The following is a 56,289-nucleotide window of genomic DNA, read 5'->3' on the forward strand; positions in this document are numbered from 1 at the left end:
CTCAAGGTCTCGGCCGCGGCCACCGCCAACGGCGCGATGTCGCCGACGCTCCAGGCGTCGACGAACCTGTGAGGCGGGCTCAGGCCGTCGCGGCCGCGCGCTCGACCTCGATGAACCTCGCCAGCCGCGAGACCTGGAGGAGGCGACGGACGGCGGGCCCGCACCCGCGCACGCGGATGTGGTGGCCGCTCCGGCTCCCCTCGAGGCTGGCGTAGGCCAGTACCCGGGCCGCGGTCAGGTCGATCGTGTCGACGCCGGTCAGGTCGATGGTCAGCTCGGGCTCGGCACCGTGGACGTGCTCGTGGATCGCCGTGCGGACCTCCATCGTGCTGCGGACATCGAAGTCGCCGCTGAGCCACAGCGTGTGTCCGTCGTGGACGATCTCCATCGTCCGACCCCCCGTCCCCGTGCCCCGCGTGCCCCGCGTGGTGCGTGTCGTGCGTGCTGTGCGTGTCGTGCGTGTCGTGTGCCTCATCGGCTGCCTCCGTTCGTCCGGAGGCCCGACCCTCCGGCGTGGGTGACGTGCGAGCAGCGTGCAACTACCTCTAAGACGCGCGAGCATCCCCCATCGGTTGCGTCCGGGCCACTCATTTCTTCCGGCACCCCCGTCGCGACCTCTGTCGCCACCACTGTCAGCACCTCCGTCAGCACCGGGCACTAGCCTCGTGGTCATGGTCAATCTGACACGGATCTACACCCGCACCGGCGACGGAGGCACGACGCGCCTGGGCGACATGAGCGAGACGTCGAAGAACGACCTGCGACTCCAGGCCTACGCCGACGTCGACGAGGCCAACGCCCAGCTGGGGACGGCACTTGCTCATGACGTCGAAGAGCCGGTTCGGGCGGTCCTGATACACGTCCAGAACGACCTGTTCGACGTCGGCGCCGACCTGTGCACCCCGGTGGTCGAGAGTCCGGCCCACCCGCCGCTGCGGATCACCCAGGAGTACGTCGACCGGCTCGAGGGCTGGTGCGACGAGTTCAACGCCGACCTGCCCTCCTTGCGCTCGTTCATCCTGTCGGGCGGCACCCCGCAGGCCGCGGCGCTGCACGTGGCCCGGACGGTGGTCCGGCGGGCGGAGCGCTCTGCCTGGGCGGCCCACGAGCTGCACGGCCCGACGATGAACCTCCTGGCGATCCGCTACCTCAACCGGCTCTCGGACCTGGTCTTCATCCTGGCCCGGTACGCCAACCGCGACGAAGGCGACGTCCTGTGGGTTCCCGGAGGAGAGCGATGACCGACCCCGACGCGACGGACAGGCCCGCCGACGGTCCCGAGCCGGAGGACGACCTGGTCGTCACCCACCACGTGCTTCCGCTGCGTCGCGGAGAGCTGCGCTACACCGCGCGCAGCGGCCGGGTCGTCCTGCGCGAGGAAGAGGTCAAGAAGGACGTCTTCCGCGGCTGGCGGGCCCGCGCCGAGATGTCGGTCACGGCGTACACCCTCGACCCGCCCGAGGGCGGCGACCTGACGTCGCGCCCGATCACCTTCGTCTTCAACGGCGGGCCGGGGTCGTCGTCGATCTGGCTGCACATGGGGCTGCTCGGGCCGCGCCGGGTCGACGTCGGCGACGTCACCGCGCCGCACCCGCCGCCGTACCGGCTCGTCGACAACCCCGAGACCCTGCTGGCGGTCTCGGACCTCGTCTTCGTCGACCCGATGTCGACCGGCCACACGCGTGCCGTGGAGGGGCAGAAGGCCAAGACCTACCACGGCTTCGCCAAGGACGTCGAGCAGGTGACCGAGCTGATCCGGCTGTGGTGCACGCGCGAGGACCGGTGGATGTCGCCGAAGTTCATCCTGGGCGAGTCCTACGGCACGGTGCGGGCGGTCGCGGTCGCCGAGCGCCTCCAGACCAAGCACGCCCTGATGCTCAACGGGATCGTGCTGGTCTCCAGCGTCCTCGACTTCGGCACCCAGGACTTCGGACAGCACCGCTGGGACGAGTCCTGCCTGAACTTCCTGCCGACGTACGCCGCGATCGCCCACTACCACGGCAAGGTGAAGGGACGCCTCGGCCGGATCCGGCAGGAGGCGGAGACGTTCGCGGCAGGCCCCTACCGCGCCGCCCTGGCCGCCGGCCGCCGGCTCCCGGCCAAGGAGCGGGCCAACGTCGTGCGCACTCTGGCCCGGCTCACCGGCCTGTCGGAGAAGTACGTCGAGGGCACCGACCTGCGCATCGAGCACTGGCGGTTCTGCACCGAGCTCCTCCGCGACCGCGGCCTGACCGTGGGCCGCATCGACGGGCGGTTCACCGGCCCGGCTCGTTCGCCGATCGCGGAGAACATGGACGCCGACCCCTCGATGGACGCGATGAACGGCCCGTTCGCGGCGGCCCTGCATCACTACCTCCGCGGAGAGCTCGGCAACCGGCAGGACCTGCCCTACGAGGTGTATGCCAACGCGATCACGAAGTGGTCGTTCGAGGAGTTCGAGGGCAAGCCGATCTTCGTGGCCGACAAGCTCGAGCGTCTCATGCGCGCCAACCCGCACCTGCGCGTCCGCATCGAGTACGGCTACTACGACCTCGCCACGCCCTACCACGCGGCCGAGGACATGGTGGCCCACCTCCATCTGGCCGACGAGGCCTTCGACCGGATCGAGCACGAGTACTTCGAGACCGGCCATATGCCCTACCTCCACGAGGCCTCGCGCAGAAGCGAGTCCGCCTCGATCGCCGCCTTCGTGGCGCGGCGCTGAGGCGCGCGTGGCCCGGCATCCGCGGCCCGACCCGATGGTCGCGCCGACCGATGCGCTGTCGGTGTTCACCGACGGCGCGTGCTCGGGCAACCCCGGCCCCGGCGGGTGGGCGTGGGCGACCGACCGCACGACGTTCGCCTCCGGCTCCGAGGCGGTCAGCACCAACCAGCGGATGGAGATCCGGGCGGCCCTGGAGGCCGTCACCGCGCTGTCGGCTCCGCTGCTCGTGGTCAGCGACTCCACGTACGTCGTCCACTGCTTCCGCGACCGCTGGTGGGAGGGCTGGCTGCGGCGTGGCTGGCTGACCTCCGGCAGGAAGCCGGTCGCCAACCGCGACCTGTGGGAGCCGCTGATCGCGCTCGCCGCCGACCGCGACGACATCGCCTTCCACTGGGTCAAGGGTCACTCAGGGCACGAGATGAACGACTTCGTCGACCGGCTCGCCGTCGCCGCCAGCAAGGACGCGTAGGCCGCCGGCTCCCAGCCGGTGATCGGCTCGGTGACGCGCTGGTGACGCCGCCGTGACGCGAGCGTGACGGGGGTCGCCCCAGCATGGGCGGATCGGTGCGGGAGACGCACCCGATCCCGGAGGTCGAAGCGATGCTGGCGTCGGACCAGACCCTGATCCGCGTGGCCGACCCGGCCACGCGCACGGGCCTGCTGACCGCGGAGGGCCTCCTCGCCGTGGCTGCCGCGTGCTACGACATCGACCTCGCGCAGGTGGTCGGCGAGGCCACCGCCGTCTTCGACCGGGTGGACCTCGCGGTCACGGTCAGCACCGCGGTCTCGGCCACCGGCCGCGCGGGCCGGGCCATGGATGCCGCTCCGGTGGAGGCCTCGCTCCAGGTGCAGGGCCTGGTGGCCCCGGCTCCCGGGGCGGACGCCGTCTGGCTCGGCAGCGTCGTCGTCCGGACGGCGGGTCCCGACGGCGTCATCACCGCGGTGGACGTCACCGACCTCGGACGAGACGCCCGGCTCGCCGACGACCTCGGACTGGAGCTCTCGCTCAGCGCGCCGGTCGCGGTCGCCGTCGACTCGCCGCCGGTCGCCCTGCCGGTGGTCGTGGCCTTCCTCGTCGCCGACGTCGACACCTCACCGCGAGCGCTCCTCCAGCAGTCGGACGCGGCGCGGAGAGCAGCGGCCCGCTACCCGTCAGCGCCGGCGCCTCCGGGAGCACCCCAGCGGATCCGGGAGAGCTGCGTGTGCTGGCTCGTTCCGGCTGCCGCGTTCGACGACGAGGGCTGGCCGGGCGGCGACGCCGGACCCGCGGACCAACGTCGCAGCGACCGGACCACAGCCGCCCGCGGCTGGCTCACGGGGCAGGGCATCGCCCTGGTCACCACCTAGGAAACCCACGGAGGACCCATGCCACCCATGCCATCACCCATCGTGCAGGCCGCCTACCCGTTCGTCACGGTGCGCATCGACGCCAGCGGGCTCGCTGGGGCCGCGGTCCGCTCGCCGGGCGTGGTCGCCGTGGTGGGCCTCGCGGACGCCGCGGCCGCCGCCGCGGTGAACACACCGGTCGAGGTCACCGACCACGACAGCATCCTGGCGGCGTTCGCCAACGGCACCACCCCCAACGCGCTCACCCAGAGCCTCGACCTCGTCCTCGCCCAGGACCCACAGCCCTCGAAGGTGTACGGCGTCCGCACCAGCGACGACACCGACTACGCCGCCGCGCTCTCCGGGCTCGAGGCCGCCGACGACGTGACCTTCGTATGCCTCGCCCACGAGTTCGCCGTCGGGGCCGCGTCCACGGCCAACAAGGACGCGACGTTCCTGATGGCTCTCAAGGAGCACGTCGAGACCATGTCGGCGGCCGGGCACAAGCGGATGGCCGTGGCCGCCGTCGACCCGACGATCGCCAAGTCGCTGACGTACGCCGCCGACGTGGTCGCGGTCAACAGCTACGGCAAGCTGGTCAGCGGCGACGGGCGCATGATCCTGGTCGCGGGCCGAGGCGCCACCACCGATCCCGCGGACGCCACGGCGACGGCCGACCCGGCCGCCTCCGGCGCCGGGGCGATCGCGGGCTACTCGCCGAGCACCAGCATCGTCCTCAAGCAGGTGCGCGGCTTCACGATGCCCGTGACGTCGCAGTACACCCCGGCCGAGATCTCCGACCTGGCCGGCCAGGGCATCGTTCCGCTGATCGACCCGGCGCTCATCTCGGGCAGCGGGCTCTACTTCGCCGACGGCGGCACCTTCTCCTCGGACAACACCCGCAACTACGTCGACATCGTGCGGGTGCTCGACGACATCGAGTTCCGGCTGCGGGCGGGGCTGATCGGGTCGATCGGCGACAGCCGGATCACCAAGCCCGGTCTGACCACGATCCGGGTGCGCATCGAGGGCATCCTCGGTCCCCTCCAGCAGGCCGCGGTCATCGACGACTACGCCGTGTCGATCCCTCTCCTGGACATCCTGTCGCTGCCCGAGAGCGCGCGGAGCGCCGGGGACGACGCCCTCGTCGAAACCGCCCGCAACACCCGGCAGGTGCCGCTGACCGTCACGGTCACCTACGGGCCCGCCGTCCACCGACTCGACGTGACCCTCGTGCCGAAGTTCTGACTCGCCGCCGACCCAGGAGCTAGACGATGACCATCACACCGCTGCCACCGACCGACTGGAACACCCGGCTGGCCGTCACCTACACCGACCCCGACGGGACCGATCACCAGATCACCCCGATCACGTCGTTCACGCCGACCTTCGGCACCACCGCCGAGCCGCTGCACAGTATCGAGCGCACCCACGTCGGCGTGGTGTTCTCGCCGCAACAGCTGACCTTCTCGATGACCGTCCCCGCCGTGGGCGACGCGGCCGGCAAGCTGACCGCGATCGCGCTCCAGGGACAGCGCTTCAAGGTCACCCTCCAGGAGCAGATCGGCAACGACTGGTCCTTCTCCACGATCGTGATGGACCAGTGCGTCATCACCAGCGCGAGCCCGTCGCCGGCGACCGTCAGCGGCGTCCCGTCGGCGACGTTCAGCGGCTTCTCCAACCACGTCGAGTCCACCGACAGCAGCAGCCAGAAGACGACCGCCCCGCCGCAGTCCTGACCCATGGCCGACGACCTCCCGGAGCTCCCGGACATCAGCCTGGTCGAGCAGACCGGCTTCGCCCTCGTGCACGAGGGCGAGTACGTCGTGCGCGACGCCGGTTCGTCGGCCCGGCTGACCGCGGTCGGCGACGGAGGTGGGCTGGTCCTGGAGTTCCCGGTGCAGGTCGAGATCCGCGTGGTGTCGCCCGGCGACCCCGAGGAGCACGCCGAGCTGGCCCTGACCCGCCTCCTGCGCGCGGTGGAGGCCCTGGCATGACCGTCCTCCGCTTCCCGGCCACGGTGCGCTTGGACGTGCTCGTCGACGAGGACCCGGACGTCCAGCTCGAGCGGGTCGCCTCGGCGCTGGACGTCGCGCTGGAGCGCGCCGCCCGGCATCCCCGGGCCCAGGCGAGCCTGGCCACCGTCGGTGAGCCCGGGTCGGACTGCCGCACCGAGGTGGTCGTCCGGGTCGGCGGCGACCCGATGCCGGCGGCGTTCACCGCGCGGCTGCGCCACGACCTGCACGGCGTCGCCGTCGCGCGGTCGGCCCAGCTGATCGCCCGGGCCCGGCACGATGCCCGGCACCGTCCGGCGCCCTCATCGGAGTCGGGGTCGGAGCCGACCACCATGCCGTTCGACCCGCGCCGACTCCTCGCCGACCGTGGCCGGCCCGGCGCGCTGTCCTACCTCGTGCCGAGCTACGGCGACCATGGTGCGCCCATCGCGGCCACGATGCACGGGACGCCGGCCGCGGTGGCACCACCACCCGAGCCACCGTCGCATGTCCAGCTGCGGGACGTCGAGGGCTTCGAACACCTCCAGGCACTGCTCCTCGAGCGCTTCGGTGGCCAGCCGCCGCCAGAGCTCCTCGCGGTGTACGGGCGTCGCGGGAACCCCCACGCCGCCCTGGTCTCGACCGACTCCGCCGGACGGCTCCAGCCGTACGTGGAGTTCCCGCTGGAGATCCTGGCGGGCCGCACCGGCGTGGGCGCGACGCGGTGGCACGGCTGGAACCTCACCGACGCCGACCAGCTGTCCTTCCTCGCGGAGGCGCGGGACGCGGACGAGCAGCGCGCGATCCGCGAAGGCCTCGTCGTGGACTTCCTGCACGAGATGGTCCCCTCCGCGACGCCCACCGAGCTGGTGACCCAGGCCCGCGCCATGCTCGCCGAGGCCGGCGGGACACTGGCGGGGAACGCGACCTTCTACTGGCTCTCGAGCCACGGGACACGGCTGAAGGTCCTCGAGATCACCGGAGGCCCCACCCACGACCTTCCGGTTGCCGTGTTCACCCTCAGCGTCGCCGGCGAGCACAGCGGCGACGGAGACGGCTCCGGGCAGAGCGGCCTGGTGGACGAGGCTCCCCTGCCACTGGAGCAGCTGGGACTGTTCTTCACCCCCGACCCCGCCGTGCCGTTCCTCGGCGAGCCGCCGGTCGAGGACTGGCCGCTGTCGGTCGCGAGCCGGCTGCGGCGGCTCATCGCCGAGGCCGGGAGCCGGATCGGCATCGAGCCCGGACGCTTCGCCGGGATGTTCGCCCTGGCGGCCCTGGTCGAGCTCTCGCGCGCTGCCGCAGGGCTCGGCGACATCGAGGGCACCGGCGTGGAGGGCGACAGCCCGCGGATGACGATCGTCCACAACCTGATCGAGGGACTGCGAGCGGTCGAGGAGCTCCAGCACTTCTACACCCGCGTGGTGGCCGGCGCCGACCACGGACGCAACCTTCCGACACCGCTCCGGCACAACAGCGCCTCGTGGCTCCTGCACTTCCTCGAGGAGCTGTCGCCGCGTCGCGACGCCGCGGTCGCCGACCTCTTCGTCGCCAGCTGTCAGGACCAGCTGCTCGACGTCCTGGAGTCGAGCAGGCGCGAGCTGCTACGGCGCCAGAGCCACCTCGCGGCGTACCTGCGCGTGACCAGGGTGCTCATCCTGCTGATGCTCGTCGACGACGTCGAGCTCGGCGAGCTGCGCGAGATCCTGCTCAGCCAGGGCAGCCAGCCGGCGCAGGTGCTGCTCGGCGCCGGCGGCCCCGAGGCGGCCTGGTGGGCGTCGGCCCAGGCCACCGTGGCAGCACTCCAGCCGGTCGAGACGGGAGCGCTGACTCCCCCGGTCCGCGGCAGCGTGCGCCAGGGGCCCAGCGGGCCGGAGGTGCAGGACAGCACCGGCCGGTGGTGGAAGAGGTCCGACCTGGAGTCGGTGATCAGCACCGGCCGGCAGCAGGCCTTCGCGGTGGACCCGATGCTGGAGAAGCTCGCCGACCTCGACGGCACCGTGGAGCGACTGCGCATCGCGGGCCCGGACGGGCTCGACGCGGAGTTCGCCCGGCTGATCGCCGACCTGCTCTCCGAGAACGCCGACAAGACCGGCGACGTGCGGGGCGACCGGGACATCGCGTTCGGGCTCGCGTCCTTCCAGGAGAGCGACATCACCGACGAGCACTCCATCGGTGCCCAGCTCTCCGGCATCCACGAGCGAGCCCACGACGTCCTCCGTCCGCTGTTCACCGGCGTCCTCGAGGACGTCTACACCCAGGGGATGCGGTCCCTGGTGTCCTCCGAGCTGGGGAAGGAGTCCCTGTTCAGCTTCCTCAACATCGTCGGGCTCACGGCGCTGGCCATCGTGTGCCCGCCGGCCGCGTTCGCCGTCGGCGCCGCCGAGGCGATCTCCGCGCTCGACACCGCCTACGAGCATCGCGGCATCCAGCGCGCCATGCTGGGCGGCGAGGACATCATCAGCAAGGCCCAGGCCGAGGCGGAGCTGTGGGGCGCCTGGATCGGTGCCGCGCTGACCTTCGTGCCGGAGGTCCCGGGCCTGCTGCGCGGCGCGGCACGTGGAGCCGGAGCCGTCGTCAGAGGTGAGGTGCGCGAGGCCGCGACCGTCGCCGGACAGCAGCTCGTACGCCGCGCCACCGAGCACATCGCCGAGCTGGCCGCGGAGAACCTCGCCCGCACGTTCGCCACGGAATGCCTCAAGGCCGAGCTGTTCAACCTCGCGATCGGAGCCGCCATCCAGCGGTTCGAGCAGGCGGTCGCCCACGAGGCCGAGATCGGGAACCCCTCCGTGCTCGGCATCGGCCAGCTGCTCGGTGACGCGATCAGCGGACCGGGGGACGGATCGTGACCGTCCTGGAGCACCTGCGGCCCGGCGAGATCATGCAGGCCGCCGAGAGAAGGCCTGCGATCCGGCGCGCGATCCGCGAGGTGGCACGGCGCTCCGGCCTGCGCGAGGAGGTCGTGGCCGAACGGCTCAGCGAGTCGGTGCTGCGCTCGCTCCAGGACCTCGGCGACCGCTACGTCGGGGAGGTCTCCGCAGCTCTGGGGCGCGTCGAGACCCTGCGCGACCAGATCCACGGCTTCTACGAGCGGGTGCTCAGTGGCGAGGACACCGCCCCCGACCCGGCCCACCTCACCCAGCTCTTCACCGACCTGCACGCCGCGGTGCTCGACGTCTCCGACCCCCAGGCCTGGGCCCGGGGTCAGGATCTGGAGGTGGCCCTCGCCCAGGAGCGGACCCGTGGCGCCCATCGCAACCAGCAGCAGGTGGGCGAGGGGGGCACCGCGACCGAGGGACTCGACCCGGTCCAGGAGGGTCCGGTCCGCGGCCGGATCCCGCGCAGCGACGGCGCCTGGGACGGTCAGCCGGGCAACAGCCCCTGGGTCTCACACAACGAGGACGTCAACCGGATCACCCACAGCGAGCCGGTCCGCTACGTGCACGGCGAGCCCGTCCTGGCGCCGTACGCGGCTCGGCTGGACGGTCCCGGCGGTCGGATCCAGCCCGCTCAGGTCATCCTGCGGACCATGACCGGGCACGACGGCCCGGACTTCGCCGCCGCACGCCGGACGCTGATGGACCGCTACCCCGGGCGCTGGACCAGCGCGGCCCACGTCGAGCGCTGGGAGGCCGGCGCCCCCGACCAGTGGGGCCTCACCCTTCCTGAACGGCACACCTGGCACCACGAGCCCGACGTGGAGACGATGACACTGGTCCCCACCGCCCTGCACGCGAACCTGCCGCACACCGGGGGGGCGTCCGCCGCTGCGCACGGAGCCACGCCGTACCGGCCGCCGCACGGGCCGGTCGCCCACGTCACCCCCGGCGGAGGCACGCCGTGACGAGCAGCTACGAGTCCTACCTGCACACCCCGAGCGCGGTGCTGAGCGACGGCATCGTCCTCGTCCCGCTCTGGGCGGTGACCCAGCTGCACATCGAGGAGAGCTACTCACTGCCCCAGATCGGAGCCACCAGCCGGAAGGCGGCGGTGGCCAGCCACGACGACACCCTGACCCTGACCGCCGTGCTGCTGGGTCAGGAGCGCTACACGTGGAAGCTCGCCCTGGAGAACCTCGCCGAGGCGTCGCGGCGGGGCACGGCCCTGTCGACGTTCACCTCCGGTGCGGTCGGCGGGCTGATCCTGGTCAGTGCGGCCACGATCCGCACCGACCTCGCCGTCCAGTCGCTGTCGATCACCATGGCCGCAACGCGACGCGACACCCTCGACGTCACCCTCCAGCTGGCCCACCTGCCACGACCCGGGAACCTCGCCAAGCTGCTGGACATCGCCTCGATCGGCGTCGGTGCGCTCACCGACAACCTGCCGGTGTAGGGGACGACGACATGTACGGACTACCAGCGATCTGGACGGCGCCGCCCGCGGCGCTGACACCACCGGACGGCGCAACTCCCTCGGCACGGGCAACCCTGCGGACCGCGCTCGACGCCGGCATCCCGGCGCGGATCCCGCTGACCGGAGACCTGGCGCTCGTGCTCAGCGTCGGTCTCGGCCAGGCGCGGCGCTATCTCGACAGCGACCCCTCGACACCGGTCGTCACGATCGGCGACAGCGCGGGCTCCAGCGACGACGCCCAGACGGCGCGTGACCCCGACGCCCCCCTGGCCCGCCTGTCGGTGGTCCGGTCCGGAGGCCTCGGCGACTCGGTGGCGGTCACGCCCGGCGTACCCCTGGTCCTGACCTTCGGTGGTACGGCCGCCGTCGAGCTCACGGTCACCTCCCTGGTCATCGCCGCGGGATCCCTGCGGAGCCCCGGCCAGTTCGGCAGCGCGCTGGTCGTGGACTGGCGGAGCCTCGGCGCGGCGCCGGACCACGGAGCACCGCCCGTGCCGGGAGACAGCAGCATCCCGCGGCGTCCTCGCCGGCTCCTGATGACGACCTACCTGCGCGGAAGGGAGACGGTCTGATGGCCTTCCTCGATGCCGTGAGCCAGGCGCTCTCCAGCGCTGCCGGTGGCTCCTACGGACCGGACGTGAAGCCGGGCACGGTGGCCGCCTGGGCACTGACGTTCCATGCCGATGGCCAGACCCTCGGCGACGCCCTCCTGAGTGTCAGCTCCGACGTGTACGACGCGAGCATCACCGCGACCCTGCCCGAGGACCTGGGCGCCGGCAGCTACGAGGTCGTGCTCGAGGGCATGACCGACGACGACTACGCGAAGGTACGCCGGGTCACCCCGCTGGCGGCACAGCTGTACCTGTGGTGGAAGGACTCCCCCGGGCTTCTCGGCGACCTGGCGAACCTCACCGGCCTCTCCGACCCGTTCGGGGCACTCACTCCGAAGCCGCCCGACCACAGCCTGGTCTCGGTCCTGCGGGTCGACAGCATCAGCCGCCGTGCCGGCCAGCGCAGGTACGAAGCCGTGTTCACCCTGCGCGAGCGCGTGGTGGCCCGGCTCGACGAGACGCGGGTCCAGGGCCTGTGCTACGGCTCCCTCGACGACGCCGTCCAGGCGTTGGGCCGGGCGGCCGGCATCCCGGTGAAGACCCATGGGCTGAAGCAGGCGACGCCGGGCAAGAACGATCCCGAGTTCGCCACCACCACCCCGGGCAAGGCGCTCGCGGCCCTGGGCACCGGCCGCGGCGACGACCATCGCCTGCTGGACCAGGCCCGAGCCGGACTGCGCCTGTTCGGGCCCCGCACCGCGCTGATCCGCGAGGGCACCCTGCACGTCGGGCAGTGGAACGACACTCCCCTGGCCGACCGCACGATCGACGAGGCCGGGGGCCTGGTCGCCGTCCAACGCGGCGCGGAGCAGAAGCGCGACCCCGGCGCGGGAGACCCGCCTGCGAACGCGCCGCAGACCAGGTCGTCGGTGACCATCACCGCCCTCGGGCGCCCCGACGTGAAGCCGGGCGACACGGTGAACGTCGTCCTGCCGCCCGCGGACTTCCCGCACACCCAGCCGAGCACCGGTGCCGCCGTACTGACCTCGCTCCTCGGCGTCGTCGCGGGGTCGTTCACCGACGGCGACGACGCTCCGCCCTCGACGTGCCTGGTGACCGGCGCGAGCCACAGGCTCTCCCGGCGCAACGGCTTCGTGACCACGATCCAGGCCGTCGTGCTGGCCTCGACCGACGACCAGGGCTGGGACCCCCCGAGCACGGACCCGGCCCCGTCGCCCGACCGCAACGCGCGAGCCCCCGGCGGGCCGTCGGCCGACACCGCCGTGGCGTTGGCCGGCTCGATCCGCGACATCTACGCCGACGTGGCCGGCGCCGCTCGCGCTCGCCTCGGCCAGATCCGCCAGCACCCGGCGAGCACCCAGACCGGTGCCACCCCGCCCCGCCACACCAGCCAGGTGTGGTACGCCGACACCGGCGGCGACGGGCTGCCGGCGCTCACCCAGCGGATGCAGGTGGCCGAGAGCCACCACGGCGAGACCCAGCAGGTGCCCTACCTCACGCCGTTCGCCTGGGGCCACTACGGCCTCGTGCTCCCGCGCTACCCCGGCACCCGGGTCTTCCTGACGACCGGCGCCGGTGGGGACAACGACCTCGTGGACCTCGGAGCCGTCTGGCCCCGCGACGGCGGGCCCCCGTCCGAGGCGGGTGACTACTGGCTGGCCCTGCCGATCGGGATCGAGCAGCGGGCGGACATCGCGGACTCCGACGGGGCCGCGCCGGACGGGGTCGCCTCGCACGACCTGATCGACGGCGACGGCACCCGGGTCATCGAGACCAAGCGGTTCGTGGTGCGGGTGACCGACCAGCCGACCGAGTGCACGAGCAGACCGGAGCCGGGCGACGACGCGCCGGACGGGAGCGTCTGCATCCAGACCAGGTCCAGCGGCGGGAACGCCTCGATCGTCTTGAAGGAGGACGGCTCCATCGAGGTGAAGGGCACCAAGATCTCGTTCGAGACCGACGGCGACATCACGCTCAAGGCCGACAACGTCAAGGTGCAGGTCACGACCGGGATGGACGTGAGCTGAGATGGCCTCCGTCGTCACGATGAACGGCTCGCTGACCTGCGGTCACCCGGCCCTGGCCCCTCCGCCGGCGAACGGCTCGGCGATCCTGACGAGCACGGCCAAGCTGACCGTCAACCAGGCGGCGGTGCTGGTGTACGGCGATGTGGCGACGTACTCCTGGAAGCCCTGCGCCTTCCAGGTCAGCGGCGCGACGAAGTCCTGCACGAAGGCCGCCCCGATCGCCCAGGGCACTGCCGCCAAGCTCACCGTCGGCCAGCAACCGGTGCTGCTGGACAACCTCCAGGCAGGCACCGACAACCCGCCCCCGCCACCCGCGCCCTCGGTCACCGTCCAGGCCGGTCAGGGAAGGCTCAGCGCGTCATGAGGAGGGACCGATGACTTCCGACCCTGCTGGCGACACCGACCTGCGCCGCCGCCGGCTCCTCGGCGTCGGGCTCGGCGCCGACCTCGTCTCGGCCAAGGACGTGGCCCGCGACGTGTCTCTCGTGGCAACACCCGGGGGCGTCGACCTGGCCGTCGTGGCCGGCATCGACAACCTGTGCCAGGACCTCGCGATGAGCCTGACGACGCTGCGCGGCAGCGACGTCTTCAACCAGGGCTTCGGCTTCCTCGGCCTCGGCGCCCTCACCGAGCAGACCTCGCCGGTGCTGGCCCGCGAGGGCGTGCGGAGCGCGGTCGCCGAGTGCATCGCCGCAGACCCCCGGGTGCGCCGGATCGTGGACCTCCAGGTCGACAACCCGATGGCGACTCCGCCCGGCAACCGAGCCCTGGCCGTGCAGGTGGCCTTCGAGACCGTCACCGGCGACTCCCAGTCCGTGATCAGCGAGGGCCTCGCGACGGGCGGCGACTGGGGCTCGGTCGAGACCCAAGGAGACCAGACATGACTGACAGCCTCGACCTCACCGATGTGCTGGCCATCGCCGCCGACGTGGGCCGCAGCACCTCGAGCGACTCCTTCGGCGTGACGGCCAGCGGGTTCGTGCCCAAGCCGTTCGCGCGCCTGCTCGCCGAGAAGATCGCCCTGGCGCAGCGGCTCGTGGACCCGGACATCGACCTCTCCAGCGGCAGCGTCCTGCGCAAGATCCTGGAGCTGACCAGCCTCGAGGATGCCCGCACCTGGGCGGCCCTGGGCTCGGCGTACGACGACTGCTTCGTCGGCTCGGCCCGCGGGCCGGCCCTGTCGGCGCTGGGCCAGGAGCTCGGCCTGGACCGGCCCTTCGCCTGCGCCCAGGGCACGGTGACGATCACGCTCGCGGGGGCGCTGCCGCCGGCCACGCCGGTCCTGGTCCTCCCGCGGGGCAGCCGCCTGACGACGGCCGGCGGACACCGGGTGGCGCTCGCCTCGCAGGTCACCTTGTCGGCGGCGGTCACCAGCCTGCCGGCTCCCGTGGTGAGCTTCGACCCCGGCCCGATCGGCAACCTCGACCCTGCTCACGACGACGGCTCGGGCAACCATCCGCAGACGATCGACCGATGGGAGCCGGCGGACGCGAAGCTGTCGGCGATGGTCTCGATCGACGTCGAGGCGGGCTTCCCCGCCCAGGCGTCGGCGTCCGGCACCGGCCTGGTGCGCATCCAGCACACCGAGCCGCTGGCCGGCGGGGAGGTCCAGTGGTCCGACGCCGACTATCGCGACCTCCTGCTCCGGGCGCCGCGCGGACCAGGGAGCGTCGAGGCGCTGACCACCACCGTGTCGCTGGTCCCAGGGGTGCGCCAGGTGACGGTGCGCGACGGCTGGGGCGGGCTCGACCTCTCCCAGTCGATCTTCTCCGACTTCGACTTCGTGGAACGGCTGTTCGCCGCGGAGCGCGACCTGGCCAACCCCTACTTCGTGACCGTCCTGGTCGCCCCGACGGAGTCGGCCGTCTGGTCGGGACCCGGAGGTCTCCAAGACAGCGTCGAGTCCGCCATCCGCGACGTGCGCCCGGTGGGGGTCTTCCCCGAGGTCGTGGAGGCGGACCAGGTCTACGTCGCGGTGCAGGCCGACGTCATCACCCGCGGGTTGGTCCTGCCACCGGGCACCTCCGACATCGTGAACGCCTCACCGGCCGCCCTGGCGGTCAAGGAGCGCCTCGCCGCGCGGCTGCACCAGGTCGTCGACTCCCTCGCCATGGGCGAGCCGGTGCGGACCTCCGCGGTCCTGCACGCGCTCATGAGCGAGCCCGGGATCAGCGACGTCGTGCACCTGCGGCTCGTGCGCTACCCGCGGCTCCTGGACCGCATCGGCACCTCGATGCTGCTCGACGTCTCCCCCCAGGTGCTGGGTCGCGACGAGAGCCTGCACCTGTCCGGCGACCAGATCGCGGTGTTGGTGGACCGTCCCGAGCTGCTGGTGCTCCGATGACCATCGTGGCCGGCCCGGGGGCCGCGTCGCTGACGGCCATGGCGGACGAGACCATCGCACCCCTGGCGACCTCGCTCGCTCCGCAGGCACTCCCGTGGCCGTCGGACGCGTCGTTCGACACCGGTGCGCCGACCCAGTGGCCCCTGCTGCTCGTCCGCCTGCTCGCGAGCTGCGAGGAGGACCGCCTCGAGGTCACGGTGACGATCGACGGCACGCCGTACGTCGCGGTGTTCGCGACGTGGAGCGAGGCGGGGAGCCAGGTGCCCCTCCACGCGCCGGCCTGCGATGCCAGCGGCACCGCTGCGGCCTTCTCGGGCAAGGTCGCGGTGACCCGGGTCGCCCCCGACGGCACTCGCGCCGACCTCGCCGCGGCCGACGTGAGCGGCACCGTCGCGCTCGACCTCGTGCAGGGCCTGCTCGGACGCGTGATGGCGGTCGCGACCTCGGAGAAGCCACGGCTCCGGCGCCAGGCCCAGGAGCTGCGCAGCATGCGCCGGCTGCGCTTCGCCCGCGACTCGGTGCTCGACCGCTACGGCGACGACCTCGGCGCCCCGCGTCTGGGCGACATGCTCACGTGGGACGCCGGTACCGGCCAGCTGGACACCTCTCCCCTGCCCGGCGGCCGCGAGACCGACGAGTCCTACCGCCCTCGCCTGCGGGTCCTGCGCACACCCCGGCTGCTGACGCCGACCTGGGTCGACGCGCAGGTCAACGGCTTCACCGACTCCGGCCTGGACCGGCCCGGCTGGATGTCCGACGTGGGCTTCGACGAGCGGGTCACCGCCGACGAGACCGCGAACCCTCTCTACGTCGCGTTCCGCGTGCTGGCGCCCGGTCGCGGCGAGGGCCGGGCCATGCTCCTCGACGCCGTCCGGCGGACCCATCTGGTCTGGCGCAGCGGGCAGCCGGGTGACGACGTCCACGGCGCCCGGATGCTTCCGCCCGCGACGACCCAGTCGATCACCGGCGCGAGGGCCGCGCTGACCACCCTGGCGGCACCTGCCGGCGAGCCCGTCGCGCTACCGCTGGCTCTCGCCCTGGAGCGGCTGCTGGCACTCCAGGACCGGCTCGGTGCCAAGCCCTTCACCCAGGTGCTCACCGGGCAGCGCAACGACGGCGGCTCGCGCTACGAGCTCGGGCACGGCGCGCAGCTGGCCGTGCCGGTGGCCGCCGAGCTGGCCAAGGCCGTCGACCAGGCCCAGGGCGCGCAGGACCCCGCGCTCGTCGCCCGGCCCGTGGCCGACGACCCGATCGGGGCCTGGCTGTTGCGGGCCGCGGGGATGCGCACGGCTCACGCCCTCTCCGACGGGACGGTCTTCGTCAGCGCCCTGACCACCGGCAGCCTGGTCGTCGACCTCACCCCGGACCCGGACTCCGCCACGCCGCTCCAGCTGGCCGCACGGCTGGACTCGGCCACCGACAGCGACCACGAGGAGCCGCTCCAGGCCGTCGTGACGGCGCTGGCGGCGAGCCCGCTCGCGCTGACGACCGTCGGGGACGCGGCGACGCTGCTGGCCGGGGTCAAGCCCAGCGCCGACGACGCGGCGCTTTTGGCCGCGCTGCGCAGCCTCGACCTGCCCGAGGTGCTCGACGTCGCGGACCTCCGGGCGCGGATCGGCGCCATCGACCCACGGCAGTACGTCGTCGCCGACCTCGGCGGCGAGACGGCAACGGTGACCGGCGACCCGAGTCGCCTCGCCGAGCTGCTGGGCGAGCTGGCAGCGGCGGGCGTCAGCAGCGCGCTGCCCCTGCTCACCGCGTCGGACACCCTGGCTCTCGCCCTGGGTGTCGTCGACCTCCCGGTGGCCGGCAACAACCTGGCCTCCCAGCACACGGTCGCCTACCGCTGGCACGTCCGGGGCCTCGCCGGGGACCCGGCCACCCTGGACCTCGGCCGGGGGCCCAAGGTCACGGTCGTCGACGGTGGGCGCGGGCTCGGCATCGCGGTGTGCACGGCCTACGTACGCACCGGCGGCAACGACCCCTACCAGTGGACGCCCACGCTCCCGGACGGCTCGCTGCTGACGCTGCGGCAGTACGAGCACCTGATGAACATCGTCGAGCTGGTCACCCCGCTCGGCGTGCGCGCCGACACCTGGGCGATCCGACGCCGACACGTCGACGTCGACGGGTCCGGCACCCCGACCCCGCTCGCGCCGTCCGCCGCCCGCACCTACCACCGCTACCGTCCGTTCCGCTGACGGACCAGAGGAGAGCACCATGACAACCTGGACCGACCTGGCCGGCGTGGATCCCGCGACTCTCGTGGATCAGATCGTCACCACCGGTGTCAACAAGTACGACGCGGCCAAGCTCGTCAACAACCTGGTCGCGATCAACCTCAACCAGGCCCCACGGCACTTCGTGTTCTCCCACCCGCTGCCGACCACCGACCCTGCCCCCTGTGCGCCGACCTTCGCGCGCACCTTCAGCCACCAGGACTGGATCGACGGCGAGAGCGTCGTCCAGGCCGGCGAGAGCGCCGACGACAAGGGCTTCAACTGGCGTTTCAACGCCCTCGCGCGCGACATCGACGCGTTGCACACCGACACCGCCAACCTCTTCCAGTGCCTGTCGACCCTGAGGGGGCAGCTGGTGCAGGCCCTCCAGGACGTCGCCGCCGAGCTCAACCGCCTCGACACCGACGTCGCGACCAACCACGGGAACAACCCGGGGCTCAACACGCCGCCGTTCAACGTCGGCCTCGAGAACGCGCCGCAGTTCCTCGGCGTGCGCGAGCTCGACGGCAGCAAGGTGACGATGTGGAAGACGGCCCAGAACGTCATGGTCCTGCCCGGCGTCGACACGGTCGGGCTCCAGGACACGGTGACCCAACGGCTCGCGACCGGCGGTCTGCTGGTCCGGTTCGCCGGTCAGAGCCAGGAGTTCACCCAGGCCCTGGCAGCCGGCACGTCGGTCAAGGACCTCATCGCCACCTACGGCCAGCAGGACCTCGGCGACGGGCGCACCGTCGCCAACGCGCTCGCGCTGCTGCCCGACGACGCCACGTACCAGGACATGGCGACACTGACCGATGCGGTCAACACCCAGGAGCAGGCGGTCATCAAGAGCACCGTGGGGGGTGTCGATGCCGTGTCCGCGTTGACCGGGGTCACCAGCGAGGGGATGCCGATCGCGACGACGACGGCGGCCCTGCTCGCCACCTCGGTCGCCACCTCCCCCGTGCTCGGGTCGGTGCTGGGCTCCGGGCTGTCGCGCGCCGGGTTGACGACGATCGCGGACGTGGCTGGTCAGACGCCGACACAGCTGGTGCAGCGGCTCGGACAGCAGGGCGTCACGATCGACCCGGTCCAGGCCCAGGAGCTCGCCACGCGGGCCTCGATGATCGCCGGACTCCAGACGACTCGGTGACCAGACCGGCCGACCGCCCAGCGGGCGGTAGGCCTCTCAACCCGTCGCGGCCTCCAGCAGGAACCGCGGGAGCAGGGAGGTGATCAGGGGCGATGGCTCGACGCCGAGCTCGCGACGGTAGATCGTGCGGCAGCGACGGTACTGACGCAGCGCCTCGGTCATGTTGCCCTCCACGACGTGCACGTAGACCACCGCTCGGTGGGCGCTCTCGCGCAAGGGGTCGGCCTCCACCGCGGCCAGCGCGGCCTCGATGGCGCTGGCGTAGCGACCGTCGTCCGCGAGCCGGGTCGCCATGGTCTCCAGGGCGTGGAGGCGCAGCTGACGCAGCCGCTCGCGCTCGAACAGGACCCAGTCGTCGTACCAGCCGGGGAGCAGCTCGCGGTCGAGCACCGAGCCGGCCAGTGGCTCGTCGACCTGTGAGTCGTCGAAGATCGCGCGGAGCCGCCGCCGCAGGTGGTGGACGTCGACCAGGACCGGGTCGCCGAGCCCGACGACGTCGCCCGACAGCGACAGGAGCCCGGGGTAGGACCTCCCCACCCGCCAGAGGGCCGAGCGCAGGCTTCCGTGCGCGTGCTTCTCCCCCACCGCGGGCCACAGGCTGCCCGCGATCAGGCCACGCGTCGAGGAGCCGTGCAGCGACACGAACGCGAGCAGCCGCTGCGCGCTGATCGACACCACGACGGGCCTGCCGTCCCGACACAGCTCGAGGCGGCCCAGCAGCGACAGCCGCCATGCCGGGGTCGGCCGCTCGGCGACCTGCACGTCGATGACGGACAGTGCAGCCATGGTCCTCGCCTCCTCCCTCACGAGACAAGGTTGCGAGTGCCTCTGCCATGAAGGAAGACGCGGGGCCGGTCGTGATACACGCCGAGACCGCAGTAGGTGTCGCGACGCGGCTTCCTCGGCTAGCGTGCACCGAGGTTTGACGAGGGAGGACCACAACTGTGCTTTCGGACATCGAGATCGCGACCGCCGCGACAGTGCGCCCCATCCGTGAGGTGGCGTCGGACAACCTGGGCATCGACGAGCAGCACCTCGTGCCCTACGGGCACGACAAGGCGAAGGTCGACCTCGGCTACATCGCGTCGTTGGCCGACCGTCCGCTCGGGCGGCTGGTCCTGGTGACCGCGATGTCGCCGACTCCCGCGGGTGAGGGCAAGACCACCACGACGGTCGGTCTCACCGATGCCCTGCACGGGCTCGGGCACAAGGTGATGGCCTGCCTGCGCGAGCCGTCGATGGGCCCGGTGTTCGGGATGAAGGGCGGGGCAGCCGGAGGCGGATACAGCCAGGTCGTGCCGATGACCGACATCAACCTGCACTTCACCGGCGACTTCGCGGCCATCGCGGCTGCCCACAACCTGCTGTCGGCCCTGGTCGACAACCACATCCACCACGGGAACGAGCTGGACATCGACGTCCGCTCGATCACGTGGAAGCGCGTGCTCGACATGAACGACCGCTCCCTGCGCGACATCGTCATCGCGCTCGGCGGACCGGCGAACGGCTACCCGCGCGAGAGCGGCTTCGACATCGTCGTGGCCTCCGAGCTGATGGCGATCTTCTGCCTGACCGAGTCGCTGGCCGACCTGAAGCAGCGACTCGGCGACATCGTGATCGGCTGGTCGCGCACCCAGAAGCCGGTCACGGCCCGCGAGCTGGGCGCCGACGGCGCCATGGCCGTGCTGCTGCGCGACGCGCTGGCACCCAACCTGGTCCAGACCATCGAGGGTGCGCCGGCGTTCGTGCACGGCGGACCGTTCGCCAACATCGCACACGGATGCAACTCCGTGATGGCCACCCGCACCGGGCTGCGGCTGGCCGACATCGTGGTGACGGAGTCGGGGTTCGGGGCCGACCTCGGCGCGGAGAAGTTCGTCGACATCAAGTGCCGCAAGTCCGGCCTCCGCCCCGACCTCGCGGTCGTCGTCGCGACCGTCCGAGCCCTCAAGTACCACGGCGGGGTCGCGCTCGGCGACCTGTCGAAGGAGGACCTCGGGGCGGTCGAGAAGGGGGTGACCACCAACCTGCGCAGACACCTGCGAAACATCCGCGAGGTGTACGGCGTGAACTGCGTGGTCGCGATCAACCGCTTCCCCACCGACACCGACGCCGAGGTCGCCAAGGTGGTCGAGCTGGTCGCCGCCGAAGGCGTCCAGGCCTTCCCGGCGACCCACTTCAGCGACGGCGGGGCGGGCGCGCAGGACCTCGCCCGAGGCGTGCTGGCGCTGCTCGACGAGCCCTCGCCGTACTCCTTCTCCTTCACCTACGACGACGAGCAGTCGATCACCGAGAAGGTCGAGACCCTGGCCTCGCGCGTCTACGAGGCCGACAAGGTGACCTGGGACCCGCGCGCGAGGCGTCGGCTGCAGCGCATCGAGCGCGACGGGTACGGCGGACTGCCGGTGTGCGTGGCCAAGACGCAGTACTCCTTCTCGACCGACCCGAAGGCGCTCGGCGCACCCAGCGGGCACGAGCTGCACGTGCGCGAGGTGCGGCTGGCCGCCGGCGCCGGGTTCGTGGTCCTGGTCTGCGGCGACGTCATGACGATGCCCGGGCTGCCGCGCGACCCGGCCTCGGCCCGGATCGACCTCGCCGACGACGGGACCATCTCCGGCCTCTCGTGAGGCAGGTCACCGGGTCGGCTTGCGGGCTATCCGGTAGTGCAGGGTGAGGAACGCGAAGCCGAACACCCAGAAGGCGTGCTCGGCGCGCAGCATCCCGTCGTCGAGGTAGACGTCGAGCTGCTCCTCGAAGCCACGCACCGCCAGCGCGGTGAGCTCGTCCGCCGCGGTGTCGACGTAGCTGAGGTAGTGCCCGGCCTGCCCGTCGTGGACGCGGCTGGACAGGGTCAGGCCACGGTCGGGCCGGGCCTGCGGCCTCAAGGTGGCGGTGAAGCTGCCCTCGGGTACCGGGAAGCCGACGCTGACGTAGCCCTGCCCCGCGTGGGCGTAGGTGGTGTAGATGCCGAGCATGATCGGCTCGTCGTCGTCGGCGAAGGACCGGATCCAGCCCCGGACCGCGACCGCGCCGTCGGCGTCGCTGATCGTGTCGATGCGGCTGCGGATCCCACGCTGGGCCTCGCGCTGGTTCATCGGCAGGCTCGCCTGGCCGAGCGGGCGCGCGACGAGCGTGCGGTAGAGCAGGTAGCCGGGCCTCACCCACGCGCGCCACTGCGGCACGATGTCGAGGGCGAACCTCGTGGTGTGCTCGTAGAACTCCCGTACCTGGGCGTCGACCTCGGCCGGGTCGAAGTCGGGACCGGCCAGGGCGTCCAGCGAGCCCACGATCCCGGTGTCTGCGGCGTCGGCCGTGTGCACCCCGCCGAGCTCCTCGGCAAGCTCTCGGACGTACTGCGTCCCGACGTACGACGACCGGGCGGGACGCGGCACGACGAACGGCAGGTCGGCGGCCGGGACCCGCTCGGCGAGCAGGCTCACCTGGGCGTCTGGGAAGAGGACGGCCGACAGGCTCCGGTAGGTCAGCACGGTCGCACTCGCGACGGCCGCGCCCGTCGCCTGGCGCGACCTCAGTGCCCGAGCCACGGCGAGCCCGACGAGCGGACCCATCGCGACCTTCTGCGGGCGTACCCCGAGGGCGCCGGCGACGGCACCGGTCGCCGTACCCACGACGCGCGGGCCGACGCCGAACCCCCGCTCCGCGAGCCAGCCCACCGGGGCGGCCAGCGCGGTGCTCACCGCGATCCGCTGCCAGAGCGCCGGGATCTCGCCGTCCTGCTGACGAGACCTCGCCACCGCCTCGGACGCCCCCAGCCCGATCGCACCGACCGCCGCGGCGCCGAGCGCCGTCCTTGCCCCGCGGCCGGCCACGAGGCAGGCGCCGGCCAGCCCGCCGACACCTGCTGCGAACGCGACGGACGACCTGGCCACCGTCGGCAGCCTAGTGGTCGGTCAGCGCGGCTCCGCGGTATGGCCGTCGGCGCCGTGGGTGCGCTGGCTCTCCTTCATGCCGGCCTCGCGCAGATGTCGGCGCCCCGCCATGAGATCCTCGCGCACGGCCGCCTCGAGCTGACGGAACAGCGACCAGTAGCCGTCGTCGTACTCCTCGACGATCTGGAACGTCCACCGGCCGTCCAGGACGTTGCGGCCGAACAGCTCGCGCTCGAGACGGTCGGCCCATGACCCGTGCCCGGCCTCGCGGAGCAGGGGGATGGCCTCCTCGACGTGCCGGTTTCCCTCGCCGGTCAGCTGGTGGAACGCGTAGAGGTGCCCGCGCGCCCACTCGGTGACCTCCAGCGCCTTGGTCAGCCTGCCTACGGCATCGACCGTGGCCTGGTCGACCCCGTCGGGCACCTGGTGCCCCGAAGACACGCGCTCGCTCATGACCACGCCGTACCCAGATCGGGCAGCGACGCACCGGCAGCGACCGGGGCGGGTACGTTGCGGGTGATGACCGAGCTGCTCGACGACCTGGCCGGGGCGAGGGTGCCGTGGACCTCGCCGGCCATCGCAGCGTGGTACTCCCACGACGCGCTTCGCCGGCAGTGGCGCGCTCCGATGCGGACCGAGGCCGAGCGCCTCGGCGACATCGGCTTCGGTGAGGGGTTCCGCGACGACGTCGGAAAGGGCCCGGCAGACCCCCTCGCCTGGGCCAACCGCCGCCTCGTGCTCGGCGACGGCGGGTGGGTGCTGACCGGCATCCGGTACCGCAACCGGGACGTGTCCCGGCCCTTCGTCGACGTCATCGCCACGACCGCGTCGGCGACGCCGGACGGACTGGCGGCCCTGGTCGGGAGCGTGCTGCCCGCCTACGACGAGTTCGCGCCTCTCAGCCTTCGCGTGGACGCCCCCGACCCCCTCGCCCTGGTCGAGGAGCTGGGAGTCGACCCACGCTTCGGCGCCGGCTGCGCGGTCGACATGCTCGTCGTCGCCGAGACCGTCGTCCGGCTGCGCGCGCAGCCTCGGGCCGCGGCGTACCCGGACGTGAGGCTGCGGGCGGGCGAGCCGGAACGGCTGGCACGACGCGTCGCCGAGATCTACGCCGAGCTCGGCGCCGGTGAGCCGGCCCTGGCCAGGTGGGCGCAGCCCGAGGACGCCGAGTCGCTGGCCGCCTGCGCCGACGAGGGTCTGCTCTTCGAGGTGCTGGCCGAGGGCGAGTCGGCGGGAGTGGTCGCGGGGCTGCGCTACGACGCCCACGGGATGCGCGGATTCTCGGTGCAGGAGGTCTGCCTGGACCCGGCCCACCGGGGCCGTCGGCGTGCCCCGGCCGTCCTCCAGCGCCTCGTCGACGCGCTGCCGGACCAGGACGGGGACGTGCTGTGGGGCACGATCGACCCGGCCAACTCGGCGTCGCTGAACAGCGCCCGTTCGGTCGGCCGCAGGGTCGTCGGCGGGCTGGTCTGGGTCACACCGCACGGGCTGCCCGGCATGCGCCCGGGCACCTCGGGCCCGACCTAGGAGTCGAAGCCCAGGCCCGCCCTGTCGAGGGTCCGCAGCCACAGGTTGCGCCGACCCTGACGTCGGTCGGCGGCCGCGAGCGAGCGACGTGTCAGCTCGATGCCCGTCCAGGCGAACGGCTCCGGCGGGAAGGGCAACGGCTTCCTCCGCACCATCTCCAGGCGGGTGCGCTCGGAGTCGACCCCGTCGAGCAGATCGAGCATCACGTCCGCGCCGAAGCGCGTCGCGCCGACACCGAGACCGGTGTATCCCAGCGCGTACGCCGCGCGGCCGGCGTACGCCGTTCCGAAGAACGCGCAGAAGCGGGTGCAGGTGTCGATCGCCCCGCCCCAGCGGTGGGAGAACCGCAGGCCCGCCAGCTGGGGGAACGTCGTGAAGAACTGCCGCGCCAGCAGGTCGAAGGTCTCGGGCCGCTGGTCGTAGGACCGCCGGAGGTGCCGCCCGAAGTGGTAGACCGCGTCGTACCCGCCCCACAGGATGCGGTGGTCTGCGGTCATCCGGAAGTAGTGGAACTGGTTGGTCATGTCGTCGAGGCCCTGCCTCCCCCGCCAGCCGATCCCCTCGAGCTGGTCGGGCGAGAGCGGCTCGGTCATCAAGGCGTAGTCGTAGACGGGCACGGTGTGCAGCCGGATCCGGCGCACCAGCGAGGGGAACGCGTTGGTGCCGAGGGCCACCCGCCCCGCGCGCACGGCGTACCCGTGCTCCGTGCGCACCTCCACGCCCGCTCCCGCGGTGGTCACGCCCGAGACCCGGGTGCCCTCGTGCACGCGCACGCCGAGCGACTCGGCGGCCGCCGCGAGCCCCCAGGCGAGCCGCGCCGGATCCACCAGCGCGTTGTCGTGCGGCTCGAAGGCCCCCGCCAAGAACGTCGGCGAGCTCACCTCGGCGAGCATGGAGTCACGGTCGAGGAACGTCGCCTCGGGGTTGTCGGCGACCAGCTGGTGCAGCCAGTCCACCTGGTGCGGCTCCGTGGCGACGGTGATCGCACCCGACCTCACGAAGTCGCAGTCGACGGCGTAGCGGGAGAGCGTCGCCTCGATGGCGTCGAGGTTGTCGCGGCCGAGGCGCTCCAAGGTGTCGATCTCGTCGGGCCAGCGTTCGACGCCGTTGGCGTGGCCGTGGGTGAGGGACGCCGCGCAGAAGCCGCCGTTGCGCCCGGAGGCGGCCCAGCCGATCCGGCCGCCCTCCAGCAGCACGACGTCGCGGGACGGGTCGCGCTCCTTGGCCCGCACGGCGGTCCACAGACCCGTGTAGCCACCGCCCACGACACAGAGGTCGGTCGAGCCGTCGGCCTCCAGCGGCGGCCGCGGGGCGGGCCGATCGGCGCTGTCGAGCCAGTAGGGCGTGGTCGCGGCGTCGGCGACCGCGGGATGCAAGGTGGCCGCCATGCCCGAACTCTGCCACGCCCCCGTTGAGTTGGCCCTCCAGCCTCGTTGAGTTGGCCCTCCGGGCCAACTCAACGAGGCTGGAGGGGGCGGCGGACCGAGGTGACGAGCACCGCGGCCGGCACCATGGCGACCGGGATGGCGAGCAGCGCGTGCAGGGTGCCGACGTGGTTGCCCAGGAAGCCCAGCAACGGCGGGCCGGCCAGGAACGCGCCGTACCCGATGGTCGACACGACACCCACCCTCCGGGCGGAGCGGGCCGGGTCGTCGCCGGCGGCGCTCATCCCGACCGGGAAGCCCAGTGCAGCGCCGAAGCCCCACAGCACGATGCCGAGCACCGCGAAGGCGGCGACCCCGGACCAGACCACCACCAGGACGCCGACGGTGGCTGCGAGAGCCGAGACCAGCATCGAGCGCACGCGCCCGTAGCGGTCGAGCACCACCGGGCCACCGAGGCGCCCCAGTGTCATCGACGCGACGAAGAGCGCGAAGCCCAGGACGCCGACCCAGTGTCGGGCGTCGTAGCCGTCGACCAGGCCGAGGGCCAGCCAGTCGTTGGCGGAGCCCTCGGCGAGGGTGAAGGCCAGCACCATGAAGCCGATGGCCAAGGTCCGCGGCTCCAGCCACGCCGACCGCGACGGACCGTCCACGCGCGCGTGCTCGGCCTGCGCCGCGGGCAGGAGCCGCCGGCTGGCCACGAGCGCCACCGCCACCGCCAGCGCCGGGACGACGGCGTAGTGCACGGCCACGGGTACGCCGAGTCCCGCGGCCACCGCGCCCACTCCCGCGCCGGTGAAGGTCCCCAGCGACCAGCAGGCGTGGAAGCGCGGCATGATGCTGCGGCCCAGCTCGCGCTCGACGGCCGCGCCGTCGACGTTCATGGCGACGTCCCAGACGCCGGCGCCCACGCCGTAGACGAACAGGCCCGCGGCTGCTCCGGGTGCCGATCCGGCGGTGACGAGCAGGCCGGCCACAACCAGGCCGGCCAGGTCGGCACCGGCGCCGAGCCTCAGGACCGCACCAGCACCCCACCGGTCGATCAGGTGACCGCTGGCCGGCATCCCGACCATGGCACCGACCGCGATCGCTAGCAGGACGCTGCCCAGCTCGCCGTTGGTCAGGTGCAGCGAACCGCGCAGGTCCGGGACCCGGGAGGCCAAGGTCGCGAAGCAGAACCCGTTCAGCGCGAAGACCAGGGCCACCGCGTTGCGAGCGGTGGTGGCCGGGACGCGGGTCACAGGTGCTGGGCGCCGGGCGGGCCGGCCTCGAGCCAGGACTGGAAGCCCATCAACGAGGACGAGCCCAGCGCCAGCTCGACGACCCCTGTCGGGGTCTCGCACCGGATCACCACGTGTCCGGGGTAGAGCGAGAGCTGCTCGACGCCCTCGGGCTGACGGCGTTCGACGAAGACCAGGGTCCGTCGCGCCCACACCCGCTTGGGACGGGGCGAGAGCGAGAAGATCCGGAACCACTCCAAGGAGTCGCCGGCGTACCTGCCCAGGCCCAGCAGCCAGCCGTGCCCCGAGCTGGTCGCCCGGGCGCGGTAGCTCAGCTCGAAGGTGCCACCGTGGCGTGAGAGCAGGCGTCGACGCAGGATCAGGGCGACGCCCAGGAACAGCACGAGCAGGAGCACGACGGCTGCCGACTCCAGCAGCCTCTCCCAGATGGGCAACGCTCCCTCTCCTGTCAGCCCCCGCTCAGATGCGCCGGGAGCGCGTTCAGTCCTGGCCCTCCAGCGCGGCCTTGCGCTCCTCCATCAGGCGCTTGGCCTCCTCGAAGTCGCTCTCGTGGGACAGCTCGGCAAACTCGCACAGCAGGCGGACGTGGTTGCCCGCCACCGAGACGAACCCACCGTCGACCGCCGCCACCCAGTGACCGTCGTCGACCGTGCGGACGTCGACCTGACCGGCGGCCAGCACCGACATCACCGGGGTGTGGTCGGCCATGATCCCGATCTCGCCGGCCAGAGTCCGGCAGTTGACCACGGTCGCCTCGCCGGACCAGACCTCACGGTCGGCCGCGACGAGCGAGACCTGCATCGTCTTCGCCATCTCCTAGACCCTCACAGGCTCTTCTGGATCTCGTCCCACTTGCGCTCGACGTCGTCGAGGCCGCCACACATGAAGAACGCCTGCTCCGCGACGTGGTCGTACTCGCCGTCGGCGATCTTGTTGAACGCCTCGACCGTCTCGGCGACCGGCACCGTCGAGCCCTCGAGGCCGGTGAACTGCTTGGCGACGTAGGTGTTCTGCGACAGGAACCGCTGGATACGGCGCGCCCGGCTGACGATGATCTTGTCCTCCTCGGACAGCTCGTCGACACCGAGGATCGCGATGATGTCCTGGAGCTCCTTGTTGCGCTGGAGGATCTGCTTGATCCGGATCGCGCAGTCGTAGTGCTCCTGCCCGATGTACTGCGCGTCGAGGATCCGCGAGGTCGAGGTCAGCGGGTCGACCGCGGGGTAGATGCCCAGCGAGGCGATCTCGCGGGACAGCTCGGTGGTGGCGTCGAGGTGGGCGAACGTGGTCGCGGGTGCCGGGTCGGTGTAGTCGTCGGCCGGCACGTAGATCGCCTGGAGCGAGGTGATCGAGTGACCTCGCGTCGAGGTGATCCGCTCCTGGAGCGTGCCCATCTCGTCGGCGAGGTTGGGCTGGTAGCCCACGGCGGAGGGCATCCGGCCCAGCAGCGTGGAGACCTCGGAGCCCGCCTGGGTGAAGCGGAAGATGTTGTCGATGAAGAGCAGGACGTCCTGGTTCTGCACGTCGCGGAAGTACTCCGCCATGGTCAGCGCCGACAGGGCGACCCGCAGACGGGTGCCCGGCGGCTCGTCCATCTGGCCGAACACCAGCGCGGTCTGGCCGATGACGCCGGCCTCGGTCATCTCCTGGATCAGGTCGTTGCCCTCGCGGGTGCGCTCACCGACTCCGGCGAACACCGACACACCACCGTGGTCACGGGCGACGCGCGCGATCATCTCCTGGATCAGCACCGTCTTGCCCACGCCGGCGCCCCCGAACAGGCCGATCTTGCCGCCCTGGACGTACGGCGTCAGCAGGTCGATGACCTTGATGCCGGTCTCGAACATCTGGGTCTTGGACTCGAGCTGGTCGAAGGCCGGGGCCTTGCGGTGGATGCCCCAGCGCTCCTTGACCTCGAACTTCTCGCCCTCGGTGAGGTTGAGCGGCTCGCCCAGCATGTTGAACACGTGGCCCAGCGTCACGTCGCCGACCGGGACCGAGATGGGGCCGCCGGTGTCGGTCACGACCGCACCGCGGACCAGACCGTCGGTCGGCTGGAGCGAGATCGCGCGGACCATGCCGTCCCCGATGTGCTGGGCGACCTCGAGGGACAGCACGTGCTTGTCGCCGCCGAGCTCGAACTCGCACTCCAGCTTGTTGTACATGTCGGGCATCGAGTCCACAGGGAACTCGATGTCGACGACCGGGCCGATGACCCGGGCGATCCGGCCACCCGCGCCCTCGGTGGCGTCGGCGTTCTTCTCATCAACCGTGGCAGTCATGTCTCTCCACTCACTTACTCGCTGGCGGCGTTGGCGTCGGCCAGCGCGTTCACGCCACCGACGATCTCGCTGATCTCCTGGGTGATCCCCGCTTGCCGGGCCTGGTTGGCGATGCGGGTGTACTTCTTGATGAGCTCCTCGGCGTTGTCCGTCGCTGACTTCATCGCCTTCTGTCGAGCGGCCAGCTCGGAGGCCGAGGCCTGGAGCAGGGCGAAGAAGATGCGGCTCTGGACGTACTTCGGCAGCAGCGCGTCCAGCACCTCTTGGGCAGACGGCTCGAACTCGTACAGCGGGAGCACCTCGTCCTTCTCGGGGCGCTCGTCGCTCTCGACGATCTCCAGCGGCAGCATCCGCACGTCGTGCGGCTCCTGCACCAGCATCGACCGGAACTGGGTGTAGACCAGGTGCACCTCGTCCACGTGCGCGGGGTCGTCCTTGTCGGCGGTGAACGCCTCGATCAGCGACTCGCCGATCTCCTTGGCGTTCTCGTAGCGCGGCTGGTCGGAGAAGCCGGTCCAGCTCTTCGCGACGTCGCGACCGCGGAACCGGTAGTAGGCCTCGCCCTTGCGCCCGGTGAGGTAGGTGACGACCTCCTTGCCCTCGCCGCGGAGCCGCTCGGCGAGCCGCTCCCCCTCCTTGAGCACGCTGGAGGAGTAGGCGCCGGCGAGCCCGCGGTCGCTGGTGACGATCAGGACCGCAGCCCGGTCGGCGCTCTCGGGCTCGGTGGTCAGGGCGTGGTCGACGTTGGAGTAGGTCACCAGGGCGGTGACGGCCCGGGTCAGCTCGCGCGCGTACGGCGCGGCCTGCTGGGCCCGCTGCTGCGCCTTGATGATGCGAGAGGCAGCGATGAGCTCCATGGCGCGGGTGATCTTCTTGGTCGACTCGACCGAGCGGATCCGCGCGCGGTACTCACGCAGCGATACAGCCATCCTCAGCCCCGCTTCTGCTTGACGATCTGCTCCTGCTCGAGCTCCTCGTCGGTGACCGGGTCCGCCTTGGCCTCGGTACCCGGCTTGATGGACTCACCGTCGGAGGTCTCGAACTGGTCGAGGAACTCGTCGTACGCCGCCGCGACCTTCTCCTCGGTCGCGTCGTCGAAGACGCGCGACTCGCGGATGCCGTCGAGGACGTCCTTGTGCTGACGCGCCAGGAAGTCCAGGAAGTCCTGCTCGAAGCGCAGGACGTCGTCGGTGGGGACCCGGTCGAGCTTGCCCGAGGTCCCGAGGTACAGCGAGACGGTCATCTCGGCCAGCGGGTACGGCGAGTACTGCGGTTGCTTGAGCAGCGCCATCAGCCGCTGGCCGCGGTCGAGCTGCTGCCGCGACGCCGCGTCGAGGTCGGAGGCGAACATCGCGAAGGCCTCCATCGCCCGGAACTGCGCGAGCTCGACCTTGAGCGACCCGGTCACGCTCTTCATGGCCTTGGTCATGGCGTTCCCACCGACCCGGGACACCGAGACACCCACGTCGATGGCCGGCCGCTGGTTGGAGGCGAACAGGTCGGACTGCAAGAAGATCTGGCCGTCGGTGATCGAGATGACGTTGGTCGGGATGTAGGCCGACACGTCGTTGGCCTTGGTCTCGATGATCGGCAGGCCGGTCATCGAGCCGGCACCGAGCTCGTCCGACAGCTTCGCGCAGCGCTCCAGCAGGCGGCTGTGCAGGTAGAACACGTCGCCCGGGTAGGCCTCGCGACCGGGCGGGCGCCGCAGGAGCAGCGAGACCGCGCGGTAGGCCTCGGCCTGCTTGGTCAGGTCGTCGAACACGATCAGGACGTGCTTGCCGTCGTACATCCAGTGCTGGCCGATGGCCGAGCCGGTGTAGGGAGCGAGGTACTTGAAGCCCGCGCTGTCGGACGCCGGCGAGGCCACGATCGTGGTGTACTCCAGCGCGCCGGCCTCCTCGAGGGCGCCGCGCACCGCCGCGATTGTCGAGCCCTTCTGGCCGATCGCGACATAGATGCACCGCACCTGTTGCTGCGGATCTCCGGTGGCCCAGTTCTGCTTCTGGTTGATGATCGTGTCGACCGCGATCGTCGTCTTGCCCGTGGAGCGGTCACCGATGATCAGCTGACGCTGCCCGCGACCCACCGGGGTCAGCGCGTCGATGGCCTTGATGCCGGTCGCGAGCGGCTCCTTGACCGGCTGACGCAGCATCACTCCGGGCGCCTGGATCTCCAAGGCACGACGCTCGTCGGACTCGATGTCGCCGAGGCCGTCGATCGGGGTGCCGAGCGGGTCGACCACGCGGCCCATGAAGGCGTCGCCGACCGGCACCGAGAGGATCTCCCCGGTACGCCGGACCGTCTGGCCCTCCTCGATCTTGTCGAAGTCACCGAGGACGACGACGCCGATCTCGCGGGTGTCGAGGTTCAGTGCGAGACCGAGGGTGCCGTCCTCGAACTCGAGCAGCTCGTTGGCCATCGCCGACGGCAGGCCGGAGACGCGGGCGATGCCATCGGCACACTGCGCGACGGTGCCGACCTCCTCCTTGCTGGCCGCCTCGGGCTTGAAGTCCTCGACGTACTTGGTCAGCGCGTCGCGGATCTCCTCCGGACGGATCGTGAGCTCCGTCATCTCATCCCTACTCTCTAGTCTCTTCTCGAAGTTCTCTCAGCCGACCAGACGCCGTCGGGCGTCGTCGAGCCGGCTGGCGATGGTGCCGTCGATGACCTCGTCGCCGATCTCGACGCGGATCCCGCCGAGGACGTCGGGGTCGACGACGACGTTGAGGTGGACGGTCGTGGCGTACTGCGTGCCGAGGATCCGGGCGAGCCGGTCCTGGTCGGCCCGGCTCAGGGGACGGGCCACGCGCACCGTGGCGACGGCCTCGCCCTGCGTGGCGGCCGCGACCTCGCGGTAGGTGGCCAGGGCCACGGTGACCGGGCCGTAGGTGCCGGACAGCGCCTGCGTCGCCAGGGTGATCGTCGCCGGGAGGGCCTTGCCCTCCAGCAGCGAGCCGAGCAGCCCGGCCTTGTCGTCGACCGAGCGCGCCGGGTCGGACAGGGCGGAGCGGAGGTCGGGGTTGGCGTCGATGATGCCGGAGAGCTCGAAGAGCTGGTCGCCCACCTCGCTGGCGTCGGAGCCGGCCGAGCGGACCGCGGCGATCTCGCTGAGTCGCTCCAGCACGTCGGCGAGGTCACGCGAGAGGGTCCAGCGCCGGCCCACGGCGTCGGTGAGCAGGCCGAGGCCGGGGTCGCCGAGGCGCCCCTTGAACACCTGCTGCACCATGCCCTGCTTGGCCTCGGCCGGCAGCGACGCATCGGTCGCGAACCGGCGCAGGCCGGCCTCGCCGCGCAGCAGCCCACTCACCGTGAAGAGCTCGTCACCGAGCGTCGCGGCCGCGGCCTTGCCGGTGGTGGCGTCGTCGAGCTGCTCGGTGAGCGCCGCGAGCGCCTCGGCGGAAGCTCCCCGGAGGTCCATCAGCGGGCCTCCTCCAGGTCGGCCAGGAAGCGTTCGACCACGCGGGACTGGCGCTCGTCGTCGTCCATGGACTCGCCCACGATGCGTCCGGCCAGGTTGGTGGCGAGGCTGCCCACGTCACGGCGCAAGGAGTTGAACGCCGCCTTGCGGTCGGCCTCGACCTGGGTGTGCGCCAGCTCGACGATGCGGTCGTGCTCGACCTGCGCCTTCTCCCGCGCGTCCTGCACGATCTGGGCACCCTGCTCCCGAGCCTCCTCGCGGATGCGGGCCGCCTCGTGCTTGGCGTTGTTGAGCTGCTCCTTGTACTCCGCCTCGGCCTTGCGGGCGTCTGCCTGGGCCTCGTCGAGGTCGGCGAACCGCTTGCGGATCGCCTCCTGGCGGTCGGCCATCATCTTGTTGATCGGCGGGATGACGAAGCGGGCCAAGAACCAGATGATGATGCCGAACGCGATGACCTCGGCGATGAACGTCGCGTTGGGGACCAGGAAGTTGGACGCCAGAGGCATCCGGCTGCCGGCAAGGGTGTCCATCAGTCAGTCCTGTCTTTCGGGTGGGGTGTGCACCCCGGGTGTCTCGGGTCGCTCACTTGCCCAGGACGAAGACGAACAGCGCCATGAAGGCCAGGTTGATGAAGAACATCGCCTCGACCAGACCGACGGTGAGGAAGAAGATGGTCTGGAGTCGACCCTGGGCCTCGGGCTGACGCGCCACGCCCTGGATGTACGACGAGCCGGCGAGACCGTCACCGATGCCGGCCCCGATCGCGCCGCCGCCGAGGGCGAGGCCGCCGCCGATGAACGCGCCCGCCGTCTTGACGGCTGATTCCATGGTGGTTGCCACTGTGTCTCCTTGGTTCCGCGCCTTCCACGGCGCAATGGGTGTACCTCTGGTGCGGTCGGGCCCCTTGGCTCAGGCCGCGAGTTCTGGGGATTCGTGCTGGGACTCTTCGGAGTTCTCGGAGTGCTCGTCGTGACCCGCCCCGGCCATCCCGAAGTACAAAACGGTCAGGAGCGCGAAGATGAAGGCCTGGATTCCGCCGAGGAACAGCGTGTCGAAAAGCTTCCAGATGACACCGAACACCACGGCCAGCACTCCGCCCACGGGAAGGTTGACGGGCAGCCACTGCACGAGCGATCCGATGAGCGCGATCATGATGCCGCCGGCGAAGATGTTGCCGAAGAGTCGAAGGGCCAACGTGATCGGCTTGAGGAGGTCCTGCAGCACCTCCAGGAACGTGAACACGGTGCGGATGAGGAGATCGACGAACTTCTTGTCCGGGAAGATGCTCGCGCCGACGAAGTGCTTGAGATAGGCGCCCAGACCGCGGGTGCGCACGCCGTAGACCCACACGGAGACCATCGCGATGGCTGCCATGGCGTAGGTGAGGTTAGTGTCGGCCGTCGGTGAGGGCAGCAGGTGGATGTGCTTGTTGGGCTCGGTCGGGATGACCTCCAGCCAGTTCGCGATCAGGATGAAGAAGAACAGCGCGACGGCCAGCGGCACGACGTAGGGATTGATCTTGCCGAGGTTGTCCTCCACCTGCGTCTGCACCTGGGAGATGATCGTCTCCCAGACCAGCTGGAGCTTGGTGGGGACGCCGTCGGGGGTCTGCTTGGTGAGCTGGTTGCGCGCCCAGAGCCCGAGCAGGCACACGACCAGCCCGGCGACCACGGTCACCCAGATCGTGTCGAGGTTCCAGGTCATGCCCAGGAAGTGCCCGGTGGGGTGCTCGCCGGGGTGGATGTCGACGGCGCCGGGCAGGATCGCGGGAAGGTGAGTGCTCACTGCTGCTTCAACTCCTTCAACAGGGGCAGCCCCGTCATGACCAGCGCGATGAGCCGGAAGATCGCCAGGCCGAGGAGCAGCCCGATGCCGTCGGGCCAGAAGAGCACGGCGATGCCGACCGCGATCACCGACAGCACCAGCAGCCGGGCGAACGTCGACATCGCCAGCCGGTTGCGGGTCGGCTGCTCGCCGGAGGTGATCAGGCGCAGCAGCCAGTACTCGGTCGCGAGGTGGTTGAGCAGCCCGAGACCGACACCGGCGGCGATGCAGCCCGCGAGCACCCACTCGTCGAGCTGGCCCAGCACCCAGTAGGCGGCCACGGCCAGGACCACGGCTACCACGATGCTCTTGCGCTGGTCGCGGACCACCCGGCCGAGCGTCGCCGGGCCCAACAGCTGCGGGTCCAGCGGCGGGTTCGGCCCGGAGGTCGTGTCGGGCTCAGCCACGCCGGCTCCCCGGACGAGGTCGGTCATGACGCACGCTCATCGCAGCGCGCTCCGCACGCGTGCCCAGAAGGCCGCGGCAGCGGCCGCGATCCCGAGCGCGATGCCGACGAGGGTGAAGACCGGCGACGTGCCGGCGGCATGGTCGACCAGGAGCCCGACGACCAGGCCGACGACGACCGCCGCAGCCAGCACCCCACCGAGGCCCACGAGATCGCGACCCCGAAGGGTCGGGTCGGGGTCTCCATCGGCCATCCACTCAGGTCGCTCTCAGGGGTGTCTAGGTCGTAAAAGCCAACATCGCCGACGCACGCTCCACGGGGCCTCGACGACGCTCGGAAACTATCACAGCGACTCGGCGTCGCGAATGTCGCGGGGAGGAGGCCGGCACCCGTGCGCACGGAGGCCCGGGAACGGGGCTGGAGGCGGTCGGTCGTCATGGGCTGGCGGCCTGCTCTGCTCGGTGGCGGGGTGCTTGTGAAAAGTAGCACAAGCGTCCGGGACGCCGCCAGCCCCGGGGGCGGTCAGGCCTGGCTCAGGCCCCTCTCAGCCCCTTCTCAGGCCCTGTGCGAATGCGGTCCGAGTGCCGGCCGGGCGCTGCTCGAGCCGGTCAGGACGATGCCACCGCGGCCGCGCGGCGGCGGTGGAGCATCGGGAGCAGGAAGGTCAGGATCACGGTCAGCACGGCCGCCACGGTGATCAGCGACCACATCAACGGCCCCGTGTAGAGGCTGATCACAACCGTGCTCCCCGCGACCAGGGCCGCCCACATCCACATGATGAGCACGGCCCGCCGCTGGGAGTGGCCGATCTCGAGCAGCCGGTGGTGCAGATGCTCCTTGTCCGGGTGGTAGAACGCCTGGCCCCGCCGGGTGCGACGGATCACGGCCAGCACCAGGTCGACGATCGGGACGACGAGCAGGGTGACCGGCAGGGCGAGGGGCAGGAAGGTCGGGGCGAGGCTCGCGGGCGAGCCCATCGCACCCTTGCTCAGCTCGGTGCCGGAGAACTGCCCGGTCAGCGTGATGGCGCTGGCCGACAGCACCAGCCCGATCAGCATCGAGCCGCTGTCGCCCATGAACACGCGGGCCGGGTTGACGTTATGGGGCAAGAACCCCACACAGGCCCCCGCCAGCATGGCGCTGAGCAGCGCCCCGGTGGAGGCGAGCGAGGCGTTGTTGAGGCGCAGCAGCTGGTAGCAGAAGACGAAGAAGGCGATGGCGCCGATGCCGACCACCCCCGTCGCCAGCCCGTCCAGACCGTCGACGAAGTTCACCGCGTTGATGGTCGCCACGATCACGAACGCCGTCAGCAGCGCGCCCTGGGCGGGGTCGAGCGCGAACTGTCCGCCGTGTCCCTGGGGGAAGTAGAGGTACTGGATGCCGTTGAGGACCAGGAACCCCGCGGCCAGCACCTGGCCACCCAGCTTGGTCAGCGCGTCGAGCTCGAAGAGGTCGTCGAGGGTGCCGACCGCGCAGATCATGGCGCCCGCGATCAAGACGATGCGGGCGTCGTGGAAGACGAACGGGCCGCCGTGCGTCGACAGGAACGGCAGCTGACGGGCGACGAGGTACGACGCGCAGAGGCCGCCCAGCATCGCCAGTCCGCCGAGGTAGGGCACCGGCTGGGCATGGACGTCGCGGTCGCGCACCCGGGCTACGGCGCCGGTCCGCACCGCGATCTCGCGGGCGATGACGGTCAGCAGGTAGGTCGCGGCGGCCGCGACCAGGAAGACCAGGAGGTACTCACGCACGCGGCAGCGCCGTTCCTCGCACGATCAGGCCCGCCTCACTCCGGCTCACTGAGGTGCTTCGTCCTCGACCACGGTGCACCCCAGGGGTTGCAGCACGTCGTTCAGCTCGGGGACTCCCAGCGCCCCGCGGCGCAGCAGCCGTGGCTGGGAGAGACGCACGTCCAGGATCGTGGAGGCCTCGCCCCTGGGCGATGGGCCGTCGTCGAGCACGACCTCGACGTGGTCGCCGAGCATCCCCGCCGCGGCGGCGGCCTCGGTGGCCGCCGGCAGGCCGCTGAGGTTGGCCGAGCTCACCGCCATCGGGCCCGTGCGCTCCAGCAGGGCCAGCGCGACCTCGTGGTCGGGCATCCGGACCGCGACCGTGCCCCGCGTCTCGCCGAGGTCCCAGGTCAGTGACGGCTGCTGCTCGCAGACGAGAGTGAGCGGCCCCGGCCAGAACGCCTCGGTGAGCGCCTCGACGTAGCTCTGCAGGTTGGTCGCCAGGGCCGCCAGGGTCGTCGCCGCGCTGACCAGCACCGGTGGGGGCATCTCGCGGCCGCGGCCCTTGGCGTCGAGCAGCGCCTGCACGGCGTCGTGGTCGAACGCGTCGGCTCCGACACCGTAGACGGTGTCGGTCGGCAGCACGATCAGCTCACCGCGCTGGACCGCCTGCGCGGCGGCCTCGACGGCGGCCTCGCGCTCGGACTCCGACCCGGTCGGGTAGGTCGTGCTCATCGGGCCTCGCGTTCGTCGGTGCTCGTGGTGAGGCTCATCGTGCCAGTCGCGCGGTCAGGAAGCGCGCACGCCCGGTCAGGTCGAGATGGTCGCGCACCTGCTCCCAGGGTCCCGCCGCGCTGAAGACCGCGGGAGCGCTGCGGCCCTGGACGTCCGCGTGCTCGACGCCGACCTGACCGCCCGCCCGGAGCAGGCGGGCAGCGCGACGCTCGACGACCCGGATCGTGCCGAGACCGTCCCCCGCGGCGTAGAGGGCCAGGGCCGGGTCGTGGTCACGGACCTCGACCGCGACCGACTCCCAGGCCTCGTGGGGGATGTACGGCGGGTTGCTGACCACCACGTCGACGCCGCCCTCCAGGTCCGCGAAGGCCTCCCCCAGGTCGCCCTGGCGCAGGTCGACCCCGGTGCCCGCGAGGTTGCGGACGGCGTAGGCGTGGGCGCCCTCGTCCAGCTCGACGGCGTGCACGTCGGCCGTCGGCACCTCGTCCTTGACCGCCTTGGCGATCGCGCCGGAGCCGGTGCCGAGGTCGACGACGCGGCAGGAGCCGGTGGCCTGCTCGACCTGCCGGGCCTCCTCGATCGCCCAGCCGGCCAGCAGCTCGGTCTCGGGACGCGGCACGAAGACGCCCGGCCCGACCTCGAGCTCGACGTGCCGGAAGTACGCCACCCCGGTGAGGTGCTGGAGCGGCTCGCGCGCGGCCCGGCGCTCGACCAGCGCGGCGTACGTCGAGGCCTGCCCGGTCGCGACGTCGTCCACGAGCGGCAGCCGTCCGCGCTCGACGCCCAGCACGTGCGCGAGCAGGGCGCGCGCGTCGTGGTCGGGCGACTCGACGCCGGCCGCGCCCAGCCGGCTGACGGCGCCGGCCACCAGGTCGGCAGGCCTGCTCACGCGCCCTCGACCGAGGCCAGCCGGGACTCCAGATCCGCTTCGAGGCAGGAGTCGACCACCGGCTGGAGGTCTCCGTCGAGCACCTGGTCGAGGTTGTAGGACTTGTATCCCGTGCGGTGGTCGGAGATGCGGTTCTCCGGGTAGTTGTAGGTGCGGATCCGCTCGGACCGGTCGACGGTGCGGACCTGGCTGCGACGGGCCTCGCCGGCGGCCGCGTCGGCCTCCTCCTCGGCCGCGGCCAGCAGGCGGGCCCGCAGGATCCGCATCGCCTGCTCCTTGTTCTGGAGCTGGCTCTTCTCGTTCTGGCAGCTGACCACGATGCCGGTCGGCAGATGGGTGATCCGCACGGCGGAGTCGGTGGTGTTGACGCTCTGGCCGCCGGGCCCGCTGCTGCGGAAGACGTCGATGCGCAGGTCGTGCTCGTCGATCTGGACGTCGACCGCCTCTGCCTCGGGCATGACCAGCACGCCGGCCGCGCTGGTGTGCACCCGGCCCTGGGACTCGGTCACCGGAACCCGCTGCACCCGGTGGACGCCGCCCTCGAACCGCAGCAGGCCGTACGGCGCGTGCCCGGGCTCCGAGGCGTGCCGGGCCTTGATGGCGACCGTCACCGACTTGTAGCCGCCGAGGTCGGACCCGGTCGCGTCGAGGACCTCGGTCGACCAGCCCGCCCGCTCGGCGTACCTGGTGTACATCCGCAGCAGGTCGCCGGCGAACAGCGCCGACTCCTCGCCGCCCTCCCCCGACTTGATCTCGAGGATGGCGTCCTTGTCGTCGGCAGGGTCGCGAGGCACGAGCAGCCGCCGAAGCCGCTCCTCGGCGGCCTCCCGCTGGGCGGCCAGCGAGTCGGCCTCCCCTGCGAACGCCGGGTCCTCCGCGGCCAGCTCGCGGGCCGCGACGACGTCCTCGCCCGCCTGCTGCCACTCGCGCCAGGTGGTGATGATCGCGGTGAGCTCGGCGTAGCGCTGGTTCAGCGTCTTCGCCGTGCGGGCGTCGGCGTGGGTCTCGGGCAGCGCGAGTCGCGCCTCGAGCTCGGCATGCTCACCGAGCAGGCTCTCGACGACCTCGAACATCGCTCCTCCAGTCACGGCCCCGACAGCCCGGTTGCTGCGCTCAGACGAAACGGCGCCGCCCCCATGGAGGGGGGCAGCGCCGTTCGCGGTGCTACTGGGAGGCGTCTGCCTTCTGCTCGTCGGCCTTCTTGACCTTGGCGTAGCGCGCCTCGAAGCGGGCCACGCGCCCGCCGGTGTCGAGGATCTTCTGCTTGCCCGTGTAGAACGGGTGGCAGTTGGAGCACACGTCGGCGTGGATCACGCCGCTCGCCGCGGTGCTGCGCGTGGTGAACGTGTTGCCACACGTGCAGGTCACCTCGGTGGTGCGGTACTCCGGGTGGATGTCCTTCTTCATGGTGGTGTCCTTTCACGGCCGCCGGGTCCGTGGGCGCTGGTGCGCCGGCACGGTGAACCGGAGCCAAGGGGCGATTCTGCCACCGGCTGTAACGCCGCGGGTAATCGCCGGATTCCCGGCACGACGTCACCCCCACAGCGCCCCGGCGAACTCCTGTGGAGCGTGTGCGGAGCGGCCCGCGGTGGGCCTGAGACGTCGGCAGGACCAAGGGCACCGTGGAGCCACCGAGCCCCGCAGGAGTCGCCGGGGCGCTGTGGGGTGACGTCGGGCCGGGTCGGCGTTGTGGTGGGTGACGCTGTGGGCTGCTCGACGTCAGTCGTCGGCGATGTCTCCGGGGGTGGTCTTCTGGACCTGCATGAGGAACTCGATGTTGGTCTGGGAGCGCTTCAGTCGCTCGAGGAGCAGCTCCAGAGCCTGCTGGCCGTCGAGGCCCGAGAGCACGCGGCGCAGCTTCCACACGATCTGGAGCTCCTCCTTGCTCATCAACAGCTCCTCACGACGGGTGCCGCTCTGGACCGCGTCGATGGCGGGGAAGAGCCGCTTGTCGGCGAAGTCGCGGCGCAGCCTGATCTCCATGTTCCCGGTGCCCTTGAACTCCTCGAAGATCACCTCGTCCATCTTCGAGCCGCTCTCGATCAGGGCGGTGGCGAGGATGGTCAGGGAGCCGCCGTTCTCGATGTTGCGGGCAGCGCCGAAGAACTTCTTGGGCGGGTAGAGCGCCGCGGAGTCGACGCCGCCGGACAGGATCCGGCCGGAGGCGGGCGCGGCGAGGTTGTAGGCCCGGCCCAGCCGGGTGATGCCGTCGAGGAGCACGACCACGTCGTGACCCAGCTCGACGAGCCTCTTGGCGCGCTCGATGGCCAGCTCGGCGACCGTGGTGTGGTCGACCGCGGGACGGTCGAACGTCGAGGAGATGACCTCGCCCTTGGTCGAGCGCTCGAAGTCGGTGACCTCCTCGGGCCGCTCGTCGACCAGGACCACCATCAGGTGGCACTCGGGGTTGTTGGTCGTGATCGACTTCGCGATCGACTGCATGATCATCGTCTTGCCGGCCTTGGACGGCGAGACGATCAGGCCACGCTGGCCCTTGCCGATGGGCGAGGCGATGTCGATGACGCGCCCGATCAGGTTGCCCGGCTCGGTCTCCAGCCGCAGTCGCTCGCTGGGGTAGAGCGGGGTGAGCTTGGCGAACTCCACGCGGTTCTTGGCCGTCTCGGGGTCCGCACCGTTGACCGAGTCGATGCGCACCATGGGGTTGAACTTCTCCTTGCGCTCGCCGTCACGCGGCTGGCGCACCTGTCCGACGATCGCATCGCCCCGCCGCAAGCCGTACTTGCGCACCATCGACAGCGAGACGTAGACGTCATCGACGCCGGGCAGGTAGCCGCTGGTGCGGACGAACGCGTAGTTGTCCAGGACGTCGAGGATGCCGGCCGCCGGGGTCAGGACGTCGTCGTCCAGGATCGTGGTGTCCGGCTCGCCGCGCTGGCTGCTCGACTGCGGACGCGCGGTGCGGTCGCGCCCGCGGCGCCGCCGGCTGCGACGGCTGCCGTCCGCGGCGTCGTACTGCTCCTTGCCCTGGCTCTGGTCCTTGCCCTGGCCCTGGTCCTTCGACTGACCCGAGTCCTTGCCCTGCTCCTTGGCCTGGCCCTTCGACTGACCCGAGTCCTTGCCCTGGCCCTGGTCCTTGCCCTGGTCCTTGCCCTGGTCCTTGCCCTGGCTCCGCTCCTGGGGCTGAGCCTGCTCCTGCTGCTCGCTGTCCCGGGTCGGGGTCCGCGTGCCGCGCTGGTCCTGCTCGGACTCCTCGCGTCGAGGGCGGCCCTCGTCGCGGCGCGCGGCGCTCGCGCCATCTCGCTGCTCACGCTGGTCGTCGCCCTGGCTGTCGGACCGGGTCGCGCGAGCGCTCGCGTTGGCTCCTGACTGGGCCGCCTTGATCGCGTCGACCAGCTGCGCCTTCTTCATCGAGCCGGCGCCACGGATGCCGAGGCCGCCAGCCATCGACTTGAGGTCGGCCAGCAGCATCGAGCTGAGTCCACCCGTCTTCTTCTTCGCGGGCGCGGCGTCGGCAGTGCTGCCGGACGTGCCACTCGGGGTGGATTCGAAGGTGTCCGTCACGTGAGGTCCTTCCCACGTCTCAGTGCCGTCCGACTGACTGCCGGAGGCCGCTGGTTGGGTGCTTCCCCACCGCCGGGGCGTGGCGCATGCATTGGCGTGCGCGACTGCGCCGTGGAGGGAAGGGGGTGCTCGGGCTGTGGGGCACCATCAGTGCTGCGTCGCCGCCCGGAGGCACGGCCACGATAGCACCGGGTCCGACACGTCGCGGCATTCCCGTCCACGCTCGGCGACCTCGCGAACCCTCGCTCAGCCGAGGTGGACGCCGGTGCCGACCTCGAGCTCGAGCACCTGCCACCCCGACGGCGCGAAGGGACGCAGCTTGGCCTGCCCTGCGCCGTCGGTCAGCACCAGGACCGAGGGGCCGGCACCCGAGATCACCGCGGCGTGTCCGGCCGCGCGGAGTCCGTCGACGAGGTCGAGGGTCTCCGGCATCGCCGAGCGCCGGTACTCCTGGTGCAGCCAGTCGCGGGTGGCGTCGTGCAGCTTCGCGGTCCAGCCGGTGCCGAGCGCGGCGACGAGAAGTGCGGCCCGCCCGGCCGAGGCGGCGGCGTCGACGTGCGGCACCGTCGCGGGCAGCAGGGCCCGGGCCGCCTCGGTGCTCACCGCGGTGGGTGGCACCAGGGCGACGGCACGCACGCCTGGCGCGACCTGCGCCGGGGCGGCATGGAAGGCGCCCTCCTCGCGCCAGGCCACGGTCAGCCCGCCGAACGACGCCGCCGCGACGTTGTCGGGGTGGCCCTCGAGCTCCGCGGCCAGCTGGAACGCGGCCAGGTCGGGCAGCCGGCTACGCCCGTCGTCGACCAGGGCCCGGGCCAGGTTGACCCCGGCCACGATGGCCGCCGACGACGAGCCGAGGCCGCGCGCGTGCGGGACGACGTTGCGGCAGGTCAGCCGAATCCCCGGCGGCTGGCCGCCCAGGGCGTCGAAGGCCAGCCGCATCGCGCGGACGACGAGGTGAGACCCGTCGGTGGGCAGCTCACCGGCCCCTTCGCCGACGACGTCCACCTCCAGCCCGGCCGCGATGACACCGGCCGTCAGCTCGTCGCGCAGGTCCAGCGCCAGCCCCAGCGAGTCGAAGCCCGGCCCGAGGTTGGCGCTCGTGGCCGGCACCGTGAGCCGGACCGCCCCCGGGACGAAGCTCACCGCAGGCCCGCCGCGGCTGCCGCCTGCTCGACGTCGGGGTCGATCACGGCGTCCACGACGTCGCCGACCGACTCCAGGGCGGTGGCGGTGTCCTTCAGCCCGTGCCCGGTCACCGTCACCACGACGGTGAGGCCGGCGTACGACTCGCCCGAGGCGAGGTCCGCGAGCAGCCCCGCGACGCCCGCTGCCGAGGCGGGCTCCACGAAGACACCGTCGCGACGGGCGAGCTCGGCCTGGGCGGTGAGGATCTGGGTGTCGCTCAAGGCCCGGAAGCGCCCCCCGGACTCGCGCGCAGCCGCCACGGCCTGCTTCCACGACGCGGGGTTGCCGACCCGGATCGCGGTCGCCTTCGTCTCGGGGTCCGGGAACGGCTCACCGGTGACCAGCGGTGCCGCTCCCTCGGCCTGGAAGCCGCGCATCCGCGGCTTGCGGGTGCTGCGCCCCAGCGCGGCGTACTGCTCGTAGCCCAGCCAGTACGCCGTGACGTTGCCGGCGTTGCCGACCGGGAGCAGGTGGACGTCCGGGGCGTCACCCAGGAAGTCCACGACCTCGAACGCCGCGGTCTTCTGCCCCTGCAGGCGCACCGGGTTGACGGAGTTGACCAGGGCCACCGGGTAGGTCCAGGAGAGGGTGCGGGCGAGCTCGAGGCAGAGGTCGAAGTTGCCGCGGACCATCACGATCACGGCGCCGTGCACGACCGCCTGGGCGATCTTCCCCGCCGCGATCTTGCCCTCGGGCATCAACACGATCGAGGTGAGGCCGGCGCGCGCCGCGTAGGCCGCCATCGACGCGGAGGTGTTGCCCGTCGAGGCACACACCACGGCCGCGGCGCCGTCGTGGAGGGCGACGGAGATGGCCGCGGTCATGCCGCGGTCCTTGAACGAGCCGGTCGGGTTGTCGCCCTCGACCTTGAGCCAGACGTCGCCACCGGCACGGTCCGAGAGCCAGCCCGAGTGGACCAGAGGGGTGCCGCCCTCGCGCAGGGTCACCGGCTCGAGGTCGTCGGGCAGCAGGTCGAGATAGGGGCGGTACTCCTCGATCACCCCACGCCACTGGTGGGCCGTCGTGGTCATCAGTCGGCCATCCCCTCGACACGCATCACCGAGCTCACCTCGCGCACGCAGGACAGCCCCCGGAGCCGCTCGACGGTCCGGCTCAGCTGAGCGTCGGTCGCCTCGTGAGAGACGACGACGAGCTGGGCGTCGGCGCCACGCCCCTCCTGTCGCAGGGTCTGGATCGAGACGTCCTCCTCGGCGAACGCCGTGGCGATCTCGGCGAGGACGCCGGCCCGGTCGTCGACGTCGACCGCGAGGTGGTACCTCGTCATGGTCTCCCCCATCGGCAGCACCACGCGGTCGGCATACGCCGACTCGCCGGCACCCCGGGTGTCGCCCAGGCGGTTGCGCGCGACCGTCACCAGATCGCCCAGCACGGCGCTGGCTGTGGGCGCCCCGCCCGCCCCGGGCCCGTAGAACATCAGCTGTCCCGCCGCGTCGGACTCGACGTAGACGGCGTTGAACGCCTCGCGCACGCTGGCCAGGGGGTGCGACCGAGGGATCATCGCCGGGTGGACGCGCACCGAGACGCCCGCGGTCTCCGCGGAGCTCGTCGTGGCGGCCAGCTCGGCGATCGCGAGCAGCTTGACCACGCTGCCCATCTGGCTCGCCGACGCGATGTCGGCCGCGGTGACGTCGGCAATGCCCTCGCGATGGACGTCGGCCGCGGTGACGCGGGAGTGGAAGGCGAGGCTGGCCAGGATCGCGGCCTTGGCCGCGGCGTCGAACCCCTCGATGTCGGCGGTCGGATCGGCTTCGGCGTAGCCGAGCTCCTGGGCCTCCTCGAGCGCCTCCTCGAAGCCTGCACCCGAGGTGTCCATCCGGTCCAGGATGAAGTTGGTGGTGCCGTTGACGATCCCCAGCACCCGGGTCACGCGGTCGCCGGCCAGCGACTCGCGCAGGGGTCGCAGGATGGGGATGGCGCCGGCCACCGCCGCCTCGAAGTAGAGGTCGCGGTCGGCCTTCGCGGCCGCCTCGAACAGCGTCGGACCGTCCTCGGCGAGCAGCGCCTTGTTCGCGGTGACCACGCTCGCGCCGTTCTCCAGCGCGGCGAGGATCAGCGAGCGCGCCGGCTCGATCCCCCCGATCACCTCGACGACGAGGTCGACGTCCTCGCGCGCGACCAGGGCGGCGGCGTCGGTGGTGAGCAGGCCTGCGGGCACCTCGACATCGCGAGACACCTCGGTGCGGCGGACGGCGACACCGGCCAGCGAGATCGGCGCCCCCACCCGCGCCTCGAGGTCGCCGGCGTGCTCCAGGAGCAGCCGGACCACCTGGGACCCGACCACGCCGCACCCGAGCACGGCGACGTTGAGGCGTTTCATCGGGCAGGCGCTCCTAGGGTGTCGACGGTCACGATGATCGCCTACTCGCACCGGCGACGGCGGCGTCCTCGTGGTCGAGGCACCCCAGGTCGGTGGCCAGCAGGTCGTCCACAGTCTCGCGTCGGACGATCGTCGACGCCACGCCGTCCCGCACCGCGACCACCGGCGGGCGCAGAGCGTGGTTGTAGTTGGAGGCCATCGAGCGGCAGTACGCACCGGTCGCCGGCACGGCGAGGAGATCGCCGGGACGCACGTCGCCCGGCAGGAACTCGTCCTTGACCACGATGTCTCCGGCCTCGCAGTGCTTGCCCACGACCCGGACCAGGACCGCGGGCGCGGTGGAGTCTCGGGACGCCAGGGTGCAGGAGTAGTCGGCGTCGTAGAGGGCCGTGCGGAGGTTGTCGCTCATGCCGCCGTCGACGCTCACGTAGGTGCGCACGACGCCACCGTCGAGCTCGACGCGCTTGACCGTGCCCACGGTGTAGACGGTGCACATCGCCGGACCCACGATCGCCCGTCCCGGCTCGATGGAGAGCCTCGGCCGCGGGATGCCCAGGGCACCGCACTCGTGGTCCACGATCGCCGACATCTCGGCCGCGAGCACGGCCGGGGCGCTGGGGTCGTCCTGGGTGGTGTAGGCGATGCCGAAGCCGCCGCCCAGGTCGAGCTCGGGCAGGACGACGCCCCGCTCGTGCGCGAGCAGGGCGTGGAGCGCGAGCACCCGGCGGGCAGCGACCTCGAAGCCCGAGGTGTCGAAGATCTGGCTGCCGATGTGGGAGTGCAGCCCCAGCAGCTCGAGTCCCGGGGCCGCGACCACGCGGCGTACGGCCTCGAGGGCGTCACCGGAGGTGATCGAGAAGCCGAACTTCTGGTCCTCGTGCGCCGTCGCGATGTACTCGTGGGTGTGCGCCTCGACACCCGCGGTCACCCGCACCATGACCGGCTGCGGCGTCGACACCGCCCCGCTCGCGCGCAGGGACGAGGTCACCCGTGCCAGCCGCTCGATCTCGTCGAAGGAGTCCACCACGATCCGGCCGACTCCCTCGCCGACCGCGCGCACCAGCTCCATCTCGGTCTTGGTGTTGCCGTGGTAGCCGATCCGGGCCGGGTCGAAGCCAGCCCGCAGGGCCACCGTCAGCTCTCCGTCGGAGCAGACGTCGAGCGACAGACCCTCCTCGGCGACCCACCGGGCCACCGTCGTGCACAGGAACGCCTTGCCGGCGTAGTAGATGTCGTAGCCCGCGAAGGCGTCCTTGAAGGCTCGCGCCCGGGCCCGGAGGTCGGCCTCGTCGAGGATGTAGGCGGGGGTGTTCACGTTCGCCACCAGGTCGGGGACCGACACGCCGCCGACCACCAGGTCACCGTCGCTCTTGCGTGCCGTCGAGGACCACAGCGAGGCGACCAGCGCGTTGGGGTTGCCGGGAGGGTGCAGCCAGCCCGGACCGCCGTGGTGGGGGCGGAGGGCGCCCTCGACGTGGGCCCACCCCGCCTCGTGGCTCGGGCTCACATCCGGTCCGGCGCGGAGACCGCCAGCAGGCCGAGCCCGTTGGCCAGGACCACCCGCGTCGCCTGCACGAGCCGCAGCCGCGCCCGGTGCAGGTCGCTCGGCTCCTCGTCGCCCAGCGGCAGCACGCGGCAGCTGTCGTAGAACCGGTGGTAGGCAGCGGCCGTGTCCTCCAGGTAGCGCGCCACCCGGTGCGGCTCGCGGAGCGCCGCCGCCCCGGCCACGACCCGGGGGAGCTCCGCGAGCGCGCGCAGCAGGTGTCCCTCCGTCTCGTGGGTCAGCAGGTCGGGGTGGGAGGCCGGCTGGAGCCCCAGGCTCGCGGCGTTGCGCAGGATCGAGCAGACCCGGGCGTGCGCGTACTGCACGTAGAAGACCGGGTTGTCGCTGACCTGGCGGGTCATCTCGCCTGCGTCGAGCGTGAGCGGCGAGTCGCTGGGGTAGCGCGCCAGGGTGTAGCGCAACGGGTCGACACCGATCAGGTCGATCAGCTCCCGGAGGGTGACCAGCGTGCCGGCGCGCTTGGAGAGCTTCAGCTCCTCGCCGTTTGCCAGGATCTTGACCAGCTGGCCGATCAGGACCTCGATGGTGGCGTCGGGGTCGTCTCCGGCGCAGGCCGCCATCGCCCGCAGCCGCCCGACGTACCCGTGATGGTCGGCGCCCAGGAGATAGATGCACCGGTCGAAGCCGCGGCTGCGCTTGTCGAGGTAGTACGCCGTGTCGCTGGCGAAGTAGGTCAGCTCGCCGTTGGACCGGATCAGCACGCGGTCCTTGTCGTCGCCGAAGTCGGTGGTGCGCATCCAGACCGCACCGTCGGCGTCGTAGAGGTGCCCCTCGCCCCGGAGCTTCTCCAGGCTGTCCGCCACGGACCGGCCCGACTCCGAGTCGTGCAGCCGGCGCTCGCTGAACCAGACGTCGAACGTCGTGTGGAACTCCGCCAGCTCCTCCTGCTGCTGCGCCAGCTGGATCCGGTAGGCCTCCTCGCGCACGGCGACGCGACGTTCGTCGTCGGGGCGGTCGAGGATCCCGGGCCGGGCCGAGACGACCGCGCTCGCGAGGTCTGCGACGTACTCCCCGTGGTAGCCCTCGTCGGGGACCTGCTCGCCCAGGGCCCGGGCCAGGACCGAGTCACCGAAGTGGTCCAGCTGGGCGCCGCGGTCGTTGATGTAGAACTCCCGCTCGACCACCGCGCCGGCGGCCTCGAGGACCCGCGCGAGCGCGTCTCCGACGGCGGCCCACCGGGTGTGGCCGAGATGGAGCGGCCCGGTCGGGTTGGCCGAGATGAACTCCACGTTGACCCGCTCGCCCTTCAGCGCCTCGGAGCGGCCGTACGACGCACCGGCGGCGACGACGTCGTCCGCCAGCACCCCCTGGGCGCCGGCGTCGAGGGTGATGTTGAGGAAGCCGGGACCGGCGACGTGGACGCCCGCGATGCCGTCGACCGCGGCGAGCCTCTCGGCGACGAGGGCGGCGAGGTCCCGCGGCGGCACCCCGGCCCGCTTGCCCAGCTGGAGCGCGACGTTCGTGGCGTAGTCGCCATGCCCCTTCTGGCGGGGTCGCTCCACCGTGACTGCCCCGGGCACGCCGTCGGGCAGCGTCACCGCGCCGCCGGCGGACAGGTCCGCGAGGGCGGCGACGATCAGGTCGGAGAGCTGCTCGGGGGTCACCCACCCAGGGTATCGACGCGACACGGGGGCGCCCTCGGCGTTCTCGACCGCTGACTCCCCAATTCTTGGGAAAACCAGGCAAAGAACAGCGGATCGACCGGCAGAAGCATTGTCGGGGCGCGGCGCCATCCCCATGATGCGCCTGACGCCCTCGGCGCGACCGAGCCGACCTCGGGGCACCTCACCCGGCAACACCCTGGCCGTCGACGGACTCGGGCGCGGGCAACCCGCGCCCCCCGACCAGGTGGGAGCGTCACGATGAGAGTTGCCCGAGCCGTTCGTCCCCGCCGCGCGACGATCGCCTGTGCGGCGTCACTGGCGATCGTCGGCGTCGCCGCCACCGCCATGGCCGCGGGGCCCGGCACCATCACGCGCTACCACGGCAAGGCCATCAGCGGCCCGGGCGCGATCACCTTGGGCGCCGACAAGGCGATCTGGTTCTCCAACGACTCCAACTCCCTGGGCCGGATCACCGTGAAGGGCAAGATGAAGGCCTTCAAGAGCAGCAAGATCGACGACCCGCGCGGACTCGTGGCCGGGCCCGACGGCGCCATCTGGTTCGTCAACTTCGGCGACAACGGCATCGGCCGGATGGCGAAGAACGGCAAGGTCAAGATCTACCACCACAAGGGGATCGTCGGCGCCGAGAGCATCGCCGTAGGCCCCCACAAGACCATGTGGTTCACCACCGAGGGCAGCAAGATCGGGCGGATCACCACCAAGGGCAAGATCACGATGTTCCACAACAAGGGCGTGTCCGACCCGCAAGGCATCGCCGAGGGCCCGGACGGCGCGATGTGGTTCACCAACTACTACGCCAACGGCGTCGGCCGGGTGACCTCCAAGGGCAAGTTCACCTTCTACCGCGAGCAGGAGATCGCGGCCGGCCCGCTCTCCATCACCGCGGGGCCGGGTGGCCTGTGGTTCACCAACGAGGACGGCACGATCGGCCGGGTCACCACCGCCGGGGTGTTCACGATCTTCGGTGCCAAGTCCGACGACTACCCGGGTGGGATCGCGGCCGGACCGGACCACGCCGTGTGGTGGGTGAACGAGAACGGCGACTCGGTCGGCCGGATCACCCCGGCGGGCGCGATCACGACGTACACCGCCAAGAGCGTCGACTACCCCTTCGCGATCGCCAAGGGACACGACAAGTCCATGTGGTTCACGAACTACGACAACAGCTCGGTGGACCGGATCATCACCAGCAAGAGCAAGTGACCCACGCCGGTTTCTGCGACCGCCCCGTCCGCTTGTAAGGTCGTCCCACCTGAGCCCCCGTAGCTCAGGGGATAGAGCACCGCCCTCCGGAGGCGGGAGCGAAGGTTCGAATCCTTCCGGGGGCGCCGCTCGAGAGCACTGCCATCCTTCCGCGGGAGCTGCTCCAGAGCACCGCTGCATTGCTCATCCTGTTGTGATCCACGCTCGGAAGAGTGATCCGTGACCCTCTTGTCGCTGGCAGTCGCGAGTCTCGCGGGGCTGTTGCTGGTCTGGCTCACGCTGCTGGCCGGGCTGTACGTCGCGGCACACCGAGAGGACGACCAGTCGCGGTTCGGCGACGTGCTGCACCTGGCTCCCGATGTGCTCCGTCTCATCCGCGGGCTGGCCTCCGACCCGACACTGCCTCGCAGCGTGAAGTGGCGCCTCAGTGCGATCGTGCTCTACCTGATCCTCCCGATCGACCTGGTGCCGGACTTCATCCCGGTCATCGGGTACGCCGACGATGCGCTCCTCGTGGCCCTCGGTCTGCGTTGGGTCGTCAGAGCTGCTGGGGTCGAGGCGATCGACCGGCACTGGACCGGCACCCCGACGGGCCTGGCGGTGGTCAAGACCCTCTCAGGGCTGAGGCCTGCGGACTGAGGCCGCCGGACCCCGGGGCAGATCCCGTCAGCAGCCGAGGCGGTCAGGGCGCCGAGTCGGTCAGCCCCGGATCCGGGCGAGCAGGTCGGCCGCGGGCATCGAACCGGGGGCGGTCCCGCTCGCGGCGGCCGAGGACATCAGCGCCTGCACCTGGGCGTTCGCGGGCGTGGGGACGCCGTGCAGTCGACCCAGCAAGGCGATCTCGCCGTTGAGGTAGTCGGTCTCGACCTCGCGTCCCCGTGCCAGGCTCTGCCAGGTCGAGCCGCCCCCACGGAAGTGACCCGCGATACCCGTGACCCGGAGGTGGTCACCACGCCGCTGGTCGTCCTCGGCCTTCGAGACCGCGGTGATGCCGGCCGCGGCGAGGGCCGCATCCGCCTCGTCCAGCAGGAGCTTGAGCGACGCCCTCCCCTCCGGCGACTCCCGACCGTCTCCACACAGCGCCTGGACAGCGTTGCCCAGGTTGGTCAGCAGCTTGCGGTACTTCCAGCTCATCACGTCGCCCACGGGCCGGCTGGCGAAGCGGGAGGCCTCCAGGATCACCGCAAGCTCGTCGTCGAGCGCGTCGCTGCCTCCGCCGAACAGCCCGACGTCGAGGATGCCGGTCGTGGCCGCCGAGTGGGCGATCACCGTCCCTGCGTCGATGTGCTCGGCCGGCATCATCACGCACATCCCGTGCACCTGGTCGAACCACCGCGCCAGGATGCGCTCGTTGGCCACCGCGTTCTGGGCCGAGTAGACCGGCACCTGACCCGCCTCGACCGCGAGGTTCCTCGCCGCGGCGGCGGTGTCCTGGCTCTTCACCGCGACGATGACCACGTCGTCTGCTCCCCACGAGATCTCGGCGGGGTGCGCGACGACGGGGATCCGCAGCGTCACCCGCTCCTGCGGAGTGACGAAGGTCAGACCGTGGGCGCCGATCGCCTCACCGTGGGCACCACGGGCGATCAGGGCGACGTCGTGACCGTGCTGGAAGAGGCGCGCCCCGATGGTGCCGCCGATGGCACCGGCCCCCAGGATCACCACCCGCACGAGTGCCTCCTCGATCCAGGACCCGGCCGGCAGGCCGGGTCGAGGACGTCAACCAAGAGGGTCGAACCTGGCGATCTCATAGTGAGGTTCCCTTCCGTAGGCGGATCGCTTCCGAGGCTTCGAGCTCGAGATGGGGCAGCGCACGCACCTCGAGGAAGAGCCGGGCGGTGGCCTCGAGCTCCTCGATGGCGTCCGCCGCGGTGTCCAGGTCACGCCCGGCCACGACGGCTCCGTGCTGCCGGATCAGCAGCGCCGCGGTCTCGCGTGCCAGGCTCTCGGCGAGCGGCTCAAGACTCCGGTCCCCCGGGGCGTGGTAGTCCAAGACGACGAGGCGTGGGACTCGCATGGCGTAGTACGGCGTCAGCACCGGCAACGGGTCCTCGGCGCGCAGGCCGGTGAGGCAGGACACCGCGACGGCGTAGTGGCTGTGCAGGTGGACGACGGCGTTGTCGTGCGGCCGGGAGCGGAGCAGCGCCGCGTGCAGGAAGGCCTCCTTGGAGGGCGCCGCGCCTTCCAGGTGGCGGCCCGCAAGATCGACGACGGCCAGCCGGTCCGGGGTCAGGTCTCCCAGACTGCTCCCGGTCGGCGTCACGAGGAGGCGGTCTTGGTCCAGGCGGACGCTGATGTTGCCGGTGCGCCCGTGCGTCAGTCCTCGCCGGTGGACCGAGGCGGCGTAGCGACAGATCTGCTCCGCCGCCGAAGCGCGCCGGGTCACGACGCGGCCTGCGTGCCCACGGCCCGGACCAGTAGGTCGTCGGCACCGAAGTTGCCCGACTTCAACACCATCGACAACCCCGAGCCGTCCCGAGCCACCAGCCAGGGGATGCCGGGGTCGAGTTCGGCGCCGACCTCCACGGCTCGCACCCCCAGGGCTTCGATCACCGCCCCGGATGTCTCGCCGCCCGCGACGACTACCCGGTCCACGCCCGCCGTGCGTACGGCGTACTGCGCGGTCCGCGCGAGAACCCGCTCCAGCACACCCCCTGTGCGGTCGCCGAAGACGTGCGCGGTGCGGTCCCGCTCGGCCCGGGTGGCGCCGGAGTGGACCAGCAGCGGCCGAGTGCCTGCGCGGTGCTCGTCGACCCACGCGGTGACCGACGTCAGCAGCGCCTGCTGGCTGTCGGCGTCGAGCGGGCTCACCCGTCGGCTCGTGAAGAGTGCCGCCGCCTCCTCGACCTGGGTCAGCGTCGTGGGCGAGCAGCTGCCGGCCAGGATCATCGAGCGGCGGGCCGGCGGTACGACAGGCAGGTCGTCCTCGAGGTCGTCCCGGGCGGACAGCGACCGGCCGAGCGCGGCGGCCAGCCCGGCCGCGCCTGTGAGGAGCACCTCGCCGCCGGCCGCCGCCACTACCGTGTCGAGGTGCTCCGAGGTCACGGAGTCCACCACGACGTGGACCACGCCCTCGCCGCGGAGCCGGGCCAGCTCCGCCCTGACGGCGTCGACCCCTGCCAGGACGGTCTCCAGACCGATGGCACCCACCGGGTGCCGCGTCTGCGCCCCCAGCAGGTGCTCCAGGCGCGAGTCACGCATCGGGGTGAGCGGATGGTCCCGCATGGACGAGTCCGAGAGGAGCTGAGAGCCGACGAACAGATGGCCCCGGAAGACCGTCCGCCCGTGGCTCGGTGAGGTCGGGCAGACGACCGTCTGGCGCAGGGACATCGCGTCGAGCAGGGCATCCGCCACCGGCCCGATGTTGCCCAGGGCGGTCGAGTCGAACGTCGAGCAGTACTTGAGGTAGAGGCGCTCGACTCCGGCTCGACGCAGCACTCGCAGCCATGCGGTCGCGGTCCGGACCGCGGCAGCCGAGCTGATCGTGCGGGTCTTGGTGCCGACGACGACCGCGTCGCACGTGGCCGGCACCAGCACCCCCTCCGGGGTGCCGAAGAGCAGTCGGGTGCGCAGGCCCGCGACACGCAGCGCTGCGGCCACGTCGCTGGCTCCGGTGTAGTCGTCCGCGATGACTCCGATGGGAGCCTGGGTCATCCCACGGCTCCGGGCGTCGACCGCTGCTGGAGGAGAGCCTGGAGCGACCTGGCCGCGAGCTCGGGGCCACTGAGCACCGGCACGCCGAGTGCGGCCGCGATCGCCGAGGCGGCGGGGGCCAGCGAGTACTGGGCCAGGACGACCGTGTCGGGGGCACCGTCGGGCCAACCGGGACGGCCCATTGCCGCAAGGATGTCCTCGACGACGGACTCCACGTCTCCCGAGGCCGCCAGCAGGTGGCCCAGGAGACGGAGCGAGGACCCGTGCTCCCAGGCATAGGAGTGGAAGCGGACCAGGGAGTCGTCGACGGCGGACCCCAGGCTGCCGACCAGGAGGCCGCGCCGGGGCGAGGCGCGGAGCACTGCCTCGAACAACGCGTCATCGGCGGCCAGTACGGGCAGGCAGTGCAGCTCCTCGGCGAGCGGACGGACGCTGCCGTACATCGAGCAGGTCATCAGAACCGCGTCGGCGCCCGACCTGACCACGTGGTCGACCAGACGCAGCATGCGGTTGCGCAGTGCCGAGGTCACCCCGGTGCGTACGGCGTCGGAGACGAGGCGGTCGTCCAGGACGTTCCACAGCTCGGCCTCGGGGAAGGCCGCGCCAAACCCCGCGGCAGCCGGCGCGATCGCCGTGGGCGTGGCGTGGATCAGTGCGACCGTCGGACCGATCACCGCGGACGTACCCGGCGTCGTCATCGCCCCGGGCCCGTCACCTCGGACCGGGCGCCGGCCCGGAGCGTCCACAGCGACGTGCGCGCCGCAGACTCACTCGTGCCCACCTGGCGATGCTCGGCGCACAGCCAGCCGGCGTACTCGTGCTCGGCAGCGACATCCAGCAGACTCGCCAGCTCGGCACCTTCGACCACGGGCCCACGATCCGGACCCGCGAGCTGGACGTACCGGATCCGGGAGCCGGCGAGCCGCCAGGCGGTCGTCCAGTCGTCTCCGGCCTGGTCGGCGTGCCAGCTGTCGAGCACGATGCCCAGCCCGGGAGGCCAGCCAGCCGGGTCGCCCAGCAGCTCGACCACCTCGGGAGTGGTCCGCAGGAGGTCACCCAGGCACTGTGGCTCCAGCAGCAGCTGCTGGCCACCGGTCGCGGCTTGCTCCGACAGTTCGGTGACCGCAGCCACGAACCAGCCCCGCTGCACGTCCTCGTGGCCGGGCGTCAGCGACCCGCGCGATCGGCCCAGGGTGACCGGGCACCCGATCTCGCCGGCCATGGCGACGATCCGGCGCAGTCGCTCCAGTGCACGGGCGCGGGTGGCGTCGTCCAGCGCCGTGAGCGTCAGCTCGTCCTGCGCCCCGACCGGGCCGGTCCCCAGCGCAGCCACCTCGAGTCCCGCCTGCCGACAGCGCCCCCCGAGGTCCGCACAGCGCGGGTCGGCGGGGTCGCGCACCTGGATCTCGACACCGTCATACCCCAGCTCTCGAAGCGCGGCCAGGCTCTCGTCGAGTGGCGCCTGATACGCCAGCTCGGGCACCACGTGGCACTCCGGTGAGCCCACGAGGTAGGCGACCCGCGAGCCGATGGCTGTCATGACCGGGTCTCGCCAGACGCGGCCGACCTGCCCGACAGCTCCTCGACCTGGGCCAGGAGGGCGGAGTGGTCGAGGTCCCCGCGACCCTGTGCGACCAGGGCCCCGACGAGCTGACCGGCGAGCGCACCCATCGGGGTCGCGACGCCGGCATCGCGCGCCGACGACAGGGCGATGCCGAGGTCCTTGTGGTGCAGAGCCACCCGGAACCCCGGCTTGTACTGACGCGCCACCATGCCGGCCGCCTTGCGGTCGAGGACGGCACTGCCCGCCAGACCACCGGCGAGAACCTCGACGGCCTTGGCGACGTCCAGGCCGTGGGCCTCCAAGAAGACCATCGCCTCCGCGACGAGCTCGATGGTGCCCGCCACGATGAGCTGGTTGGCCGCCTTCACGGTCTGGCCGGCGCCCGACGGGCCGACATGGACGATCGTGCGTCCGACCGCCTCCAGCACCGGCATCACCGCCGCCACCGCCGCGTCGTCGCCGCCGACCATGATCGACAGCGCCGCGTCCCGGGCACCCTGCTCACCGCCTGAGACAGGTGCGTCCAGGACCCGGAAGCCGAGCTCGGCCCCGGCGGCCGAGGTGCTCCGCGCGACATCCGGCCGGATCGTGGAGAAGTCGACCACCAGGCTCCCGGGCTCGGCGTTGGCGAAGACCCCGCCTTCGTCGAGCAGGACGTGCTCGACGTCCGGCGAGTCGGGAAGCATCAGCGCAACCACGTCGGCGTGATGCACGGCCTCGGCGACCGAGGACGCGGTGTGCCCGCCCTGGGCGGCGAAGGCCTCGGACCTGGCCGGCGACCGGTTGTGCCCGACCACAGAGAAACCCGCGCGATGCAGGTTGAGGGCCATCGGCAGCCCCATGACCCCGAGCCCGATGAAGGCGATCCGCGTGTCGGTTGGACTGTCCATCACTCTCCTCCTGGTGAGTTGTCGCACGATGCCTGGGCGAACCGCATGGCCGCCAGGCTGTCGGTCGTACTAGCCGTCGGCGCGAACTCCAGCGCGACCCGCCCGTCGTAGCCGCTCCCGCGCAGGGCGCACAGGAAGTCTCCGAGCGGCAGGTCGCCGCTTCCCGGCTCACCGCGGCCGGGGTGGTCGGCGATCTGGACATGACGGACGACCTCGGCTGCCGCGAGCGCCTCGTCGAGGCCGACGCCGTTGCTCGCGAGGTGGTAGACGTCCGCCTGGAGGCCTAGGTTGGCCGGGGCGCCTGCCTCGTCGATGACCTCGACGACCTCGGCGATCGTCCGCAGCGGGTAGCCGGGGACGTCGCTGAGGGGTTCCAGGACTACGGTGGCCCCGGTCTCGGCAGCATGGTCCACGGCGTAGCGCAGGTTGGCCCGTGCGGTCCTCGGCTCGGCCTCGTTCGCCGGCGTGGACCGGACGCCGTACAGCGCGTTGAAGGTGCGGCAGCCAAGGCGCCCACCGAGTCGGTGAGCCACCTCGACCGACGCGCGAAACTCCTCGACGCGTGTCGGGTCGGCGATGATCCCGCGCTCGCCGGCGGCGAGGTCACCGCCGAAGTAGTTCAGTCCCGTGACCCGCACCTGTGCTCGCTCGGCCGCATCGACCAGGTCGTCCTGCTCGGACGAGGGGGGAACGGCCTGCGGGAACGGCCACCAGAGCTCCACGTC

The 56,289-nt window shown here is 71.8% G+C and carries 57 protein-coding genes and 1 tRNA gene (2 of these 58 cut by a window edge); 23 read left to right on the forward strand and 35 right to left on the reverse strand.

The features are described from left to right. Window positions 1-72, forward strand: partial view of a hypothetical protein gene (locus VHW64_RS13640; protein ID WP_329651112.1) — the 3' portion only. Its footprint begins 456 nt before the window's first position; only the last 72 of its 528 coding nucleotides appear in the window; its start codon lies off the left edge, out of view; it ends in the stop codon at window positions 70-72. A gap of 7 nt (window positions 73-79) precedes the next feature. Here the strand turns inward: VHW64_RS13640 and VHW64_RS13645 are convergent, their stop codons facing one another. Next, entirely contained in the window at window positions 80-388 is a 309-nt protein-coding gene (locus VHW64_RS13645) for an STAS domain-containing protein (protein WP_329651113.1), read from the reverse strand. Window positions 389-671: 283 nt separating this feature from the next. On the opposite strand from VHW64_RS13645, the gene VHW64_RS13650 reads away from it, so the two are divergent. The 17 genes from VHW64_RS13650 to VHW64_RS13730 all read left to right on the forward strand — a co-directional run bounded on the left by VHW64_RS13650 (window position 672) and on the right by VHW64_RS13730 (window position 18,692). Further along, window positions 672-1,241, forward strand: a complete 570-nt coding sequence (locus VHW64_RS13650; RefSeq protein ID WP_329651114.1) for a cob(I)yrinic acid a,c-diamide adenosyltransferase — start codon at window positions 672-674, stop codon at window positions 1,239-1,241. Continuing rightward, window positions 1,238-2,704, forward strand: a complete 1,467-nt coding sequence (locus tag VHW64_RS13655; RefSeq protein WP_329651115.1) for a S10 family peptidase — start codon at window positions 1,238-1,240, stop codon at window positions 2,702-2,704. The genes VHW64_RS13650 and VHW64_RS13655 overlap by 4 nt, the downstream gene beginning before the upstream one ends. 7 nt (window positions 2,705-2,711) lie before the next feature. Continuing rightward, a complete protein-coding gene (locus tag VHW64_RS13660; RefSeq protein ID WP_329651116.1) occupies window positions 2,712-3,173 on the forward strand; it encodes a ribonuclease H in 462 nt (153 codons plus the stop codon). Window positions 3,174-3,304: 131 nt separating this feature from the next. Further along, window positions 3,305-4,051, forward strand: coding sequence for a hypothetical protein (locus VHW64_RS13665; protein WP_329651117.1), 747 nt, complete (start codon window positions 3,305-3,307; stop codon window positions 4,049-4,051). Window positions 4,052-4,078: 27 nt separating this feature from the next. Continuing rightward, window positions 4,079-5,278, forward strand: coding sequence for a hypothetical protein (locus VHW64_RS13670; protein ID WP_329651118.1), 1,200 nt, complete (start codon window positions 4,079-4,081; stop codon window positions 5,276-5,278). A gap of 26 nt (window positions 5,279-5,304) precedes the next feature. Further along, window positions 5,305-5,769, forward strand: a complete 465-nt coding sequence (locus VHW64_RS13675) for a hypothetical protein (RefSeq protein ID WP_329651119.1) — start codon at window positions 5,305-5,307, stop codon at window positions 5,767-5,769. A 3-nt stretch (window positions 5,770-5,772) separates the two neighbouring features. Next, window positions 5,773-6,027 carry a hypothetical protein gene (locus VHW64_RS13680; RefSeq protein ID WP_329651120.1) on the forward strand — a complete coding sequence of 85 codons (255 nt, stop codon included), beginning with the start codon at window positions 5,773-5,775 and terminating at the stop codon, window positions 6,025-6,027. Further along, window positions 6,024-8,870 (forward strand): hypothetical protein, encoded by a 2,847-nt coding sequence (locus tag VHW64_RS13685; protein WP_329651121.1) that lies wholly within the window; start codon window positions 6,024-6,026, stop codon window positions 8,868-8,870. The genes VHW64_RS13680 and VHW64_RS13685 overlap by 4 nt, the downstream gene beginning before the upstream one ends. Next, window positions 8,867-9,865, forward strand: coding sequence for an HNH endonuclease (locus VHW64_RS13690; protein ID WP_329651122.1), 999 nt, complete (start codon window positions 8,867-8,869; stop codon window positions 9,863-9,865). The genes VHW64_RS13685 and VHW64_RS13690 overlap by 4 nt, the downstream gene beginning before the upstream one ends. Continuing rightward, the gene (locus tag VHW64_RS13695) at window positions 9,862-10,356 is read left to right on the forward strand and encodes a hypothetical protein (RefSeq protein ID WP_329651123.1); all 495 of its coding nucleotides are present in this window, start codon (window positions 9,862-9,864) and stop codon (window positions 10,354-10,356) included. Before VHW64_RS13690 ends, VHW64_RS13695 begins: the two co-directional genes overlap by 4 nt. An 11-nt stretch (window positions 10,357-10,367) precedes the next feature. Further along, the gene (locus VHW64_RS13700; RefSeq protein WP_329651124.1) at window positions 10,368-10,949 is read left to right on the forward strand and encodes a hypothetical protein; all 582 of its coding nucleotides are present in this window, start codon (window positions 10,368-10,370) and stop codon (window positions 10,947-10,949) included. Next, window positions 10,949-12,976, forward strand: coding sequence for a hypothetical protein (locus tag VHW64_RS13705; RefSeq protein ID WP_329651125.1), 2,028 nt, complete (start codon window positions 10,949-10,951; stop codon window positions 12,974-12,976). The genes VHW64_RS13700 and VHW64_RS13705 overlap by 1 nt, the downstream gene beginning before the upstream one ends. Before the next feature lies 1 nt (window position 12,977). Next, complete coding sequence (locus VHW64_RS13710) at window positions 12,978-13,340, forward strand: hypothetical protein (protein ID WP_329651126.1); 363 nt, start codon at window positions 12,978-12,980, stop codon at window positions 13,338-13,340. Window positions 13,341-13,350: 10 nt separating this feature from the next. Then, window positions 13,351-13,860 carry a hypothetical protein gene (locus tag VHW64_RS13715; RefSeq protein ID WP_329651127.1) on the forward strand — a complete coding sequence of 170 codons (510 nt, stop codon included), beginning with the start codon at window positions 13,351-13,353 and terminating at the stop codon, window positions 13,858-13,860. Continuing rightward, a complete protein-coding gene (locus VHW64_RS13720; protein ID WP_329651128.1) occupies window positions 13,857-15,320 on the forward strand; it encodes a hypothetical protein in 1,464 nt (487 codons plus the stop codon). The genes VHW64_RS13715 and VHW64_RS13720 overlap by 4 nt, the downstream gene beginning before the upstream one ends. After that, window positions 15,317-17,521 (forward strand): hypothetical protein, encoded by a 2,205-nt coding sequence (locus VHW64_RS13725; RefSeq protein ID WP_329651129.1) that lies wholly within the window; start codon window positions 15,317-15,319, stop codon window positions 17,519-17,521. Before VHW64_RS13720 ends, VHW64_RS13725 begins: the two co-directional genes overlap by 4 nt. A 19-nt stretch (window positions 17,522-17,540) precedes the next feature. Then, window positions 17,541-18,692, forward strand: a complete 1,152-nt coding sequence (locus tag VHW64_RS13730) for a hypothetical protein (protein ID WP_329651130.1) — start codon at window positions 17,541-17,543, stop codon at window positions 18,690-18,692. A gap of 36 nt (window positions 18,693-18,728) precedes the next feature. On the opposite strand, the gene VHW64_RS13735 is transcribed toward VHW64_RS13730, so the two are convergent. Continuing rightward, a complete protein-coding gene (locus tag VHW64_RS13735) occupies window positions 18,729-19,478 on the reverse strand; it encodes an AfsR/SARP family transcriptional regulator (protein WP_329651131.1) in 750 nt (249 codons plus the stop codon). Between the two features lie 158 nt (window positions 19,479-19,636). Here VHW64_RS13735 and VHW64_RS13740 point away from each other — a divergent pair, with 158 nt between their 5' ends. Continuing rightward, window positions 19,637-21,319: a formate--tetrahydrofolate ligase gene (locus tag VHW64_RS13740; protein WP_329651132.1), complete on the forward strand. Its 1,683-nt coding sequence runs from the start codon at window positions 19,637-19,639 to the stop codon at window positions 21,317-21,319. Window positions 21,320-21,325: 6 nt separating this feature from the next. On the opposite strand, the gene VHW64_RS13745 is transcribed toward VHW64_RS13740, so the two are convergent. Together VHW64_RS13745 and VHW64_RS13750 are read right to left on the reverse strand one after the other, a co-directional pair. Further along, on the reverse strand, window positions 21,326-22,582 hold the full coding sequence (locus VHW64_RS13745; protein ID WP_329651133.1) for a hypothetical protein: 1,257 nt from the start codon (window positions 22,580-22,582) through the stop codon (window positions 21,326-21,328). A gap of 21 nt (window positions 22,583-22,603) precedes the next feature. Beyond that, on the reverse strand, window positions 22,604-23,035 hold the full coding sequence (locus tag VHW64_RS13750) for a hypothetical protein (RefSeq protein WP_329651134.1): 432 nt from the start codon (window positions 23,033-23,035) through the stop codon (window positions 22,604-22,606). A gap of 66 nt (window positions 23,036-23,101) precedes the next feature. Between VHW64_RS13750 and VHW64_RS13755 the strand changes: the two genes are divergently transcribed. Further along, window positions 23,102-24,109 carry a hypothetical protein gene (locus tag VHW64_RS13755; protein ID WP_329651135.1) on the forward strand — a complete coding sequence of 336 codons (1,008 nt, stop codon included), beginning with the start codon at window positions 23,102-23,104 and terminating at the stop codon, window positions 24,107-24,109. Here the strand turns inward: VHW64_RS13755 and VHW64_RS13760 are convergent. From VHW64_RS13760 to argS, 24 genes are all read right to left on the reverse strand, one after another. Then, the gene (locus tag VHW64_RS13760) at window positions 24,106-25,497 is read right to left on the reverse strand and encodes an FAD-dependent oxidoreductase (protein WP_329651136.1); all 1,392 of its coding nucleotides are present in this window, start codon (window positions 25,495-25,497) and stop codon (window positions 24,106-24,108) included. The two genes, VHW64_RS13755 and VHW64_RS13760, sit on opposite strands and share 4 nt — an antisense overlap. A 68-nt stretch (window positions 25,498-25,565) precedes the next feature. Continuing rightward, window positions 25,566-26,834: an MFS transporter gene (locus VHW64_RS13765; protein ID WP_329651137.1), complete on the reverse strand. Its 1,269-nt coding sequence runs from the start codon at window positions 26,832-26,834 to the stop codon at window positions 25,566-25,568. Further along, window positions 26,729-27,166, reverse strand: a complete 438-nt coding sequence (locus tag VHW64_RS13770; protein WP_329651138.1) for a DUF2550 domain-containing protein — start codon at window positions 27,164-27,166, stop codon at window positions 26,729-26,731. Before VHW64_RS13770 ends, VHW64_RS13765 begins: the two co-directional genes overlap by 106 nt. Window positions 27,167-27,212: 46 nt before the next feature. Continuing rightward, window positions 27,213-27,545, reverse strand: coding sequence for a F0F1 ATP synthase subunit epsilon (locus VHW64_RS13775; protein WP_329651139.1), 333 nt, complete (start codon window positions 27,543-27,545; stop codon window positions 27,213-27,215). Window positions 27,546-27,556: 11 nt separating this feature from the next. Next, the gene (gene atpD / locus VHW64_RS13780) at window positions 27,557-29,014 is read right to left on the reverse strand and encodes a F0F1 ATP synthase subunit beta (protein WP_329651140.1); all 1,458 of its coding nucleotides are present in this window, start codon (window positions 29,012-29,014) and stop codon (window positions 27,557-27,559) included. Between the two features lie 14 nt (window positions 29,015-29,028). After that, window positions 29,029-29,943 (reverse strand): F0F1 ATP synthase subunit gamma, encoded by a 915-nt coding sequence (locus VHW64_RS13785; RefSeq protein ID WP_329651141.1) that lies wholly within the window; start codon window positions 29,941-29,943, stop codon window positions 29,029-29,031. Between the two features lie 2 nt (window positions 29,944-29,945). Continuing rightward, window positions 29,946-31,589, reverse strand: a complete 1,644-nt coding sequence (atpA, locus tag VHW64_RS13790; protein ID WP_329651142.1) for a F0F1 ATP synthase subunit alpha — start codon at window positions 31,587-31,589, stop codon at window positions 29,946-29,948. Window positions 31,590-31,625: 36 nt separating this feature from the next. After that, on the reverse strand, window positions 31,626-32,435 hold the full coding sequence (locus VHW64_RS13795; protein WP_329651143.1) for a F0F1 ATP synthase subunit delta: 810 nt from the start codon (window positions 32,433-32,435) through the stop codon (window positions 31,626-31,628). Then, window positions 32,435-32,965, reverse strand: coding sequence for a F0F1 ATP synthase subunit B (locus VHW64_RS13800; protein WP_329651144.1), 531 nt, complete (start codon window positions 32,963-32,965; stop codon window positions 32,435-32,437). The genes VHW64_RS13795 and VHW64_RS13800 overlap by 1 nt, the downstream gene beginning before the upstream one ends. A 52-nt stretch (window positions 32,966-33,017) precedes the next feature. After that, the gene (locus tag VHW64_RS13805) at window positions 33,018-33,263 is read right to left on the reverse strand and encodes a F0F1 ATP synthase subunit C (protein ID WP_329651145.1); all 246 of its coding nucleotides are present in this window, start codon (window positions 33,261-33,263) and stop codon (window positions 33,018-33,020) included. Window positions 33,264-33,344: 81 nt separating this feature from the next. Beyond that, complete coding sequence (gene atpB, locus VHW64_RS13810; RefSeq protein ID WP_329651146.1) at window positions 33,345-34,220, reverse strand: F0F1 ATP synthase subunit A; 876 nt, start codon at window positions 34,218-34,220, stop codon at window positions 33,345-33,347. Beyond that, window positions 34,217-34,693: a hypothetical protein gene (locus VHW64_RS13815; RefSeq protein ID WP_329651147.1), complete on the reverse strand. Its 477-nt coding sequence runs from the start codon at window positions 34,691-34,693 to the stop codon at window positions 34,217-34,219. The genes atpB and VHW64_RS13815 overlap by 4 nt, the downstream gene beginning before the upstream one ends. A 9-nt stretch (window positions 34,694-34,702) precedes the next feature. Then, on the reverse strand, window positions 34,703-34,918 hold the full coding sequence (locus VHW64_RS13820; RefSeq protein ID WP_329651148.1) for an AtpZ/AtpI family protein: 216 nt from the start codon (window positions 34,916-34,918) through the stop codon (window positions 34,703-34,705). Between the two features lie 355 nt (window positions 34,919-35,273). Further along, window positions 35,274-36,416: an MraY family glycosyltransferase gene (locus VHW64_RS13825; RefSeq protein ID WP_329651149.1), complete on the reverse strand. Its 1,143-nt coding sequence runs from the start codon at window positions 36,414-36,416 to the stop codon at window positions 35,274-35,276. Between the two features lie 45 nt (window positions 36,417-36,461). Next, window positions 36,462-37,130, reverse strand: coding sequence for an L-threonylcarbamoyladenylate synthase (locus VHW64_RS13830; RefSeq protein WP_329651150.1), 669 nt, complete (start codon window positions 37,128-37,130; stop codon window positions 36,462-36,464). Window positions 37,131-37,164: 34 nt separating this feature from the next. After that, the gene (prmC, locus tag VHW64_RS13835; RefSeq protein ID WP_329651151.1) at window positions 37,165-38,019 is read right to left on the reverse strand and encodes a peptide chain release factor N(5)-glutamine methyltransferase; all 855 of its coding nucleotides are present in this window, start codon (window positions 38,017-38,019) and stop codon (window positions 37,165-37,167) included. Beyond that, entirely contained in the window at window positions 38,016-39,092 is a 1,077-nt protein-coding gene (prfA, locus tag VHW64_RS13840) for a peptide chain release factor 1 (protein ID WP_329651152.1), read from the reverse strand. Before prfA ends, prmC begins: the two co-directional genes overlap by 4 nt. Before the next feature lie 91 nt (window positions 39,093-39,183). Further along, complete coding sequence (gene rpmE, locus VHW64_RS13845; protein ID WP_329651153.1) at window positions 39,184-39,426, reverse strand: 50S ribosomal protein L31; 243 nt, start codon at window positions 39,424-39,426, stop codon at window positions 39,184-39,186. A 312-nt stretch (window positions 39,427-39,738) separates the two neighbouring features. After that, window positions 39,739-41,541, reverse strand: coding sequence for a transcription termination factor Rho (rho, locus tag VHW64_RS13850; protein WP_329651154.1), 1,803 nt, complete (start codon window positions 41,539-41,541; stop codon window positions 39,739-39,741). Between the two features lie 246 nt (window positions 41,542-41,787). Next, window positions 41,788-42,684, reverse strand: a complete 897-nt coding sequence (thrB, locus tag VHW64_RS13855) for a homoserine kinase (protein WP_329651155.1) — start codon at window positions 42,682-42,684, stop codon at window positions 41,788-41,790. Next, window positions 42,681-43,760, reverse strand: coding sequence for a threonine synthase (gene thrC, locus VHW64_RS13860; RefSeq protein ID WP_329651234.1), 1,080 nt, complete (start codon window positions 43,758-43,760; stop codon window positions 42,681-42,683). The genes thrB and thrC overlap by 4 nt, the downstream gene beginning before the upstream one ends. Then, window positions 43,757-45,064 carry a homoserine dehydrogenase gene (locus VHW64_RS13865; RefSeq protein ID WP_329651156.1) on the reverse strand — a complete coding sequence of 436 codons (1,308 nt, stop codon included), beginning with the start codon at window positions 45,062-45,064 and terminating at the stop codon, window positions 43,757-43,759. Before VHW64_RS13865 ends, thrC begins: the two co-directional genes overlap by 4 nt. A gap of 28 nt (window positions 45,065-45,092) precedes the next feature. Continuing rightward, entirely contained in the window at window positions 45,093-46,571 is a 1,479-nt protein-coding gene (lysA, locus tag VHW64_RS13870; protein ID WP_414690498.1) for a diaminopimelate decarboxylase, read from the reverse strand. Beyond that, window positions 46,568-48,232: an arginine--tRNA ligase gene (gene argS, locus VHW64_RS13875; RefSeq protein WP_329651157.1), complete on the reverse strand. Its 1,665-nt coding sequence runs from the start codon at window positions 48,230-48,232 to the stop codon at window positions 46,568-46,570. Before argS ends, lysA begins: the two co-directional genes overlap by 4 nt. Window positions 48,233-48,490: 258 nt before the next feature. Here argS and VHW64_RS13880 point away from each other — a divergent pair, with 258 nt between their 5' ends. The 3 genes from VHW64_RS13880 to VHW64_RS20325 all read left to right on the forward strand — a co-directional run bounded on the left by VHW64_RS13880 (window position 48,491) and on the right by VHW64_RS20325 (window position 50,095). Next, window positions 48,491-49,456, forward strand: a complete 966-nt coding sequence (locus VHW64_RS13880) for a virginiamycin B lyase family protein (protein ID WP_329651158.1) — start codon at window positions 48,491-48,493, stop codon at window positions 49,454-49,456. Window positions 49,457-49,509: 53 nt separating this feature from the next. Continuing rightward, window positions 49,510-49,581, forward strand: a tRNA-Arg gene (locus VHW64_RS13885). A gap of 94 nt (window positions 49,582-49,675) precedes the next feature. Beyond that, window positions 49,676-50,095 carry a YkvA family protein gene (locus tag VHW64_RS20325; RefSeq protein WP_414690499.1) on the forward strand — a complete coding sequence of 140 codons (420 nt, stop codon included), beginning with the start codon at window positions 49,676-49,678 and terminating at the stop codon, window positions 50,093-50,095. 60 nt (window positions 50,096-50,155) lie between these two features. On the opposite strand, the gene VHW64_RS13895 is transcribed toward VHW64_RS20325, so the two are convergent. The 7 genes from VHW64_RS13895 to VHW64_RS13925 form a co-directional block, all read right to left on the reverse strand. Beyond that, complete coding sequence (locus VHW64_RS13895; RefSeq protein WP_329651159.1) at window positions 50,156-51,127, reverse strand: ketopantoate reductase family protein; 972 nt, start codon at window positions 51,125-51,127, stop codon at window positions 50,156-50,158. A 76-nt stretch (window positions 51,128-51,203) separates the two neighbouring features. Beyond that, the gene (locus tag VHW64_RS13900) at window positions 51,204-51,842 is read right to left on the reverse strand and encodes a class II aldolase/adducin family protein (RefSeq protein ID WP_329651160.1); all 639 of its coding nucleotides are present in this window, start codon (window positions 51,840-51,842) and stop codon (window positions 51,204-51,206) included. Then, entirely contained in the window at window positions 51,839-53,110 is a 1,272-nt protein-coding gene (gene otnK, locus VHW64_RS13905) for a 3-oxo-tetronate kinase (RefSeq protein ID WP_329651161.1), read from the reverse strand. Before otnK ends, VHW64_RS13900 begins: the two co-directional genes overlap by 4 nt. Next, window positions 53,107-53,808 (reverse strand): aspartate/glutamate racemase family protein, encoded by a 702-nt coding sequence (locus tag VHW64_RS13910; protein ID WP_329651162.1) that lies wholly within the window; start codon window positions 53,806-53,808, stop codon window positions 53,107-53,109. Before VHW64_RS13910 ends, otnK begins: the two co-directional genes overlap by 4 nt. Next, window positions 53,805-54,650: a sugar phosphate isomerase/epimerase gene (locus VHW64_RS13915; protein ID WP_329651163.1), complete on the reverse strand. Its 846-nt coding sequence runs from the start codon at window positions 54,648-54,650 to the stop codon at window positions 53,805-53,807. Before VHW64_RS13915 ends, VHW64_RS13910 begins: the two co-directional genes overlap by 4 nt. After that, window positions 54,647-55,564, reverse strand: a complete 918-nt coding sequence (locus VHW64_RS13920) for an NAD(P)-dependent oxidoreductase (protein WP_329651164.1) — start codon at window positions 55,562-55,564, stop codon at window positions 54,647-54,649. Before VHW64_RS13920 ends, VHW64_RS13915 begins: the two co-directional genes overlap by 4 nt. Continuing rightward, window positions 55,564-56,289: the 3' portion of a hydroxypyruvate isomerase family protein gene (locus VHW64_RS13925; protein WP_329651165.1), read on the reverse strand. 111 nt of this gene lie beyond the right edge of the window; the window shows 726 of its 837 coding nt (coding positions 112-837); the start codon falls outside the window, past its right edge; it ends in the stop codon at window positions 55,564-55,566. Before VHW64_RS13925 ends, VHW64_RS13920 begins: the two co-directional genes overlap by 1 nt.

The sequence above is a fragment of the Nocardioides sp. genome, from assembly GCF_036267815.1.
In the GTDB taxonomy this organism is placed as follows: Bacteria; Actinomycetota; Actinomycetes; order Propionibacteriales; family Nocardioidaceae; genus Nocardioides.

Bases quoted from the DNA above. Each gene is read 5' to 3' on its own strand.
- VHW64_RS13645 (WP_329651113.1), bottom strand. From the start codon at position 388: ATGGAGATCGTCCACGACGGACACACGCTGTGGCTCAGCGGCGACTTC.
- VHW64_RS13650 (WP_329651114.1), top strand. From the start codon at position 672: ATGGTCAATCTGACACGGATCTACACCCGCACCGGCGACGGAGGCACG.
- VHW64_RS13655 (WP_329651115.1), top strand. From the start codon at position 1,238: ATGACCGACCCCGACGCGACGGACAGGCCCGCCGACGGTCCCGAGCCG.
- VHW64_RS13665 (WP_329651117.1), top strand. From the start codon at position 3,305: ATGCTGGCGTCGGACCAGACCCTGATCCGCGTGGCCGACCCGGCCACG.
- VHW64_RS13670 (WP_329651118.1), top strand. From the start codon at position 4,079: ATGCCATCACCCATCGTGCAGGCCGCCTACCCGTTCGTCACGGTGCGC.
- VHW64_RS13675 (WP_329651119.1), top strand. From the start codon at position 5,305: ATGACCATCACACCGCTGCCACCGACCGACTGGAACACCCGGCTGGCC.
- VHW64_RS13680 (WP_329651120.1), top strand. From the start codon at position 5,773: ATGGCCGACGACCTCCCGGAGCTCCCGGACATCAGCCTGGTCGAGCAG.
- VHW64_RS13685 (WP_329651121.1), top strand. From the start codon at position 6,024: ATGACCGTCCTCCGCTTCCCGGCCACGGTGCGCTTGGACGTGCTCGTC.
- VHW64_RS13700 (WP_329651124.1), top strand. From the start codon at position 10,368: ATGTACGGACTACCAGCGATCTGGACGGCGCCGCCCGCGGCGCTGACA.
- VHW64_RS13705 (WP_329651125.1), top strand. From the start codon at position 10,949: ATGGCCTTCCTCGATGCCGTGAGCCAGGCGCTCTCCAGCGCTGCCGGT.
- VHW64_RS13710 (WP_329651126.1), top strand. From the start codon at position 12,978: ATGGCCTCCGTCGTCACGATGAACGGCTCGCTGACCTGCGGTCACCCG.
- VHW64_RS13715 (WP_329651127.1), top strand. From the start codon at position 13,351: ATGACTTCCGACCCTGCTGGCGACACCGACCTGCGCCGCCGCCGGCTC.
- VHW64_RS13720 (WP_329651128.1), top strand. From the start codon at position 13,857: ATGACTGACAGCCTCGACCTCACCGATGTGCTGGCCATCGCCGCCGAC.
- VHW64_RS13725 (WP_329651129.1), top strand. From the start codon at position 15,317: ATGACCATCGTGGCCGGCCCGGGGGCCGCGTCGCTGACGGCCATGGCG.
- VHW64_RS13730 (WP_329651130.1), top strand. From the start codon at position 17,541: ATGACAACCTGGACCGACCTGGCCGGCGTGGATCCCGCGACTCTCGTG.
- VHW64_RS13735 (WP_329651131.1), bottom strand. From the start codon at position 19,478: ATGGCTGCACTGTCCGTCATCGACGTGCAGGTCGCCGAGCGGCCGACC.
- VHW64_RS13750 (WP_329651134.1), bottom strand. From the start codon at position 23,035: ATGAGCGAGCGCGTGTCTTCGGGGCACCAGGTGCCCGACGGGGTCGAC.
- VHW64_RS13755 (WP_329651135.1), top strand. From the start codon at position 23,102: ATGACCGAGCTGCTCGACGACCTGGCCGGGGCGAGGGTGCCGTGGACC.
- VHW64_RS13760 (WP_329651136.1), bottom strand. From the start codon at position 25,497: ATGGCGGCCACCTTGCATCCCGCGGTCGCCGACGCCGCGACCACGCCC.
- VHW64_RS13775 (WP_329651139.1), bottom strand. From the start codon at position 27,545: ATGGCGAAGACGATGCAGGTCTCGCTCGTCGCGGCCGACCGTGAGGTC.
- atpD (WP_329651140.1), bottom strand. From the start codon at position 29,014: ATGACTGCCACGGTTGATGAGAAGAACGCCGACGCCACCGAGGGCGCG.
- VHW64_RS13785 (WP_329651141.1), bottom strand. From the start codon at position 29,943: ATGGCTGTATCGCTGCGTGAGTACCGCGCGCGGATCCGCTCGGTCGAG.
- atpA (WP_329651142.1), bottom strand. From the start codon at position 31,589: ATGACGGAGCTCACGATCCGTCCGGAGGAGATCCGCGACGCGCTGACC.
- VHW64_RS13795 (WP_329651143.1), bottom strand. From the start codon at position 32,435: ATGGACCTCCGGGGAGCTTCCGCCGAGGCGCTCGCGGCGCTCACCGAG.
- VHW64_RS13800 (WP_329651144.1), bottom strand. From the start codon at position 32,965: ATGGACACCCTTGCCGGCAGCCGGATGCCTCTGGCGTCCAACTTCCTG.
- VHW64_RS13805 (WP_329651145.1), bottom strand. From the start codon at position 33,263: ATGGAATCAGCCGTCAAGACGGCGGGCGCGTTCATCGGCGGCGGCCTC.
- VHW64_RS13815 (WP_329651147.1), bottom strand. From the start codon at position 34,693: ATGACCGACCTCGTCCGGGGAGCCGGCGTGGCTGAGCCCGACACGACC.
- VHW64_RS13820 (WP_329651148.1), bottom strand. From the start codon at position 34,918: ATGGCCGATGGAGACCCCGACCCGACCCTTCGGGGTCGCGATCTCGTG.
- VHW64_RS13830 (WP_329651150.1), bottom strand. From the start codon at position 37,130: ATGAGCACGACCTACCCGACCGGGTCGGAGTCCGAGCGCGAGGCCGCC.
- prfA (WP_329651152.1), bottom strand. From the start codon at position 39,092: ATGTTCGAGGTCGTCGAGAGCCTGCTCGGTGAGCATGCCGAGCTCGAG.
- rpmE (WP_329651153.1), bottom strand. From the start codon at position 39,426: ATGAAGAAGGACATCCACCCGGAGTACCGCACCACCGAGGTGACCTGC.
- VHW64_RS13865 (WP_329651156.1), bottom strand. From the start codon at position 45,064: ATGAAACGCCTCAACGTCGCCGTGCTCGGGTGCGGCGTGGTCGGGTCC.
- VHW64_RS13880 (WP_329651158.1), top strand. From the start codon at position 48,491: ATGAGAGTTGCCCGAGCCGTTCGTCCCCGCCGCGCGACGATCGCCTGT.
- otnK (WP_329651161.1), bottom strand. From the start codon at position 53,110: ATGACCCAGGCTCCCATCGGAGTCATCGCGGACGACTACACCGGAGCC.
- VHW64_RS13910 (WP_329651162.1), bottom strand. From the start codon at position 53,808: ATGACGACGCCGGGTACGTCCGCGGTGATCGGTCCGACGGTCGCACTG.
- VHW64_RS13915 (WP_329651163.1), bottom strand. From the start codon at position 54,650: ATGACAGCCATCGGCTCGCGGGTCGCCTACCTCGTGGGCTCACCGGAG.
- VHW64_RS13920 (WP_329651164.1), bottom strand. From the start codon at position 55,564: ATGGACAGTCCAACCGACACGCGGATCGCCTTCATCGGGCTCGGGGTC.